Annotated in this window: 53 protein-coding genes, 6 tRNA genes and 1 pseudogene (1 of these 60 running past the window's edge); 33 read left to right on the top strand and 27 right to left on the bottom strand. The window is 58.1% G+C overall.

Annotated features, from left to right (window positions below; genetic code table 11):
• Positions 1-285, bottom strand: the beginning of a protein-coding gene (locus F4Y00_03650; protein ID MYE04049.1) for an MFS transporter. The gene continues 966 nt to the left of window position 1, outside the view; the window shows 285 of its 1,251 coding nt (coding positions 1-285); its start codon is at positions 283-285; its stop codon lies beyond the left edge, outside the window.
• Between the two features lie 452 nt (positions 286-737).
• On the opposite strand from F4Y00_03650, the gene recJ reads away from it, so the two are divergent.
• Entirely contained in the window at positions 738-2,486 is a 1,749-nt protein-coding gene (gene recJ / locus F4Y00_03645; protein ID MYE04048.1) for a single-stranded-DNA-specific exonuclease RecJ, read from the top strand.
• A gap of 76 nt (positions 2,487-2,562) precedes the next feature.
• On the opposite strand, the gene F4Y00_03640 is transcribed toward recJ, so the two are convergent.
• Positions 2,563-3,249 (bottom strand): NUDIX domain-containing protein, encoded by a 687-nt coding sequence (locus F4Y00_03640; protein ID MYE04047.1) that lies wholly within the window; start codon positions 3,247-3,249, stop codon positions 2,563-2,565.
• 29 nt (positions 3,250-3,278) lie between these two features.
• On the opposite strand from F4Y00_03640, the gene F4Y00_03635 reads away from it, so the two are divergent.
• The 15 genes from F4Y00_03635 (at position 3,279) to F4Y00_03565 (ending at position 16,156) form a co-directional block, all read left to right on the top strand.
• Positions 3,279-4,565 carry a glucose-6-phosphate isomerase gene (locus tag F4Y00_03635; GenBank protein ID MYE04046.1) on the top strand — a complete coding sequence of 429 codons (1,287 nt, stop codon included), beginning with the start codon at positions 3,279-3,281 and terminating at the stop codon, positions 4,563-4,565.
• Positions 4,566-4,917: 352 nt separating this feature from the next.
• Positions 4,918-7,530: a DNA internalization-related competence protein ComEC/Rec2 gene (locus F4Y00_03630; protein MYE04045.1), complete on the top strand. Its 2,613-nt coding sequence runs from the start codon at positions 4,918-4,920 to the stop codon at positions 7,528-7,530.
• Positions 7,531-7,951: 421 nt separating this feature from the next.
• Complete coding sequence (gene nusB / locus F4Y00_03625) at positions 7,952-8,467, top strand: transcription antitermination factor NusB (protein ID MYE04044.1); 516 nt, start codon at positions 7,952-7,954, stop codon at positions 8,465-8,467.
• Positions 8,468-8,480: 13 nt separating this feature from the next.
• Positions 8,481-9,137 carry a serine/threonine protein phosphatase gene (locus F4Y00_03620; GenBank protein MYE04043.1) on the top strand — a complete coding sequence of 219 codons (657 nt, stop codon included), beginning with the start codon at positions 8,481-8,483 and terminating at the stop codon, positions 9,135-9,137.
• 12 nt (positions 9,138-9,149) lie between these two features.
• On the top strand, positions 9,150-10,244 hold the full coding sequence (ychF, locus tag F4Y00_03615; protein ID MYE04042.1) for a redox-regulated ATPase YchF: 1,095 nt from the start codon (positions 9,150-9,152) through the stop codon (positions 10,242-10,244).
• A 124-nt stretch (positions 10,245-10,368) separates the two neighbouring features.
• On the top strand, positions 10,369-11,238 hold the full coding sequence (locus F4Y00_03610; GenBank protein MYE04041.1) for a hypothetical protein: 870 nt from the start codon (positions 10,369-10,371) through the stop codon (positions 11,236-11,238).
• 12 nt (positions 11,239-11,250) lie between these two features.
• Positions 11,251-12,516 carry an ABC transporter permease gene (locus F4Y00_03605; GenBank protein ID MYE04040.1) on the top strand — a complete coding sequence of 422 codons (1,266 nt, stop codon included), beginning with the start codon at positions 11,251-11,253 and terminating at the stop codon, positions 12,514-12,516.
• A 166-nt stretch (positions 12,517-12,682) separates the two neighbouring features.
• Positions 12,683-13,468: a phosphosulfolactate synthase gene (locus F4Y00_03600; protein ID MYE04039.1), complete on the top strand. Its 786-nt coding sequence runs from the start codon at positions 12,683-12,685 to the stop codon at positions 13,466-13,468.
• Between the two features lie 446 nt (positions 13,469-13,914).
• Complete coding sequence (rpmB, locus tag F4Y00_03595; protein MYE04038.1) at positions 13,915-14,151, top strand: 50S ribosomal protein L28; 237 nt, start codon at positions 13,915-13,917, stop codon at positions 14,149-14,151.
• Between the two features lie 55 nt (positions 14,152-14,206).
• Complete coding sequence (gene rpmG / locus F4Y00_03590) at positions 14,207-14,377, top strand: 50S ribosomal protein L33 (protein MYE04037.1); 171 nt, start codon at positions 14,207-14,209, stop codon at positions 14,375-14,377.
• A gap of 49 nt (positions 14,378-14,426) precedes the next feature.
• Positions 14,427-14,603 (top strand): DUF4295 domain-containing protein, encoded by a 177-nt coding sequence (locus tag F4Y00_03585; GenBank protein MYE04036.1) that lies wholly within the window; start codon positions 14,427-14,429, stop codon positions 14,601-14,603.
• 94 nt (positions 14,604-14,697) lie between these two features.
• A tRNA-Pro gene (locus F4Y00_03580) sits at positions 14,698-14,771 on the top strand.
• Between the two features lie 69 nt (positions 14,772-14,840).
• Positions 14,841-14,914, top strand: a tRNA-Arg gene (locus tag F4Y00_03575).
• An 89-nt stretch (positions 14,915-15,003) separates the two neighbouring features.
• Positions 15,004-15,074, top strand: a tRNA-Cys gene (locus F4Y00_03570).
• An 83-nt stretch (positions 15,075-15,157) separates the two neighbouring features.
• Positions 15,158-16,156, top strand: coding sequence for an SMP-30/gluconolactonase/LRE family protein (locus F4Y00_03565; protein ID MYE04035.1), 999 nt, complete (start codon positions 15,158-15,160; stop codon positions 16,154-16,156).
• 50 nt (positions 16,157-16,206) lie between these two features.
• Here F4Y00_03565 and dnaB read toward each other — a convergent pair whose 3' ends face one another.
• From dnaB to rplM, 13 genes are all read right to left on the bottom strand, one after another.
• A complete protein-coding gene (dnaB, locus tag F4Y00_03560; GenBank protein ID MYE04034.1) occupies positions 16,207-17,688 on the bottom strand; it encodes a replicative DNA helicase in 1,482 nt (493 codons plus the stop codon).
• Between the two features lie 16 nt (positions 17,689-17,704).
• A complete protein-coding gene (locus F4Y00_03555) occupies positions 17,705-18,568 on the bottom strand; it encodes a uracil-DNA glycosylase (GenBank protein ID MYE04033.1) in 864 nt (287 codons plus the stop codon).
• A 79-nt stretch (positions 18,569-18,647) separates the two neighbouring features.
• Positions 18,648-19,901, bottom strand: coding sequence for a bifunctional phosphopantothenoylcysteine decarboxylase/phosphopantothenate--cysteine ligase CoaBC (gene coaBC / locus F4Y00_03550; GenBank protein MYE04032.1), 1,254 nt, complete (start codon positions 19,899-19,901; stop codon positions 18,648-18,650).
• 50 nt (positions 19,902-19,951) lie between these two features.
• Positions 19,952-20,269: a DNA-directed RNA polymerase subunit omega gene (locus F4Y00_03545; GenBank protein MYE04031.1), complete on the bottom strand. Its 318-nt coding sequence runs from the start codon at positions 20,267-20,269 to the stop codon at positions 19,952-19,954.
• Between the two features lie 38 nt (positions 20,270-20,307).
• A complete protein-coding gene (locus F4Y00_03540; protein ID MYE04030.1) occupies positions 20,308-20,886 on the bottom strand; it encodes a guanylate kinase in 579 nt (192 codons plus the stop codon).
• Positions 20,883-21,764, bottom strand: coding sequence for a YicC family protein (locus tag F4Y00_03535; GenBank protein ID MYE04029.1), 882 nt, complete (start codon positions 21,762-21,764; stop codon positions 20,883-20,885). Before F4Y00_03535 ends, F4Y00_03540 begins: the two co-directional genes overlap by 4 nt.
• An 82-nt stretch (positions 21,765-21,846) precedes the next feature.
• Positions 21,847-21,935: transfer RNA gene (locus tag F4Y00_03530), tRNA-Ser, on the bottom strand.
• 353 nt (positions 21,936-22,288) lie between these two features.
• Entirely contained in the window at positions 22,289-22,858 is a 570-nt protein-coding gene (locus tag F4Y00_03525) for a ribosome recycling factor (GenBank protein ID MYE04028.1), read from the bottom strand.
• Positions 22,859-22,910: 52 nt separating this feature from the next.
• Positions 22,911-23,663 (bottom strand): UMP kinase, encoded by a 753-nt coding sequence (locus F4Y00_03520; GenBank protein MYE04027.1) that lies wholly within the window; start codon positions 23,661-23,663, stop codon positions 22,911-22,913.
• A gap of 20 nt (positions 23,664-23,683) precedes the next feature.
• On the bottom strand, positions 23,684-24,514 hold the full coding sequence (locus F4Y00_03515) for an elongation factor Ts (protein ID MYE04026.1): 831 nt from the start codon (positions 24,512-24,514) through the stop codon (positions 23,684-23,686).
• A 71-nt stretch (positions 24,515-24,585) separates the two neighbouring features.
• Positions 24,586-25,392 (bottom strand): 30S ribosomal protein S2, encoded by an 807-nt coding sequence (gene rpsB / locus F4Y00_03510; GenBank protein MYE04025.1) that lies wholly within the window; start codon positions 25,390-25,392, stop codon positions 24,586-24,588.
• 127 nt (positions 25,393-25,519) lie between these two features.
• On the bottom strand, positions 25,520-25,915 hold the full coding sequence (gene rpsI, locus F4Y00_03505; protein MYE04024.1) for a 30S ribosomal protein S9: 396 nt from the start codon (positions 25,913-25,915) through the stop codon (positions 25,520-25,522).
• Positions 25,916-25,942: 27 nt separating this feature from the next.
• On the bottom strand, positions 25,943-26,386 hold the full coding sequence (rplM, locus tag F4Y00_03500; GenBank protein ID MYE04023.1) for a 50S ribosomal protein L13: 444 nt from the start codon (positions 26,384-26,386) through the stop codon (positions 25,943-25,945).
• Positions 26,387-26,600: 214 nt separating this feature from the next.
• Here rplM and F4Y00_03495 point away from each other — a divergent pair, with 214 nt between their 5' ends.
• A complete protein-coding gene (locus F4Y00_03495) occupies positions 26,601-27,338 on the top strand; it encodes a sigma-70 family RNA polymerase sigma factor (GenBank protein ID MYE04022.1) in 738 nt (245 codons plus the stop codon).
• A 24-nt stretch (positions 27,339-27,362) separates the two neighbouring features.
• Here the strand turns inward: F4Y00_03495 and dnaN are convergent, their stop codons facing one another.
• Both dnaN and dnaA read right to left on the bottom strand, forming a co-directional pair.
• Positions 27,363-28,481 (bottom strand): DNA polymerase III subunit beta, encoded by a 1,119-nt coding sequence (gene dnaN, locus F4Y00_03490; protein MYE04021.1) that lies wholly within the window; start codon positions 28,479-28,481, stop codon positions 27,363-27,365.
• 118 nt (positions 28,482-28,599) lie between these two features.
• Positions 28,600-29,862, bottom strand: a complete 1,263-nt coding sequence (gene dnaA / locus F4Y00_03485; GenBank protein ID MYE04020.1) for a chromosomal replication initiator protein DnaA — start codon at positions 29,860-29,862, stop codon at positions 28,600-28,602.
• Positions 29,863-30,353: 491 nt separating this feature from the next.
• Here dnaA and F4Y00_03480 point away from each other — a divergent pair, with 491 nt between their 5' ends.
• The 7 genes and pseudogenes from F4Y00_03480 (at position 30,354) to F4Y00_03450 (ending at position 36,591) form a co-directional block, all read left to right on the top strand.
• Complete coding sequence (locus F4Y00_03480; GenBank protein MYE04019.1) at positions 30,354-30,857, top strand: DUF177 domain-containing protein; 504 nt, start codon at positions 30,354-30,356, stop codon at positions 30,855-30,857.
• A 45-nt stretch (positions 30,858-30,902) separates the two neighbouring features.
• On the top strand, positions 30,903-31,094 hold the full coding sequence (locus F4Y00_03475) for a 50S ribosomal protein L32 (GenBank protein ID MYE04018.1): 192 nt from the start codon (positions 30,903-30,905) through the stop codon (positions 31,092-31,094).
• A gap of 48 nt (positions 31,095-31,142) precedes the next feature.
• Positions 31,143-32,150, top strand: coding sequence for a phosphate acyltransferase PlsX (gene plsX, locus F4Y00_03470; GenBank protein MYE04017.1), 1,008 nt, complete (start codon positions 31,143-31,145; stop codon positions 32,148-32,150).
• 76 nt (positions 32,151-32,226) lie between these two features.
• A complete protein-coding gene (locus F4Y00_03465) occupies positions 32,227-33,264 on the top strand; it encodes a ketoacyl-ACP synthase III (GenBank protein MYE04016.1) in 1,038 nt (345 codons plus the stop codon).
• 89 nt (positions 33,265-33,353) lie between these two features.
• Positions 33,354-34,301 (top strand): ACP S-malonyltransferase, encoded by a 948-nt coding sequence (gene fabD / locus F4Y00_03460; GenBank protein MYE04015.1) that lies wholly within the window; start codon positions 33,354-33,356, stop codon positions 34,299-34,301.
• A gap of 61 nt (positions 34,302-34,362) precedes the next feature.
• Entirely contained in the window at positions 34,363-35,112 is a 750-nt protein-coding gene (gene fabG, locus F4Y00_03455) for a 3-oxoacyl-[acyl-carrier-protein] reductase (protein MYE04014.1), read from the top strand.
• Between the two features lie 51 nt (positions 35,113-35,163).
• Positions 35,164-36,591: pseudogene (locus F4Y00_03450) on the top strand (DEAD/DEAH box helicase).
• A 150-nt stretch (positions 36,592-36,741) separates the two neighbouring features.
• Here the strand turns inward: F4Y00_03450 and F4Y00_03445 are convergent.
• The 7 genes from F4Y00_03445 to F4Y00_03415 all read right to left on the bottom strand — a co-directional run bounded on the left by F4Y00_03445 (position 36,742) and on the right by F4Y00_03415 (position 42,944).
• Entirely contained in the window at positions 36,742-38,907 is a 2,166-nt protein-coding gene (locus tag F4Y00_03445) for a HAMP domain-containing protein (protein ID MYE04013.1), read from the bottom strand.
• A 32-nt stretch (positions 38,908-38,939) separates the two neighbouring features.
• Positions 38,940-40,274 carry an ABC transporter substrate-binding protein gene (locus F4Y00_03440; protein ID MYE04012.1) on the bottom strand — a complete coding sequence of 445 codons (1,335 nt, stop codon included), beginning with the start codon at positions 40,272-40,274 and terminating at the stop codon, positions 38,940-38,942.
• A gap of 35 nt (positions 40,275-40,309) precedes the next feature.
• Entirely contained in the window at positions 40,310-40,720 is a 411-nt protein-coding gene (locus F4Y00_03435; protein MYE04011.1) for an ATP-binding protein, read from the bottom strand.
• A gap of 14 nt (positions 40,721-40,734) precedes the next feature.
• Positions 40,735-41,898, bottom strand: coding sequence for a SpoIIE family protein phosphatase (locus F4Y00_03430; GenBank protein ID MYE04010.1), 1,164 nt, complete (start codon positions 41,896-41,898; stop codon positions 40,735-40,737).
• 69 nt (positions 41,899-41,967) lie between these two features.
• Complete coding sequence (locus tag F4Y00_03425) at positions 41,968-42,303, bottom strand: STAS domain-containing protein (GenBank protein MYE04009.1); 336 nt, start codon at positions 42,301-42,303, stop codon at positions 41,968-41,970.
• 434 nt (positions 42,304-42,737) lie between these two features.
• Positions 42,738-42,812, bottom strand: a tRNA-Val gene (locus tag F4Y00_03420).
• Between the two features lie 60 nt (positions 42,813-42,872).
• Positions 42,873-42,944 (bottom strand) — tRNA-Gly (locus F4Y00_03415).
• Positions 42,945-43,092: 148 nt separating this feature from the next.
• Between F4Y00_03415 and F4Y00_03410 the strand changes: the two genes are divergently transcribed.
• From F4Y00_03410 to F4Y00_03385, 6 genes are all read left to right on the top strand, one after another.
• Positions 43,093-43,248, top strand: a complete 156-nt coding sequence (locus F4Y00_03410; GenBank protein ID MYE04008.1) for a 50S ribosomal protein L34 — start codon at positions 43,093-43,095, stop codon at positions 43,246-43,248.
• A gap of 9 nt (positions 43,249-43,257) precedes the next feature.
• The gene (locus F4Y00_03405; protein MYE04007.1) at positions 43,258-43,722 is read left to right on the top strand and encodes a ribonuclease P; all 465 of its coding nucleotides are present in this window, start codon (positions 43,258-43,260) and stop codon (positions 43,720-43,722) included.
• Between the two features lie 99 nt (positions 43,723-43,821).
• A complete protein-coding gene (gene yidC, locus F4Y00_03400) occupies positions 43,822-45,720 on the top strand; it encodes a membrane protein insertase YidC (protein MYE04006.1) in 1,899 nt (632 codons plus the stop codon).
• A gap of 50 nt (positions 45,721-45,770) precedes the next feature.
• Complete coding sequence (mnmE, locus tag F4Y00_03395; protein ID MYE04005.1) at positions 45,771-47,162, top strand: tRNA uridine-5-carboxymethylaminomethyl(34) synthesis GTPase MnmE; 1,392 nt, start codon at positions 45,771-45,773, stop codon at positions 47,160-47,162.
• Between the two features lie 98 nt (positions 47,163-47,260).
• A complete protein-coding gene (gene mnmG / locus F4Y00_03390; protein ID MYE04004.1) occupies positions 47,261-49,171 on the top strand; it encodes a tRNA uridine-5-carboxymethylaminomethyl(34) synthesis enzyme MnmG in 1,911 nt (636 codons plus the stop codon).
• A gap of 10 nt (positions 49,172-49,181) precedes the next feature.
• Complete coding sequence (locus F4Y00_03385) at positions 49,182-49,829, top strand: 16S rRNA (guanine(527)-N(7))-methyltransferase RsmG (protein MYE04003.1); 648 nt, start codon at positions 49,182-49,184, stop codon at positions 49,827-49,829.
• 17 nt (positions 49,830-49,846) lie between these two features.
• Here the strand turns inward: F4Y00_03385 and mfd are convergent, their stop codons facing one another.
• Together mfd and F4Y00_03375 are read right to left on the bottom strand one after the other, a co-directional pair.
• Positions 49,847-53,143: a transcription-repair coupling factor gene (gene mfd / locus F4Y00_03380; GenBank protein ID MYE04002.1), complete on the bottom strand. Its 3,297-nt coding sequence runs from the start codon at positions 53,141-53,143 to the stop codon at positions 49,847-49,849.
• A gap of 448 nt (positions 53,144-53,591) precedes the next feature.
• Complete coding sequence (locus tag F4Y00_03375) at positions 53,592-55,211, bottom strand: hypothetical protein (protein ID MYE04001.1); 1,620 nt, start codon at positions 55,209-55,211, stop codon at positions 53,592-53,594.
• A gap of 198 nt (positions 55,212-55,409) precedes the next feature.
• Between F4Y00_03375 and F4Y00_03370 the strand changes: the two genes are divergently transcribed.
• Both F4Y00_03370 and F4Y00_03365 read left to right on the top strand, forming a co-directional pair.
• On the top strand, positions 55,410-55,961 hold the full coding sequence (locus F4Y00_03370) for a hypothetical protein (protein MYE04000.1): 552 nt from the start codon (positions 55,410-55,412) through the stop codon (positions 55,959-55,961).
• 123 nt (positions 55,962-56,084) lie between these two features.
• Positions 56,085-56,870 (top strand): TIGR00730 family Rossman fold protein, encoded by a 786-nt coding sequence (locus F4Y00_03365; protein MYE03999.1) that lies wholly within the window; start codon positions 56,085-56,087, stop codon positions 56,868-56,870.
• Here the strand turns inward: F4Y00_03365 and F4Y00_03360 are convergent.
• Positions 56,803-56,970 (bottom strand): hypothetical protein, encoded by a 168-nt coding sequence (locus F4Y00_03360; protein ID MYE03998.1) that lies wholly within the window; start codon positions 56,968-56,970, stop codon positions 56,803-56,805. The genes F4Y00_03365 and F4Y00_03360 overlap by 68 nt on opposite strands.
• Before the next feature lie 130 nt (positions 56,971-57,100).
• Here F4Y00_03360 and F4Y00_03355 point away from each other — a divergent pair.
• Positions 57,101-57,671: efflux RND transporter permease subunit (locus F4Y00_03355; GenBank protein MYE03997.1), on the top strand; the 571-nt coding region annotated here is incomplete at its 3' end.

Below are 57,671 nucleotides of genomic sequence, written 5' to 3'. Positions count from 1 at the left end.
CAGCAAAATCCGGCGGCGCCCGATTTTGTCGGAGATCGGCCCGGTCACCAGCGCAAAAATGGCAAGCATCACCGCGTAGGAGGTGACCAGCGTACCAAGCAGCGAGTCCTGCACGGCCAGCGCCTCGGCAATGCGAGGCAGAATGGGCGAAATGATGATCACCTGACTGCTGGCAGAGAACACCATCAGCCACAGGGCGAACAGGATCAGGGAATCCCGGGGAGAACGGTCGGACAATGGCTTGTTGCGGGGATTCCTGAGCGGATCGCGGATTTTCCGGCGCATAAACAAATGGCAAAACCATCTTAACATTCCGGTAATGCCAAGCGGGTATGTTCACCGTGCGGATAAGCGCGCCGGACACAAGATACGGCATGCCGCACTTCGCACAAGAGTCACTTACCGATCGGCCCGGTTCTTGTGTTTGGGGGATCATCCGATTGCGGGGTGTTCGGAAATCGAGAGAACAGCGCGATCTCATTTCTTTTTTCGTTCAGGCAGAATGATGCACCCATAATCTATGGTTTTCAGCCTTTGTCGTTTTTGGCCATTTTTGATGATTTTTGGCGTGTTTTTGCCAATTTTCAGGCGTTTTTGGGCATTTTCTGACTCTTTTAGGCCAAAACGTAACAATGTTGCAACGGCCCGGATCGGGGCTTGCGGGGGGATAAGCGGATGTATACCTTGTACGGATGGCCCGTTCCTTTCGCCGGGCGCATTTTGTAAACCATCCCCCTATGACCTGTCGCTGGATTCTCCGCCCTGTCCCTTCCGAAGACGCTGTCAAGGACATCGGGCAGCAACTGAACAACCTCCCTGAAGCGCTTTCGCGCGCGCTCATCCTCCGGGGGGTCGACACCTTCGACAGTGCACGCGCTTTCTTTCGCCCCGGAATCAGCGGTCTGCATGACCCGTTCCTCATGGCGGATATGCATGCCGCTTCGGATCGCGTAGCGCAGGCGATTCGGGATAAGGAACGCATTGTGGTGTACGGGGACTATGATGTGGACGGCACGACCGCCTCGGCACTGCTTGTTTCCTCGCTTCGCTCGCTGGGGGGAGATGTCGGTTTCTTTGTTCCGAACCGGTTCGAGCACGGGTACGGACTGAGCCGCTCGGGCCTTGATGAGGCGGCCCGGCTCGGCGCACGGCTCATTGTCGCGGTGGACTGCGGCGTCACTGCCTCGGAAGAAGCCAGATATGCGCGCGAAAAAGGGATGGACCTCGTTGTTTGCGATCACCACACGCCGAAGGGCGAGCTTCCCGACGCCGAGGCCGTGGTGGACCCGAAGAGGACGGATTGCCCGTATCCCTTCAAGGAGCTCGCCGGGTGCGGCATAGCCTTCAAACTGCTGCAGGGCGTGCTGGTGAAACTGGAGCGCGACCCGGAAGCCGCCACGGAGTTTCTGGACCTTGTCGCCGTCGCAACAGCCAGCGATATGGTCCCGGTGGAAGACGAAAACCGGATACTTCTGGCCCTCGGCCTGGAGCGGCTCCGCCAAAAACCCTCTTCCGGACTGCGCGCGCTGGCCGCGGTGGCGAACATATCTCTCCCTTCCTGTACGGCTTCCGAGGTCGTGTTCAGGATGGCCCCGCGCATCAACGCTGCCGGGCGTATGAGCACCGCTGAAAAAGCCATTGATCTCCTCCTGGCAGAGGATCCGGCAACGGCGGAACACTGCGCGAAAGAACTGGACACGCTCAATACCTACCGCCGGGAGATCGATCAGAAAACCCTCGAGGCCGCGACGAAACTCGCGGAACGCCAGATCACGAGCAAGATGCGCCACACTCTGGTCCTGCATCACAACGACTGGTTCCCCGGCGTCATCGGCATCGTGGCTTCCCGGCTGGTGGAACGCTTTCATCGCCCCACGATTCTTCTCGGGACCATAGACGGTGTCGCCACGGGTTCCGCCCGGTCGATCGGCGGCATCAATATCTTTGAGGCCCTCCGAGAATGCGAAGACCTGCTGGTGAAATTCGGGGGACACGCCTTCGCCGCCGGATTATCGCTGGAAATTTCCAATCTGCCCGCGTTGCAGGAGCGGTTCGACGAAGCGGTAGGAAAGGTGGTTACCCCGGAAGTGCTTCAGCCCTCCATACAGGTGGATGCGCTTCTCCCCCTGCACGAAATAGATCGCCGGTTCCTGGCCGTGCTCAAACAGTTCGAACCCTTCGGGCCCGGAAACGACCGCCCGGTGTTTCAGGCCAACCGGCTGCTTCCGGTCCGGCCGCCGCGCAAGGTCGGCAAGGATAATCAGCATCTCAAGTTCGTGGTGCGGCCACAGGAACAGAGCGAAAAGGGCTCTCCTCTGGAGGTCATCGGCTTCGGGATGGGGGGGCGATTCGATATACTGGAGCAATGCCTGCAAGAACAACAACCCTTCGACATGCTCTTTTCCGTGAAAGAAAATTTCTGGAACGGGCACACACAAACCCAGCTCCAGGCAAAGGATATCCGGCGCAGCGCCCCGCCGGCGTGACGGTCTCTCTGTAACGAGGCAAAGAGTGCGATTGAACGGCTATCCGCGCTGGTTGCCCCGGACTTCCGAGGATGTATCATGCCACGAGATGCCTGATGCGGGCCATGTGCCGCCGAAACACCTCGAATCCTGTTAGCCGGAGCGCCTTCTCCCATGCGAACCATGCTACGTCCGTGATACCCTCTTCGAGTTGCGGACGAAATTCCTCTTCGGAGGTTGTCATTTGAAACCAATGCGTGGTTTTAATCACATGCGTGAGTTGCCCCCGGCGGTTATACAGGTCATAGCTATACACCGTGGCGCCCAAAGGCTGACCGAGATGTATCGCGTCAATGCCAAGCTCCTCCTGTACTTCGCGGAGCGCACATTGGCGCACCGACTCCTTTTTCTTCGCCTTCCCCTTGGGCACGTCCCACATACCCCGGCGAAAAATGAGAAGTACTTCTGTGCCCGCCCCGCCGCGGCGGGTAACGAAGCCCCCCGCAGCAACCATCAGCACGGGGGGACGGTACGGCGCGACATTGCAAAGCGACGCAGGCGGCGCATACTCACGCCAGTCATAGCCTGCGGCCTCGTTCACATAGGTGTCGATAACGATAAGGCGATCCGGGCAAGCCGCTTCCGCTTCCTCGAAACGCTCGAACGCCGGGAGAGTATGTTCCCGCGGACGAAGCCCTTCGCGGGCCGCCTTCGCCACGGTGAGCGCATCGGCGCAGCAAAAAGCCAAGCGGCTTGTGACATCCCCTTGGGCAAATTCTTTCATTTTTTCTCCACCTTTGTACGGACGGCTTCATGCTTCGCTTGGACTACGAACACATTTTACCCTTTGTCGATCCCGCCGACCTTGATCGGCAGCTTGGCGCCGCCCGCGATGCGCATCGCCTGCTGATCGAAAAATCGGGGCCCGGAGGAGATGCCACCGGCTGGCGGGACATCCTGATCCGGCCCGACGAAGCCTTGCTGCAAGATATTGCAGAAACCGCCCGGTGCATCCGGGAAGAAGCCGATATCCTGGTCTGCATAGGCATTGGGGGATCGTATCTTGGCGCCGAGGCTGTCATCCAGGCCCTTTCTCCTTCCTTCGGACGGAATGAGGGATCCCCGGAAATCCTTTTTGCAGGGCATCACATGAGCGGCGCATACCTGCAGGAACTCCTCGAATACCTGCACGGCAAATCTGTTTTCGTAAATGTCATTTCAAAAAGCGGGCGCACGCTGGAGCCTGCCATCGCGTTTCGATGCATCCGGCAACATCTTGAAAAACATTTTGACGATGCAGACCGGCGCATTATCATCACGACCGATCCGGAAAAAGGAGCGCTGAACACGTTACGCACCACGCACGGGTATAAAAAATATGTCATTCCGGGCGATGTCGGCGGGCGTTTTTCCGTGCTGACACCGGTGGGGTTGCTGCCTATCTCTGTAGCCGGAATTGACATTCGTGCACTTTTCGAGGGTGCTGCCGCAGCGCTTGCCCGGCTGGATTCTCCAAAAAATAATCCGGCCGTGTTGTATGCAGCCATTCGATCCGTACTGTTGCAACAAGGATTGTGTATCGACCTGCTTTCCGTGTTCGAACCTGCGCTATACGGCTTTGGAAGATGGTGGCAACAACTTTTTGGAGAAAGTGAAGGGAAAAACGGCACAGGTCTGTTCCCGTTCGTTGCGCAGTACTCAACGGATCTGCATTCTATCGGACAATATGTCCAGGAAGGGCAACGATCGCTGATGGAAACATTCCTGATGGTTGAAAGAACAGGTAGCGTTCTTTCGGTGCCTGAAGAACCCGGAGCAGATTCAAAAGACCTTGACGGCCTTGATTATCTTACCGGGCAATCTATGGCAACCATCAACCGGGCAGCCTGGGAAGGCACTGCGCAGGCCCACACCGATGGCGGTGTTCCAAATATGACTCTTTGGATACCGGAGATATCCCCAACCTGTCTCGGTGAAGCGATCTACTTCTTCGAACATGCCGTTTCTGTCTCCGGATACCTTGTAGGCGTTAACCCTTTCGACCAGCCCGGAGTTGAAGCATACAAGAAGGAAATGTTTTCAAGGCTCGGGAAACCGTAAATCGGAAACAGGCATGTGGGAAAATCAGGATTTTGACCCTGTATTACTACCGTCTGATGTGGAAAGGGTACGCGAAGTGAAAAAGCCCTCCCGTTTCCACGGGTTATTCCGGAGATACTAACGTACTTTGGCCTGTGAAGAACAGAAAAATTAATGTGGATAACTTATCCATACGCAGAGACTTTCCCGCATTGATGCTGGAAAGAAGACAGCCGGATATTTTGAAGATAAAGTTTTTCACAATATGAAGATAACTTGTGCATAACCTCTCTATTCACATATCCACAGCCCCTACTACTACAACATATTTATATTAATTATACAAGTTATAGTAGAGCTTGTGAGTGTGTGAATAACCCCCCTTAGACGTTATGTTTCGAAGGGTGCAGTGTCTCTGGGAGATAATACCTGTCCTGACCCTGACCCTCATGCGCTTGTGCCGGCTCCTGAAGAAACCTCTCGGAACAGGTATCCGGCTTGTTGGGTGGCGGGAGCCTTATCGGCCGGTATTTTGCTTGCGCACAGTGGGGAACCCGGTGCAGCAGTGCGGGGGAGTGTACTGGCAGGCCTCGTCGCGGGTGTGTTGATTTTCTGTACAGGGTCTGTGCTGCCGAGGGTTTCCAGGGAACTGCGTACGCTTTTCGTTGCCTTTGCGGGTTTTTTCCTGACGGTGTGCTTCGGGGGGTTGCACTATGCCACGTTTTATGCCTTGCCGCAGGGACATCCGTTACCCGGGAAGCTTGCTTCCGGGGAAGAGGCGGTGTGGTCAGGTCGCATTCTGGATGATCCGGTGGAGCACTCAGGATCGATCCGGTTTACGCTCCGACTGGACCGGAAGAACAATGGGGATCCTCCTGCAGGTTTGCTAGTGTCCGGCCGGTTCACTTCCGGAGGTGACCGGCAAAGCAATTGGTTGCCGGCAAGGTGTGATCAGGTAATACTGCAGGGGCGTCTTGCTCCATTGCCTCGTGCCAGAAATCCTGGTGAGTTCGACTACGGGAGCTATCTGTTCCGCGAGCGCATCTATGCTCGTCTCTATCTCGTGGAGGGGAGTATGGAACGGACAGGACGTGACAGGCGGAGTACAGGGTGTTTGCTTGAACCGGCCCGAGCCTTCGTTCAGTCCAGCCTGGATCGGTTTTTGCCCGATCCTGAGTCGCGAGCGATCCTCCATGCGCTCCTTCTTGGAGACCGGCGGCAACTGGACAGCGATACCCGGGACCGCTTTGCCCGTATGGGTCTTCTGCATCTCCTTGCAGTATCCGGTCTGCATGTCATGGTTGTCGGAATGATTTTGTACCACTTGCTCGGGCCTCTCCTGTATCGCCTTCGTTTGAATTGGCGTACTGTGGATATACTTCGGGTGAGTTGCACCGTGTTTCTGCTCGTGGGATATATGCTTCTTACCGGGTGTTCCGCATCGGTGGTGCGCGCTGTGGTGATGGCGTCGCTGATGCTTTCGGCTACATCGTTCCAGCGACCTGCCCGGTCCCTGAACAGTCTGGGCGCCGCCGTGTGCGTGTTGTTGGCCGTTGCCCCCACCCATCTTTTCGCGGCCGGGTTTCAACTTTCCGTGTCTGCGGTGGCTGGTATTCTGTTGCTGGCGCCTCTACTGGCGGCATGGGTTCCGGCCCCCTCATTTCGCCTGGGGGAATACATTCACTCCGGGACCGCCGTCACGGTGGCGGCAACCATCGGTACGCTGCCTGTAGCGCTTTATCACTTTGGGCAGGTCGGGCTGGGGGGACTCCTGCTGAATCTGCCGGGTATTCCACTCACTACAGGGGCGCTGGTCGCCGGTTCAGCAGCAGTGGCGTTCGGCGGCGTATTTCCGGCGCTGGGAGAGATTCTCGGGGCTGCGTCCGGCGCACTGGCGTCTTCCCTGCTTCATGTCTCCATGTTTGGTGATCGATTTATGGGATGGAGCGTAGTTCAGTGGAGTCTTGAACGGCCGCTTCCTCTTATAATACTAACCCTTATCGGGGTGTGCCTTGCCGTGTGGCGCCGCCCCAGGCTCCGGTGGCGTTTCGCTGCGCTGGCGCTGCTTCTTCTGATCGGGGATGTGATTCAGGGAGTAGCCAGCGGACGGTATCGCCCGCACATGGACGTGATTTATATGGATGTCGGCCAGGGAGATGCGGCCCTGTTGCGCCTCCCCGACGGGGACGGCGTGCTGATCGATGCGGGGCCCCGGTCGGCTTTCACGGGCAGCGATGCAGGAAGCCGCTTCGTGCTGCCCCAGTTGGCGTACCGCGGCATGGACAAACTGGGAACCGTGATTATCACCCATCCTGACAGTGATCATATCGGGGGCATTCCTTCCGTACTGCGTTCCGTGCCCGTGGGCCGTGTGCTGCGGTCGGGGTACCGGCACTCATCGTCGCTCTTTACAGAAACCGACGCCCTGCTGGATAGCCTGAATATTCCGCATCGCGCGGTGCGGATAGGCGATACCCTCATGTTGTCGCCCCAGGTGCGCGCCTACGTATTGTACCCGCCCGAAGAGGTCCCGGAAGATGGCCCGAATGCACACTCCGTGATGCTGCTCGTGTGCTACGGCGAGGCTTCGTTTCTCTTTACAGGGGATGCCCCTCTTGAGGCCGAACTCCGGCTTGCACGGCGGTACAAGGACCTGCTTCAAAGCGATGTCCTGAAAGTCGGGCACCACGGATCCAGGACCAGCTCCGCACCGGCGTTTCTTAACGGCGTGCTGGGCGCACGAAGCCGGGATTCGAATCCCGCGGGCGCCGTAAAAACAGGTGTCTCCATGAACGAACCGACGCAGAATCCCCGCAAACCGTATGCGGTGGTCAGCGTCGCGGAGCGCAATCGTTACGGACTCCCGAACCAGGAAGTACTGGACCGCCTGACTGCTGCGGGTTTCGAGGTGGTGCTGACCTCCAGGGCCGGCGGGGTATGGTTTCGAACAGACGGCAAAACGATCCGGCGCGTGAACTGGCGGTGAAGAGGAGAAACAGGAACCGTTCTGCCCGAAAAATCTCGTTTGGAACAAGAACCTCAAGCATCTTTACGAATATGCATACGCTTTCCGGCAGCGCCCGTGCCCTCCACGCACGAAGTGCTCCGTCGCCATCCCGTGAACCGGCAGCGCCCGATCCTCTTTGACATATGGATACTCTGATCAAAACCGCTTCGATCAGCGCTCCGCGTTCGTGCATAAAAGATATTATAATTGCATTATTGAAATTACGCGAAACGCCGCGGATTCGGGGCGGTGTGAGCGCGGAGCGCCCTTCGGGAGGCTGCGAGAAGCACGCTGGCCGCGTCATTCCTCATTATGTGGGGCCTGCCACATTGCTTCGTCATTTCTTGCCAGCGTGCTTCTCGCAGCCTCTGAACTTCGCGGACTTGATCAGAGTATCCATATGAGCAATCGCAGAGAAGCAAGAGCGCGCGTTATGCAGGCGCTCTACGCGAGTGAGATGGCAGACGGTGAAGAGGCTGCCCACTTCGTCGAAACGATCATTGCGCCGAAACTCCGCGACGATACTGAGGTCCTTGCCTTCGCCAAGGACCTTTTCGGATGGGTCCGGAGCCATATCGCCCGCCTCGACGAAATCATCGGAGCGCATTCGGAAAACTGGGAACTGTCACGCATCGCACTGATTGATCACATTGCTCTCCGGATAGCTATCGCCGAGATGCTGGCGTTCGAGGATATTCCTCCGAAGGTGTCGATCAACGAGGCGATAGAAATCGTCAAGAGATACAGTACGGCGGAAAGCGGGCGATTTATCAATGGGATTCTCGATGCGGTGTTGCTCGACCTGCACAAGCAGCGCCTGCTGAAAAAGTCGGGGCGAGGCCTGATCGGAATGACTTCTATTCTGAAGCGCGCCGGCGCAGATCCGCCCGCGCCCGATGCGAAGTCCGACGAGTGAACGGCGGGAAACCATGGGTTTTATAGCCATAGGAGATATACACGGGTGCGCCCGCACCCTGAAGGCGCTGATCGGGAAATTGGCCCCGACTCCGGAGGATCATCTTGTTTTCGTGGGGGATTACGTGGACCGCGGACCGGATGTCCGGAGCGTCATCGACTTTCTTCTGGCGCTTGCCGAACAGGTTCCATGCACCTTCCTCAGGGGAAACCACGAGGCGATGATGCTGGATGCTCTTGCAGGAAAGGATCAGTACTTCTGGATTATGAATGGCGGCACGCAAACGCAGGACAGCTACCGGGTTGCCGGCGGCGCCGTCGAAATCCCTCGCGAGCATATAGATTTTTTGCGCGCCACGAAACGCTGGTTCGACACACCGGACTTCTTTTTTGTGCATGCGGGCTTGCTGTCGAACTGGACCGTGGCCCGGAGCATGGAGCAGGGCGACGAACACATTTTTCTTTGGGAGCGAGGATTCCTGCATGCGGAAACCCTGGCCTGGGAAAAAACGGTCGTATGCGGGCACACGCCCCATCGTATTCCCCGTAATGAGAAGCAACTTGTGCTTATCGATACAGGATGCGCCTTCCATGAGCATCCCGGTCTGGGCCGCCTGACCGCGGTCCGATTGCCGGAGCGCACCTTCGTGAGCGTACCGTACCAGGGCTGAACCGAAAAACGCATGGCTTTACGCTGCGGCATAACAGGATTGCCCAACGTCGGCAAGTCGTCGCTATTCAATGTGCTCAGCGGCGCAGGAGCGCGCTCGGAAAACTATCCCTTCTGCACCATCGAGCCGAATGTCGGCATCGCCCCCGTACCTGATGAACGGCTTTATCGTTTGGCCGAGCTCTCCGGCTCCGACAAGGCGACGCCCGCCACGGTCGAATACGTGGACATCGCAGGGCTTGTCGCGGGCGCTTCGAAAGGAGAGGGTCTCGGAAACCGGTTTCTGGCGCATATCCGGGAAGTGGATGCGATTGTGCATGTGGCGCGTTGCTTCGAGGATCCCGACGTTACGCATGTCACCGGCACGGTGGACCCGGCCCGCGACATCGGAATCATAGAAACGGAATTGTTGCTGAAGGACCTTGAGTCCCTTGAGCGGCGCATCGAAAAAGTCGCCAAGCAGGCCAAGGGCGGGGACCGGACGCTGCGAGACGAACTGGCTTTTGTCGAGAAGGTGCATGCCTATGTAGGGGACGGCAAGGCGGCGCGTACATTTCCTGTGCAACCCGGGGACGAAGACCGCCTTGATGCGCTTTTCCTTTTGTCTGCGAAACCGGTGCTTTATGTAGCCAACGTGGCCGAGGACGACCTGCCCGATGGGGGCCCCCACGCGGAGGCCGTACGGGAAATCGCCTCCGCGGAAGGATTTTCGTGCGTAGTCGTTTGCGCTGAACTGGAGGCGCAGCTTGCGTCGCTGGGTGATCAAGAGAGAGCGGCCTGGCTGGAGGAACTGGGGCTTGAGGCGCCCGGCATGGACCGGTTCGTAGCGGCAGGCTACGAATTACTGAACCTCATTACGTTTTTTACGACCGGGCCGAAGGAAACGCGGGCCTGTACCGTGGTGCGGGGCGCCCGTGCGCCGGCCGCAGGCGGTGTCGTACATTCGGATTTCGAAAAGGGATTCATTCGCGCGGAAACGATCCGCTACGAGGACTTGATGCGGTACGGCTCGGAAACGGCGGCCCGGGAAGCCGGCGCCATGCGCGCCGAAGGAAGAGAATATGTGGTGGCGGACGGCGACGTGATACTGTTCCGGTTCAATGTGTAGCAAGGAATACTCTGAACTTCGCGGACTTGATCAGAGTATCCCTTGTTTGAAGGGCTTTTTGCCTTGCAGACAGGCGCACGGCGCCTTGCCGCCGGCCCGTTTCTATCATGAACGCGATTCGACCATGACACAGCGCAACGCTTGCTCCATTTTCCGCTTCCCCACATGTTTTTTGACGGGGCTCCTTCTTTTTGTCGCCGCGCTGACCGGCTGCGGCGGCCTATCCATGGAGGGCCCGGACACTGCCATGCCCGCAATGGAAACGAAAGCCGACACCGTGGCCATGAAGGTTTTCGAAGCGTACGGCGGGCCCGGCGCATGGGCGGACCTGCGCTATCTGCGATTCGATTTCGCCACCGGGTCGAACGCGCCCGCGGAGGCCGACTCCACGGTCGAACAGCCGACCCGGAGCGTGCACGGCCGGCACTTGTGGGATCGTATGACGGGAGATTACCGGGTGGAAATGCCGGGCGGCGGGGATACGGTATATGTGGCGCTTTTCAACACACATGCTCCTGAAGAGGGGAGCGTCTGGCTTTTCGGAGAGCGGGTGGGCGATGAAGAGGAATCGGGTATGCTCGAAAGCGCCTACCGCCGGTTCATCAATGACACGTACTGGTTGCTTATGCCCGTCAAGCTGTTCGACGAAGGTGTACACCGAAGCTATCTGCCCGACTCTTCCACGGGCGACCTGGATGTACTGCACCTTTCGTTCGGGGAGGTGGGCCTGACACCGGGTGACCAGTACTGGGTGTACACAGACAAGGAGACGGGCAGGGTCCGGCACTGGGCTTACCACTTGCAGCATCATCCGCCGGACCATGTGCCTCAGCCGATTTCCTGGTCCGACCACAAGGCCTTCGATACGCCTTCCGGCGCCCTGGTCGTTTCGGAGCGAAAGCCCAGCGACGGCTTTGTGTTGTATACGGACCGGGTGGACATGCCCATGGAAGCTCCCGAGGGCGCTTTCACCGATCCGCAGCCCATGTTGTAACCTTCTGACCGGGTGGACTTTCGCTTTCTGATCGCCCGGCGCTACCTTGCAGGCCGCCGGCAGGTCACCCTCATTTCGTTCATCACCGGCATCTCCGTGGCAGGCGTCGCTCTCGGAGTGGCTGCGCTTGTCGTCGTGCTTTCCGTGATGAACGGATTCTACTATTTCGTGCGCGACATGCTGGTTTCGATTGATCCGCATGTGCGGATCGTCGGGGTCGGGAAGGCCGGTGTAGCCAACCCGGACTCGCTGGCTGCGGTGGCGCTTGAACTGCCGGGCGTCGAGTCCGCCTCTGCCTATGTCGAGGGGAAAGCGCTCCTGGCGCCGGAGGAAGGCGCCGAAGTGAACAAGGTGGTTATTGTGCGCGGCGTGGATCCGCAGGCCTATGCCGGCGTGAGCGACGTAGTGGATCGCACAGGTTTCGGCGCGTTCGATCTGGAGCGGCGCAACGGACGTCCCGGACTGGTCGCAGGCATGTCGCTGGCCTACCGGCTCGCCCTCCTGCCCTCCACGGACTCCTCGGCCGGTCGGGTGGCCCTGCTTTCTGCGCCCGATATCGAGGATATGGCGACAAACTTCCTGGGGATCATGGCTTCTCCCCCGGCCCTGTTCGATGTGCGCGGGCTCTTCGAGATGGAGGACATTTATGACGAAAGCCATGTGTTCATCGAAACGAAGGAAGCCCAGCGCCTTTTTCGCACGGGTGATTTCGTAAGCGGGGTCGAACTCCGCCTTGCCGATCTCGAACAAGCCGATGCGGTCAAGCAAATGCTGGCAGCACGCCTGCCCGCGCCCTTCGAGGTCGTCACATGGTACGACCTGCGCAAGTCGCTATACGATGTCATGCGCCTCGAAAAGTGGGCCGCCACCTTTGTACTGGGGCTGATTATCGTGGTGGCTTCGTGCAATATCGTGGGGTCTTTGACCATGATCGTCATCGAAAAGCGCCGCGACGTGGGGGTGTTGCGGGCCATGGGCGTTTCTCGCCGGGATATCCGCCGCATTTTTTTGCTGGAGGGCGTCATGGTGGGGGTAACCGGCACCGTTTCCGGACTGGTTATCGGGCTTGGGCTCGCCTTGCTGCAGCAACATTTCGGACTGGTGCCGCTTGCCGGCGCGGAATCCTTCCTGATCGATGCCTATCCGGTGTTCATAGAGGGCGGGGACCTGCTGACGGTAAGCGTTGCGGCGATCGGGCTTTGTGCGGCGGCGGGCTTGTATCCTGCAGTGCGGGCCGCGGCGATCGAACCGGCGAAAGCCGTGAATATAGAGGCATAGAAACCGGGCAATGCGCGTTCCTCCGGGCTCCTCGCCTGGCCCGCGCCGTATTTTGCGATAATCCGCCTCCCCGCCGTAGTTTTGGCAGATGTTGGCCATTTTCCGGGAAGAGCTGTCGCATAGTTCGCCCTTTCCCATTTCCCGCACGCACAAAATTCCCCTCGCCATGCCGCACGACCGATTCGGCCTTGACGATTTGCCCAACCGCCCCACCAGACCGCGAACGTCGGGCCTGACCCTCGTACTGGACAAAGGCCTCTCTGTACGGCAGGTGGAAGACACGCTGCAAATGAGCGCCGACTATGTGGATGCCGTAAAACTGGGATGGGGAACGGCTGTGGTCACGCCTTGTCTTGAGGAGAAGTTGCGCGCGTACCGGTCTGCGCAGGTGCCGGTCTGCTTTGGCGGCACGCTGTTTGAGGCGTTTTGCATGCGCGGCCTGCTCAACGAGTACCGCGCCCTGCTCCATGCTTTTCAGATCGAATACGTCGAGATTTCCGATGGGACGATTACACTCCCGCACGAAGAAAAACTCGGCTACATTCGCTCCTTCTCGGAAGACTTCAGGGTGTTGAGCGAAGTCGGTTCGAAGGATCAGGCAATTACCCTGTCCCCCGACACATGGGTTCGGATGATCCGTGACGAACTGGAAGCCGGTAGTTGGAAAGTTATTTGCGAAGCGCGCGAGAGCGGGACCGCCGGCGTTTTTGATGCTTCCGGCCAGATCCGGTCGGATATCATGGACGAGATCGTGGAGCATATCGACCCCGGGGAATTGGTTTTCGAGGCTCCCCGGAAGTCCCAGCAGGTATGGTTCATTCGGAAATTCGGTCCTAACGTGAACCTTGGAAATATTCCCCCGGATGAAGTGATTCCTCTCGAAACGCTTCGTACGGGTCTTCGGGGAGACACGTTGCTTTCATTTTTCGAGGCGCCTGGCCAGGGGGCCTGAAGGGAAACAATTCTATAGGGCCTGCTAACTCTATGCAGCGGCGCTCTGCGGGGCCTATTTTTCTGTCAGGCCAGGCGCCGCGAGCGCAGTGTGGCCCAGCCACATAAGCGAGCGGCAACGCCGCATGGCGGGAAAACAGGCCCCGCCCTTCGGGTTCCGCCGGTCACGGCGTCACTCTTCGTTGCTCGTCGCTCATTTGGAACCACCAAACTTCACTCCTCGCGCCTTGATTGACGCCGTGCCTGACGGAACAGAGCATTGCTGCATAGAGTTAGCAGGCCCTAACAGGCTACGTACCTGCCCGGCTAAGCAGGAGACCTTGCTTGTTTCTTCAAGGCAAACCGCTTGCGAAGCCGTCCCGCGTGGCGTATTTTACAAGGCTTCGCTGCAAATATCCTGCAGATAATATCTACAGGCCCGGCACAGTATCATTTGGCATTCGAGACATGTCGCGTAAAGATGACATAACAGGGCGCGGACCCAGGACGGGCAACCACGTTTCCCACGCCCACAACAAGGTGAGGCGTCGCTTCCTCCTTAACCTTCAGAAAAGGAGATTCTACATTCCGGAGGAGGATCGATACATTACCCTGAAAGTGTCGGCGAAGACGCTGAAAACGATCAACAAGAAGGGTATTCAGGCTGTTCTCAGAGAGGCGCGGCGGCAGGGCGTGCGCGTCTGACGCGCGTATGACCCGGCAACGTATGCGCCGGAACCCGTGAACCCGGAGAAAGACCATGGCCAAAGCGAAAGGAGTTCGGATTCAGGTGACGCTCCAGTGTACGGAAGCGCCGGGCACGTCGCGATATTCCACGACGAAGAATCGTCGTAATACGGATCAGCGGCTGGAACTCAAGAAGTATAACCCGAAGCTGCGCAAGCACACGCTGCATCGGGAAATCAAATAGGAGGATGCGGGCACTCTCCCGCAGCCTCAGAAATTTTCGGTAAATCGCCATGGCGAAAGCACAGACATTCGGCGACAAGGTGCGCAAGAAGCGCGGATCCGCCAAGCAGATGGCCAAGATCGTAGCTGCTGAAAAGAAAGCGAACGGCCAGTACAGCTTCCGGGTGCGGATGGTGCCCACAGATGCGGTCCAGGAGGCCCTGAAGGCGGCCAAACAGGCGCGCTGACGGCTGCTTCGTTGTTTTTGATGGCGCGGCCCCGGCAGTGAGTCCGCCGCATTTTGAAGAGAGATATTGCAGGATGCGCCCTTGTCCACAAAATCGAGGCGTGGCGCAGTCCGGTAGCGCATCTGCTTTGGGAGCAGAGGGTCGTCGGTTCAAATCCGGCCGCCTCGACACATACCGGTTCCGGTCGTTGTGCCCATGCGGCTGCGTATCATCCGCGCAAACCCGGGCACATCCCCTGCGCCCGTAGCTCAACCGGACAGAGCGGCGGACTTCTAATCCGCAGGTTGCAGGTTCGAGTCCTGCCGGGCGTGCTTCGGCGCGACAGGAAAAAACACCGGGGATACCTGTCCGGCCCGATGGGATCAAGGAGCCCATCGGGATCGTACGGTACGGCAAATCGGGTGACGTGGCCGAGTGGTTAGGCAAAGGTCTGCAAAACCTTGTACGGCGGTTCGAGTCCGCCCGTCACCTCACAGTGTACAAGCAAAGTCTCTCTCTCTCTCGCCATGTATGCATCGCTTCGCATCCCTGTCCTCTTTTTTGCGCTCGTCGCTATGGCGGGCTGTGTTTCCTATGAAGAAGAGGAGGAAGTGTATACCAGCTCCGTTGCCGATACCATAGGGACGGTGATCCGGCTGGACGACCGGATAGACACGCTCGTTCCCGCGGATGCCGTCATTGAAAAACTGGCAGAGGGGTTCGAGTGGTCGGAAGGCCCTGTCTGGGTGCCCGACGAGGGGGGATACCTTCTTTTTTCCGACATTCCGGTGAACACGATCTACCGGTGGGATGAGAAGGGCGGTCTGTCGCCCTATCTCCGGCCGGCGGGCTACGCGGGGAGCGATCCTTCCGGGGCCGAACTGGGCACGAACGGTCTTATGCTGGATGCGGAAGGCCGGCTTGTGATGTGCGATCACGGCAACCGGCAGGTTGCCCGCCTCAACACCACGAATTTCACGCGCGAGACGATCGCCTCGGCCTATGAAGGCAAGCGCCTCAACAGCCCCAACGATCTGGCTTTTCATTCCAGTGGAGATTTGTACTTCACGGATCCGCCCTATGGACTTTCCGGCCTGAACGACAGTCCTGACAAGGAGCTTCCTTTCAATGGGGTATACCGCGTTGATACGAGCGGCGAGGTATCCTTGCTTACGGAGGAGTTGGGTTTCCCGAACGGGATCGCGTTTTCGCCGGATGAAAAGACCCTGTATGTCGCAAATTCAGGGGGAGCCAATCCCGTTATTCGCGCCTACGATGTGCAGGACGACGGAACGCTGGCGAACAGCCGGGTCTTTTTCGACGGCAGTGCGCTGATCGCCGACGGGGCGGTGGGGGCGTTCGACGGCATGGCGCTCGATACGGAAGGCAACTTGTTCGCAACAGGGCCCGGCGGCGTGCTGGTGCTGACGCCCGAAGGAGAGCATCTCGGCACCATTTCCACAGGAGAACGGATAGCCAACTGCACTTTCGGGGACGACGGCTCGACGCTGTATCTCACGTCGGACATGCTGCTTGCCCGCATTCGCCTCGATGCGCGCGGACTCGGGTTCTGAGATTTCCCGCAGCGCGGATTCTTGCCGCTGCACACGGCGGGCCTTTTGTATCAGAAGGGGGCTTCCTCTCCCCCTACCCCGTTTCCTTCCGCAGGGTTCTGATAGTAGGTCGCCAGGTTTTCGAACCGGGCATATTGGTTGACGAAAGACAGTTCCACCGTGCCGACCGGGCCGTTGCGCTGTTTGCCGATAATGATCTCGGCGATCCCTTCGAGGGAGTTCTCCTGTTCGTCCACGCGGATTTCGTACCGCTCGGGGCGGTAGATGAAGCATACAACATCCGCATCCTGCTCGATGGCTCCGCTTTCACGCAGATCCGAAAGCTGGGGTCTCGGCGGTTTTCGAGCCTCAACAGCGCGGCTGAGTTGCGAGAGGGCGACAACGGGAACGTCCAGTTCCTTGGCCAGCGCCTTCATGGATCGGCTGATGTGAGAAATTTCCTGTTCCCGGTTGGAATAGCGCAGGGTCGTAGCCACATGCATGAGTTGCAGGTAGTCCACGATCACCAGGCCGATGTCATGTTCGGCTTTGAGCCGTCGGCACTTGGCCCGGAGCTCCAGCACGGATAACCCCGGTGTGTCGTCAATGAAAATGGGCGCCTCGGCCAGCCGCCCGGCCGCCTGGGCAAGTTTCTGCCAGTCTTTCTCCTTCAAGCGTCCTGTGCGGGCGTCCTGGGAATCCACACGTGCTTCCGAGGTCAACATGCGCAAGGCAAGCTGCTCTGCGCCCATTTCGAGGGAGAAAATCGCCACGCCCGCCGGGTATTTTTTGTGCAGGGCGGCGTTTCGCGCGCAGTTCAGGGCGAACGCGGTTTTACCCATCGACGGCCGCGCAGCCACAATGATCAGATCGGACCGTTGCCAGCCGCTCGTAAAATTGTCGAGGCGGGAAAACCCGCTTGGAACGCCGGTTATGCCTCCCTCCCGCCCATCAATGGCTTCAAGCCGCTCCAGGGTGCTTTTGATCACTTCCGACACCTTCGCTGCCGGCCGCCGTACTCCCGAGTTCGAGATTTGAAAAATGTCTGTTTCGGCTTTGTCGAGCAATTCGAAGGTGTCCGTACCGGGGTCGTAGGCGTCCCGGACCAGCAGCGTCATCTTTTCGATCATTTGCCGAAGCAGGTGCTTCTGGGCAATGATGCGGGCATGGTATTCGACGTTCGCAGCGGCGCTCATGTGAGCTGTGAGCTCATTCAGATAATCCGCCCCGCCTACCTTGTCGAGTTCCTTGCGCCGCCGGAGCTCCTCCGTCAAGGTGATTAAATCGATGGGTACGCCCTTCCTGAAAAGTTCTGTGAAGGCTGCAAATATTTTCCGGTGTCTGCCGTCGTAAAAACTGTCTTCAGAGAGAATTTCAATCGTTTGCGGCAGTGCGTCGCGCTCCAGAAGAACTGCCCCGAGAATAGCTTGCTCGATGTCCACGGCCTGCGGCGGCACACGCCCGCCGGGCTGCGGGCCCGACATTTCCCTCGGCGGGGCGTCCGGCATGGGTGGAGAATACTGTTCCTGATCAGGCATAAGAGGCGTATACATGATACGGGATCGACGGTCAGGCCGCGTTTCCCGTCAACTGGTCGTAGCGTTCGCGAAGCATCTGTACATCCTCCCAGGCGGGTCGTTTCCATCCGGGATTACGCAGCAGCGCCGCCGGGTGATAGGTAACAAGCAGCGGAAGGCCATGAAAGTCGTGAAATTTTTGCCTCATGGCTTTCAGGGAATCCTGCCGATCGAGCAACGTGGTTGCCGACGTTTTGCCGACGCAGAGGAGGATTTTGGGTTGAATCAGAGCGATCTGCTTGTAGAGAATCGGGGCGTGCGCTTTCACTTCACCCGCAAGCGGGTCCCGATTGTTCGGCGGGCGGCTTTTTAGAATGTTGGCTATGTAGACTTCTTCGCGTGCGAAGCGGATGGCCTCCAGTATCTTGTTCAGCAACATGCCGGCCCGCCCCACGAAAGGTTCTCCCTGGGCATCTTCGTCCGCTCCCGGCGCTTCCCCGATGACCATGAGGTCCGCATCCGGGTTTCCGGTGCCGAACACCGGGTTTTTGCGGGTTTTATCCAGTGGAATGAGCACATTGTCCCGTACGAATGCTTCCACTTCCTCCAGCGTATTCATCTCGTGCAGCGGGGATTCCGCCGGGATGAGCGCATGAATGCGCGCATAGGCTGATCGGCTGTTACCGGTCCCCGGTCCCGAAACGGCCCCATGGCCGAACAGATCGCCACCGGCGTTTTCGGAAGGCGCCATCCTGCTCGTCGGGGAAGAAGGAGTACGGGTCATTTCGGAGGGGGTGCTATCGGATGCCGGTGCGCGCCCGCCGTTTTCCTTGCCGGGATGCGGAAGCGGGACCAAAGGACCGGCGAGGCATTGTTCGTGTTCGATGATGGTTTTCAGTTCTTCAAGAAGGGGCATTGCTGGCATGAAGTCATGAGCCTTCGTCGAATCGGGACCGGTGCGCCGGGATCGATACCGGGTTTTGCCCGCCGGATCGTTACGCTGCAGGCCGATCCGATGTTAAAGTAATGCGATCCAGAATGATTTCCGCGGCCTCCCGTTTGCTCATCATGGGAAGCGCCTCCTCGTGCCCATTACGATTCAGCAATGTGATCCGATTGGTTTCCGTTTCGAATCCTGATCCGGCAGTAAGCATGTTGAGCACAATCCAGTCCATGTTTTTTTCCTGGAGCTTTTTGCGCGCGTTTTCCAGTCCCTCACTGGTTTCCATGGCGAAACCCACAAGGAGCTGTCCCTCGGCCCGGCGTTGTTGCAATGCATAAAGAATATCCGGTGTGCGTCGCAAGTGCAACACCATATTTCCGCTTCCCTTTTTGATTTTTTTCGTGGCGCGTTCCATGGGGGCGTAATCCGCGACGGCGGCGGCCATGATCACAATATCCGCTTCGCGATGCGCCATGACGGCGTCGTGCATTTCCTCGGCGCTTTCCACATTGATTCGCTCCACATGCAGGGGGGTTTCGAGATGTGCCGGGCCGCAAATGAGCGTTACCGCCGCACCGCGCCGGGCGGCCGCTTCCGCGAGAGCAAAACCCATCTTGCCGGAGGAGGGATTGCTGAGAAAGCGTACCGGGTCTACATGCTCCCGGGTAGGCCCCGCCGTTACGAGCACCCGTATGTTTTCGAGATCACGAGAGGCAGCATCGCCGCCTTCCTTGTCTGCAGCGATCATTTTGAGGATGCGCTGCATAATCTCTTCCGGCTCCGGCAAGCGGCCCTGACCTACCAGCCCGCTTGCAAGAGGGCCGTAGGTTGGGGGCATCAGGACATGTCCGCAGGCACGGAGAGTCTCCATGTTACGCTGCGTGGCCGGATGGACCAGCATGTCCTCGTCCATGGCAGGGCAGACGAGAAGCGGACACCGAGCGGCAAGCGCTGTGGCCGTAAGAATATTGTCGCAGAACCCCCCCGCCATTTTGGCCAGCGTCTGCGCGGTCGCCGGGGCAATGACAAAGACATCCGCCCAGTGGCTGAGGGAAATGTGCCGGGTCCATGATCCATCTTCCGCCTCCGGGAAGATGTCCGTAAGAACGGGGTGTCCCGATACCGTGCCCAGGGTCAACGGGGTAATGAAACGGGACGCGTCCGGCGTCATCAGGACCTGAACATCTGCACCCGCCTTCTTCAACAGGCGCACGAGTTCGACGGACTTATATGCAGCAATGCCACCTGTAACGCCGAGCAGGATATGCCGCCCGTGCAATTCGGCATATGGCTTGCTGGCCGTCATGTTCTCACCGAAAGGCCCGGAATGTATTTGAGTGCCTGAGGGAAAGGCGCTCAGCCGGGAAGTGCTCCGGACAAGTCTTCTTTGTCGGGATTCCGGAAGTAAATTTCGTTTTCCTCAAGCTCGCCGATAGCGATCTCGGAGGGCTTGGGACGTTTCTCGTATTCCAGCGATACACGAGCCTGTTCCTCCTGCATCCGGAGATTGTCCATCTCGGATGTAAAACCCTCGTAATACGCCAGTTTTTCGTCAAGTTCAGCCTTCTGTCGCGCGGCTATTTGACGTGCACGTTTCGAAAGCACCACGACGGTTTCGTACACATTGCTGTTCTGTGCCGTGAGGTTTTCGATGTCTATAGTCTTCATTCCCATGGAAGGGCCCCTGTATGCATTTTCGGGAATTCTGTAATTCAACCTCTGATAAACCGGCGGACCACACGCAAGGTTTCCTTGACAGCCCGCTCGACATCGTCGTTTTCGATAACCTTGTCCGCTTTTCTGGCCGCATCGAGTTCCCGGCGCGCCCGGTCAAGCCGGACTCGAATGGTTTCCTCGTTTTCCGTGGCGCGTTCCCGGAGGCGCCGCCCGAGCTCCCTCAAGGATGGGGGCCGAATAAAAACGATAAGTGCATCGTTGCCGAAAATGTTCTTTATTTTGAAGGCGCCGTCAATGTCGATATCGAGCAGGACCGGGTTTTCAGTGCTGGCGCCTTCCAGTTCGGACCGCAGCGTACCGTACAAACGTCCCGGATACACTTCTTCATGTTCGAGCATCTCGCCGGAGTGGATACGCGCCTGGAATTCCTGGTGTGAAAGGAAGTGATAGTCTTTACCATCCTTTTCGTCAGGACGCCGGGGTCGCGTGGTGGCCGATACCGAAAAGCGAAAAGCCGGTATGGCGGCCATGATCCGGTTGGCTATGGTCGTTTTGCCGGAACCGCTGGGGGCCGTGAGCACCACAATGCGCGGGTTGTGGTCGGGGGGTTTCATTCCACGTTCTGTGCTTGCTCGCGAATTTTTTCCAGTTCGTCTTTCATGGCTACTGCAAGGTAGGAAATCTCCGTGTCTCCGGATTTGGACCCGAGCGTATTCACTTCACGATGTATTTCCTGTGCAATGAAATTAAGCTTCCGGCCTTCCGCATGCTCACTTGCGAGGCACTTGCGGAAAAGATTCAAGTGAGATTTCAGGCGTACGCACTCCTCGGTGACGTCCAGACGATCGGCCAGGATCGCAATCTCCAGTTCCAGACGGTGAGGGTCGATACGGTTGTCTTCGAGTACATCAGCCACCCGCTGGCGCAGCCGCTCCCGTGCACCCTCGACCCGCTTCGGCGCGAGGGTTTCAGCCTGCTCCAGCAGCAGGTCGATAGCTTGTAGCCGTTGTTCCATGTCTTTCAGGAGGGCGTCTCCTTCGAGGCGCCGCATGGCTTGCAGGTTGGCTATAGCCTTGTCGAGCGCTTGTTCCGAGGCGTTCCAACCTTGGAGCGTTTCTTCGGGAGAAACCTCCGTCGTCTGAAAAATATCGGAATATCTCAAAAGATGCTTGAGCCGCACCGGTTCGGTGAGCCCGGCCGTTTCACGCAGTTCATTCAGCAGTTCCATGCAATGCCTTACCCCCTCGGGGTTTATCCTGAGGGAAGCAAGCTGGTCTTGTCCCGTCTCCACCTGAATTCGGGCGGTGATCCGACCCCGCGCAAAGTTCTTTTTTATGCGGGCCTGGACCTCCGATTCGTATTCGTTCAGGCTGCGCGGCAGGCGCACGGATACTTCACAGAAGCGATTGTTGACCGAGCGAAGTTCGACGGTCGACGACGTGCCGTTTACCTCCGCTTCCCCAAGACCAAAACCGGTCATGCTGTGTATCATGGAAGCGGGTATTCAGATGAGCAATGGGCGCGGTCCGTAATTTTCCGGTTCGGTTTCATCCGGTCCGGCCGCGAAAACAGAGCGGAGAGGGTGGGATTCGAACCCACGGTACCGCGTGAACGGTACACTCGCTTTCCAGGCGAGCCCCTTCGGCCGCTCGGGCACCTCTCCGGGACATAGTAAACGGTCGCTTATAGGATACTCTGATTAAGTCCGCGAAGCTCAGAGGCTGCGAGGGGTGCGCTGGCAAGGAATGACGAAGCAATGTGGCAGGCCCCACATAATGAGGAATGACGCAGCCAGCGCACCCCTCGCAGCCTCCCGCAGGGCGCTTCACGTCCGCGATGCCCCGAATCCGCAATGTTTTCTGCTGATTTCAACGATGGAATCATGACGTCCTGTGCTTACGAACGTGAAGCGCTGAGCGAAGTGGTTTTGATCAGGGTATCCTATACTTGAAGAGCCACGGGGTTCGTTCCGGGATATTGCCGTACGGGGGCTGTACCGCCCGATGCAGGGCCGGATTATACCTCCATGATTTCCTCCTCCTTGCGGGCGGTAAGCGAGTCGACAAGGCCTGTCAAACGGTCCGTGACTTCCTGCAGTTGGTCGCCTCCTTCAAACAGCATGTCTTCCGGAATATGCTCTGCCTCGCCCATCTTGCGCATTTTGTCCTTGATGTCACGGCGAATGTTGCGAATGCCGATTTTTGCGTCTTCTCCCCGGCTTTTTGCCGTTTTGACAAGGTCCCGCCGCCGCTCCTCCGAAAGCGGGGGTACCGGGATGCGAATCATGGTCCCATCGTTCGACGGATTGAGACCCGTGTTCGATGCTATAATGCTTTTTTCGATTGCTTCGAGCGCGCCCCGATCCCATGGTTGTACGGTGAGCAAGTCGGGCTGCGGGGCGCCGATGCTCGCAATCTGGTTGAGCGGAGTCTGGGCGCCATAGTAATCCACCCGCAGGTTGTCGATCATGGCCGGTGTGGCCCGCCCCGCCCGGATGACATGTAGTTCGCCCCGCAACCATTCGAGGCTTTTCTCCATGTGTTCTTCGGCCTCCTGGAGGAGCGCTTTGAGATGCTCATTGATCATGGCTGGACTCGTGTGAAGGAGAATATTTCCGTGCTGGATACCCCTCGATTTTTCAGGGCGCCACCGGCGGGTTTTCGTTCCAGTGGACAACAGTGCCGATGCGTTTGCCGGAGACGATACTCTGCAGATTGCCCGGCTCATTCACATTGAACACGAGGATCGGCAGTTTCGATTCGCGGCAGAGGGTAAAGGCCGTAATATCCATAACGCGGAGATTTCTGCGAATGACCTCGTCCCCGGAAATTTCATCGTACATTTTCGCATCCGGTTCGGCTTCGGGATCCGCCGAAAAAATGCCGGCGACCCGCGTACCTTTCAAGAGAGCATCGGCTTCGATTTCGAGAGCCCGAAGTGCAGCAGCCGTGTCGGTCGTGAAGTATGGATTCCCGGTGCCGGCGCCGAAGATGACCACCCGTCCTTTTTCCAGATGGCGGATAGCCCGCCGGCGGATGAACGGCTCGGCGATTTCCTCCATCTTTATACTGGATTGCAACCGTGTCTGCAGACCCGCCTGCTCCAGCGCGTCTTGCAGGGCCATGGCATTAATCATTGTGGCGAGCATGCCCATGTAATCCGCATGTGCACGGGTCATCCCGGCATGGGTCGTTCGAACGCCGCGAAAAATGTTGCCGCCGCCGATTACGACGGCCACCTCCATTCCGCGCTCCACAATGGTTTCGATTTCCCGGGCGTATCCGGCAAGCACATCGGGATCAATGCCGTACGACCGGGCGCCCAGCAACGCTTCCCCGCTCAGTTTGAGCAGGATACGCTTGTATGCGCTCCGATGCGTATCGCTTGCCATGATTTCAGGGGGTCAGGAGATTATTCTCCCAGTGCGAAACGAACGAACCGGTGTACGCCAGCCTCCGCCGTTTTCAGCATAGCCTTTACACTCATTGAGGAATCCTTGACGAAAGGTTGTTCGACCAGCACGTGATCCTTGTAGTACCGTTCCAGCTTACCGTTGGCGATTCGGTCAATAATGTGCTCCGGTTTGCCTTCGTTCCGGGCGGATTCCCGCGCAATCTCAAGTTCTTTCTCCTTGATGCTCTCGGGGACATCTTCCTTGGTAGCGGCAACGGGGTTCATGGCGGCCACCTGCATGGCCACATCGGTTCCGGCATCTTCCACTTGACCGTTGCCGTACATGTCCACAAGGACCCCGAGACGGGAGCCCGGATGAATATAGGCGACGATTTGCCCATCCTCGCTTTCAAGCAGGGCGAACCGGCGCGCGACAATCTTTTCGCCGATTTTTCCCGTGGCTTCCACCAGGGTCTGTTCCACAGATCGGCCCTCCGCGAACTCGACGCCCTGCAATGCATCGGTGTTTTGCGGTGCTTTTTCCAGTACGATCCGGGCAATGGCTTCGGCCAGCTGTCTGAACTCCTCGTTCCTTGCTACGAAGTCGGTTTCACAATTGAGTTCGAGGAGCGCCCCTTTTTTTCCGTTGTCGGAAATTGCAGCCACCACGAGCCCCTCATTGGCTTCTCGAGCGGCTCGTTTCTCTGCCACCTTCTGCCCTTTTTTGCGCAGAATATCCACGGCGGCTTCCAGATTGCCGTTCGCTTCCTGGAGTGCTTTTTTGCAGTCCATCATGCCGACTCCCGTGAGTTCACGGAGTTTTTTGACGTCGGCTGCCGTTATAGTCATGGTCGTTTCCTGTCTTCAAAGAGGAATTTGCAAGAGGAGCGATCCGTGCGGCTGCGAGGATCGCCGGTTCGTCAGGATTTCCGCTTGTTGCCTTCCTGGGTTTCCCTGGTTTCTTTCGCCCGCTTGCCTTCGTTCACCGCACCGGCAATGACGGAGGTAACGAGCTGGATCGACTTGAGTGCGTCGTCATTGGCCGGGATCGGGTAATCCACCAGGTCCGGATCGCAGTTCGTATCGATCATTGCAATGATCGGTATGCCGAGTTTGCGCGCCTCCTTTACGGCAATGTGTTCCCGATTGATGTCCACCACGAAAACCGCTCCCGGAAGACGCGGCATAGTGGCTATGCCGCTGAGCACCTTCACGAGTTTTTCGTGTTCGCGGGTATGCATCAGCCGCTCCTTTTTCTTGAGCGTCTGGAAAGATTCGCCTTCCTCGAATCGGGCCAGTTCGTCCATTCGCCGGATGCTCCCGCGAATAGTCTGAAAATTCGTCAGTGTGCCGCCAAGCCAGCGTTCAACCACATACGGAGAATCGCACGATACCGCATAGTTACGGACCGTTTCCCTGGCCTGTTTTTTCGTGCCTACGAAGAGGAGCGGCCTGCCCATGCGCGCAAAACGGGACGCCGCCTCTGCCGCGTTGTTCAGCATCGCCTGCGTTTGCATCAGGTCGATGATATGGATGTTGTTCCGCTGCATGAAGATGTATTTCTTCATCTTCGGATTCCAGCGGGACGTGAGGTGCCCGAAATGCGTACCCGCTTTAAGGAGTTGCTCAATGCTGACCTGATGTCCGGATTTCTGTCCGGTTTCAGGGGCTTCCTTCGGGGTTGCTCCGGGCTCGGAGACGGTCGTTGCGGGTGTCGTTTCGCTCATGAATAGGGCGGAATCCGCCGGGTTTGTTCCTCTACCGCCATCCCTCATGAAACATGACCGGCGCCCCGGCCACCCTGTTGCATGTCAGGCGGTATGTGTGATTAAAAACGGTTGTCCGGTGCATGCGTTACCGCTTGCTGAACTGGAACCGTTTGCGGGCCTTCGGACGACCGTACTTCTTGCGTTCGACCATGCGGTCATCCCGGGTAAGGAGTCCGGCGTCGCGAAGAGGTTTTTTAAAATCTTCGTTAAAATCAATCAGCGCACGAGCAATGCCGAGTCGGATGGCTTCAACCTGTCCCGTCAATCCCCCGCCTTTTGCATTGACCAGCACATCGAATTGCCCGGTCGTTCCGGTCACCTCAAAGGGCTGAAAGATGATCTTACGCCGCCAGTCGAGCGGAAAATATTCTTCATAGGGACGGCGGTTAACCGTTACCTGACCGTTGCCGGCGCGCAGATAAACGCGTGCGGTGGATGTTTTTCGACGGCCTATGCCGATGTGCTGAGCAAGTGCTGCCATGAATGAGGGAGTCGTCGCTTCGCTTGGTTATAAGGTGAGTTCCTTTGGTTTCTGTGCTCCGTGCGGATGGTCCGGGCCGGCGTACACCTTCAGCTTTTTGAGCATCTGACGGCCAAGGGGGCCTTTCGGCATCATTCCCCGGACGGCGTTCCGCACGATAAAATCCGGTTTGGAGGTGCGCATTTCCTCGGGTGTCGTAAACCGTTCGCCACCTGGGTATCCGCTGTAACGAAAGTATTCTTTTGCCGTTTCCTTGTTGCCGGTGAGGCGGACCTTGTCCGCATTCACGACAATCACAAAATCGCCGGTATCCACATGGGGCGTGAACCGAGGCTTGTGTTTTCCGCGTAGAATCGAGGCGATGCGCGATGCAAGGCGTCCGACCACCTGATGCGTGGCATCGACGACGTACCACGTGCGCTCCACGTCGCCGGGTTTGGCGGAATAAGTTTTGAAGCTATTCGCATTCATGGCTGAAATCATTTATCTTGAGCCGCTACGCAGCACATCTTTGCCTGAATTCCCGCACAGGCACCGATCAAGGCGTTTCCGTGGCGTCGGATCATTCCAGTGGAGTACCCGGACGACTCTGACAAACACCTGTTACGAATCAACGTAGCCAAGGAAAATACGGCCTTTGGAGTATTACGTCAAGTTTTTCCACACAGATGCCGACCGTGATTTTATGCAGCGGTCTTGCGACGTCTTTGATCCGCCAGAACCTTCCTCGAAACCGTTACTTGTGCGGTTTTTTCCGCAGTCTGCTTTATTTCCTCGCCTGCCTCCGGGCTATCCAATGCTGTACTCATCCTTTGAATCGCTGGACGAATTGGTGGCTGCCCTGCCTTTTCATCTCGACGACATTTCCGCCATAAACGCAACCTATTTACGCTGGTACGCCTCACGGGACGCCCATGAGCGCGAAGTGATTCAGCTATGGACGTACTGTTTTATCCGAAGATATTTTCTCGTGAAATTCGTTCAGGAAGCATCCTGGAGCGCAGTGGATCTGGATATGATCGTCGAGACCGCGTTTCGCAAAACGGAAGAACGAGAAGGCCAGATCAGGGAGCCGTCGCGTTATGCGAATTGGGTCAGCGTGGTGTGCAAGAATACGTTCCGCAACTACCTTCGCTCGAAACGCCACCAGATACCGATCGGACACGTCCCGTTGCCTTCTCTCGTGGCGGAAACGCCGGTTGCTTACAATGAATCCGGAAAAAGACAAGAGGCCCTGGCCCGCGCCATCGATAGGCTTCCGCCTCATCTGCATGCTTGCGTGCAGCTTCGCTTTCTTACCGGGTTATCGTATACAGAGATCGCGCAGCGGACAGGTCGACCGCTTCCGACCATTCGCGCATACATCTACAAAGCAATCAAACGTTTGCGGGAAGATGCGGAATTTCTAAAAAATTTCGAATAATGGCGCGCGGCGCCGCTTGATCTGTCAGTTGTTCAGCATCACCGGCATGATGAGCATCAGGACATGTTCGCCTTCGCGCTGGGTTTGCGGCGTAACGACGCCGGCGCGGTTCGGAGAACTGAACTCGATAACGACTTCATCGTCGTCGATGTGCCCCAGGACCTCGTTCAGATAGGTTGCATTGAATCCGATAGCCATCTGCTCGCTGTTGTATTCGCATGGTACGGTTTCATGCGCTTCGCTCGCCCGCTCAATATCCTGTGCATGAATTTCGATGTGGTCTGCATTGAGCTTCAACCGTATCTGAGGCGTCAGGCTGGACGAATACAGGCTGACGCGTTTCACTGCGGCGAGTAGCGCATTCCGCTCCACAACAATCCGCTTGTCGTTGTCTTTCGGAATAACGGCTTCGTAGTTGGGGTATGCTTCGGCAATAAGCCGCACCAGAATGCGAGTATTGCCGGCGACGAAGCCCGCATACCCTGCGTCCACGAGAATCGTACATGTTTCTCCGGAGAGGACCTTGCTGGCCAGTGAGATGGCTTTTTCCGGAATGATGAAATTGACATCTTCCTGCGCCGTCATGGAGTCGATTTGCATACGGACAAGGCGGTGTCCGTCGGTCGCGACCGCACGCCCCGGATCCGGACCGATCTGAAAGTACACCCCCATCATGGCCGGGCGCAGTGCGTCCCTGCTGACGGCAAAACTCGTCTTGTCGATCGCGCGTCGGATCAGATCGCCGGTGGTTTCTATACTGTGTTCCGGGTCGAGTTCGGGCAGGGATGGATAGTCGCTCCCATCATGTCCGGACATTTTGTATTCGCCCACATCGGTTTTGAGCACGATCCGGAATTCCTCATCCGCCTGGAAGGAGATCGGTACTTCGGGCAGAGCGCGCAGCGTGTCCAGCAGGCGCCGGGCCGGCACGGCAATGCGTGGGGTGTGGTTTTCTTCAAATTGCACTTCTACCTGTTGTACAATAGTGACCTCCAGATCCGTTGCACTCAGGCTAAGGCGCGTTTCGTCAACCTGTTCGAAAAGAATGCACTCCAGAATAGGCAGGGTGCTTTTTGTGGGGACGGCTCCCCCGGCGGTAGTCAGCGCCTTGAGGAGATCGGCGCTGGAGGCGGTAAATTTCATAGTGTTAATGTTTAATGTATCGCTCCCTCGGGTGGCAGGTATGCGATGGTTTGCAGCACTACGGTTAGCAAAATAGCCATGTCCGGGTTACTAAGATAGCAATGCGCGGGCGAAAGAATCACCGATGACGTATCTCAATTTCCCGACGGATTCGTTTGAGGGTTTCCCGGAAATTCGGGTCTGTCTCCATGTGATTCTCGACCCCCCGGCAGGCATGAATCACGGTAGAATGATCCTTGCCGCCGAAATACCTGCCTATCGTTGCGAGAGAATGCCCCGTCAATTGTTTGCTGAAGTACATACCTACATGACGTGCCTGCACAATCTCGCGTTTTCGCCCCCGGCCAAGCACCAGGTCCTCAGAGACTCCAAGGTATTCGCAGGTGATGCGGCGGATTTCTTCCACCGCCGGTTTTGCATGCGTGTCGATGAGCAGTTCGCCCAGCACTTCCCGAATGAGCGGGATATCTATTTCACGCCGGTGCAACGTGGCGTGCGCCAATAGCCGTATCAGAGCGCTCTCCAACTCGCGGACATTGTTCTTGACATGGTGTGCAATGAATTCGATGAATGCGTAAGGGATGGAGATACCCTGGTCATTGGCTTTGCGATTCAGAATGGCGATGCGTGTTTCCAGCTCGGGTTGCTGGAGATCGGCGACCAGTCCTCCCTGAAACCGCGAGAGCAGCCGGTCGGCCATGCCGGCCATTTCCTGCGGAGCCCGGTCCGTCGAAAAGACGATCTGTTTGCCGGCCTGGTACAGGATATTGAAGATGTGGAAGAGGCCTTCCTGCGTTTTTTCCTGATCGCTGAAGAACTGGATGTCGTCGATGATTAACAGGTCTATTTCACTGTAGAACGCGACAAATTCGTTGCTCCGGTTTGTCCGGAGCGATTGCATATAGTCCGAGGTGAAATAATCACTCGACGTATAGAGGACCTTGTAGTTGCTGTGCTTACGGACATGATTGCCGATGGCCTGAACCAGGTGTGTTTTTCCTAACCCGACGCCCCCGTAAATCAGTAACGGGTTAAAGGTCGTATGACGGGGCTGCTGTGCGATGGCCAGGGCCACGCTACGGGCGAACTGGTTACAATCGCCTTCTATGAATCGGTCAAAGGTGTACGAACCGTTGAGCGGAAGTCCCGAGGCGACGAAGAACGGGTCTGAGGATTCGGAAGCGCCCGGCGCAGCGTGGAGCAGATAGTCCGGGGCAGCCGGTTCGGAAAAGGGCTCTGCCTCGGGAACAGACGCCGGTTGTTTCTTTGCACTGCCCGGCGGATATGCGGATGCTTTTTGATCGTCCTGTTTCACGCTGTCGCTCACGATGGCCATGTCGTCGAAAAACCCGCCGGATGGCGTAGTTCGTCCGATATGCACCTATTATTCACAATCGGGAGTTATTCCCTCGAGGATTCGCATGTTTCATGTTCGGTTTCCGATGGATACGCTCACAGGTTATGCACATCATCTGTTTTTGTACAGGTCCCAATGAATAAAAGACTTAAGTCAAAAATTCGGCCACTTTTCCACATTTCCCGCTTCATTTTATCGTCGCTGGTTACGTATCTCCAGTGGATGAGGCAAACTTGCCAACAACTTACTCACAAACATACCATTTTTTTGCGTTATCCGGAGGAATCCTTCTCCTGACACTCGACAGCGCCTTCTTTTCCTGCGGAACACATGGCAGGATGGTAACTATTTCGGGATCAAAAGACAAGCCGGCATGCCCTGGATTTCGCATGTGCGGGGCGGTACGGAATCTCTGTTTACACCACATGGCATTTCGGGCGAATCCGTGGCGCGTTTTTGTCTTGGAACGCTGGCGTGCATATCTTCGTTTGATGGAACAGATTTGACATGCTGTCATGTTTGCGATAGGTATCGAAGCGCTGGCGTCCGGAGTGCATGAACGAACGTTCAAGCCGGAGGTCGAGGCGCTGGAACTGGACCCTTCGGTGTTTCGGGATGTGGAAGTCACGGCACGCCTTGACGTGGCCGAGGGGCGCATTTTCGTTTCGCTGACGATTCGAGCGCGGGCTACGCTGGAATGCGACCGTACGTTGCGTTCTTTCGATCGACTGATCGAAGGTACGTACCGCATCCTGTTTTCCTGCGCGGAGTTCGCAGGCGGCAGGGAAGGCAGCTGTAATGAGGTCAGGATAATGGACCCGAGCGATCGGGTTCTGGACCTTACCGATGTTACGCGAGACACGATTTTGCTTGCGGTCCCGGCGCGTCGCGTCGCTCCCGGGGCAGAGGACATAGACATCCCGATGAGGTTCGGCGCCCCGCAAGGAACGCAGGACAGCAGCATAGACCCACGCTGGGAAGCACTCATTGCATTGAAGTCAGAGGAGGACCGGGATTAAGGTCGGCGTTCACGCCGATACGTTTGCCGGTGAACACAGAAAATCATGGCGAATCCAAAAAGAAAACACTCCAAGGCTCGAACACGGCAACGCCGTGCCCGGTACTACGGTAGCTTGAAGCAACCCCAAATAGCGGAGTGCCCCAACTGCGGCACGTCGATGCTCTTGCATCACGCTTGTCCCGGTTGCGGTTATTACCGGGGCCGTCAGGTGATCGAGCCGAAGGAAGCCGTTTAGGCCATACATTGCGTCCGGTCCGCCGGCCGTTTCTCCATATCTTCCAACATGGCCATTCGGGTAGCGGTTGATGCCATGGGGGGCGACAAGGCCCCCTCCGTTGTCGTAGAGGGCGCTATACATGCGCTGGAGGCTTCGGGCGATGATCTTGAGGTGCTTCTTGTGGGGCAGGAAGATGCCTTGCAAGCGGAGATAGCGCAAAGGAAGGAGGTTACCGACCTGTTGCCATTGCACATCATTCATGCACCTGATGTGATCGCTATGGACGAAGCCCCGGCCGCCGCCGTAAAATCGAAGTGGGGTTCTTCCATTCATGTCGGGCTTGGCGCGGTGCAGGAAGGCAGGGCCCACGGATTTGTCAGCGCTGGAAATACAGGCGCCATCATGGCGGCTTCGCTTTTCATACTGGGTAGTTTACAGGGCGTTGTCCGTCCCTCGGTCGTTGCCTTTTTCCCGACGACCAGGGGCCATTGCATCATCCTCGATGTGGGCACCAATGTGGATTGCCGCCCGGAGCACCTGCTTCAGTTTGCGAAGATGGGCTCGATCTATGCGTCCACTGTGATGCAGCTTGAGAATCCGAGGGTGGCCCTGGTGAACCTGGGCGAGGAAGCCCGGAAGGGAAACGAGCAGGTCAAGGCCGCCTACAAACTCCTCCAGGCGTCTCCGGACATTCATTTCTGCGGGAATATCGAGGGGCGTGACATCCTGCACCACATGGCTGACGTGGTGGTCTGCGACGGATTCGTCGGCAACATCCTTCTCAAGTTCGGGGAGAGCGTTGCGTCCGCATTCCCCCAGATGATTGCGGAAGAAATGGAGCGCCAGGCGTTTTCCGACCCGAACAAGAAGATGGTGCATGATGTGCTTTCTGCCGTGCGGCTTCGTTTCAGTTACGAAGAATATGGCGGAGCGCCACTGCTTGGAGTAAACGGCAATGTGATGATTGGACATGGCGGGTCGACGCCCCGGGCAATCGAGCGCATTATTCTTATGGCCGCCGATGTGGCGCGGCATGGGGCACTGGAGGCGATGAACAAGGCCTTCGGCAAATGATGCCCCGAACCATCATCTGTGCAGGGGGTTTGCAGAAGGGGCATTCCCAATCATGCAACCAGCGATCAACAGCGCTATGAGATATGCGGCCATTACAGCGGTTGGGCGCTTTCTGCCCGGCGAGCGGCTTACGAACGCGGATCTTGAGCGAATCGTAGATACCGATGACGAATGGATCCGGACGCGTACCGGCATTCGGGAACGCCGCATTCTCCGCGATCCCGATAAGGCGTCCGCCTACATGGCATCGAAAGCAGCGCAGGATTTGCTGGAGAAGCGGGCGCTGGATCCGGAGGAAATCGATGTGATCATCGTTGCCACCATCACGCCGGACATGTTTTTCCCTGCGACAGCCTGCCTTGTGCAGGATAGCATCGGCGCGTCGAATGCCTGGGGTTTTGATCTTTCCGCGGCGTGCAGCGGGTTTCTTTTCGCTCTTGCGACAGGTGCGCAGATGATCGAAAGCGGTCGCCATGAGAAAGTGCTTGTCATTGGCTCAGACAAGATGACCGGTATTACGAATTTCGAGGATCGGGCAACGTGTGTTCTTTTCGGAGACGCCGCTGCTGCCGTACTTCTGGAGCCTGATCCCGGGGAATGCGGAATCATCGATTTTTACCAGCGCATTGACGGGAAACATGCCGATCTGCTCTCTATGCCGGGAGGTGGGAGTCTGAATCCTCCCACCTACGAAACGGTTGCGAAGGGTATGCATTTTTTGCAGCAGCAAGGACGTGCGGTGTTCAAATATGCCGTGGACGGCATGGCCCGATCCGCCGAAGAGATCATGAAACGCCACAACCTGGGGGTGGACGATATTCGCTATCTCGTTCCGCATCAGGCCAACCAGCGGATCATCGATACTACCGCACGGCAAATGGGTCTCGATAGCGACAAGGTCATACTCAATATCGACCGCTACGGTAACACGACGGCGGCCACAATCCCCTTGTGTTTTGCAGATCGGGAAAGTGACCTGCGCCGGGGAGATGTGCTTATTCTCGTGGCGTTCGGTGGCGGATTTACCTGGGGGTCCTGTTATCTCCGCTGGGCCTACGACGGCAGCAAGGTGGTGAGCAAAGAGGCGGAAGTGCACGTAGCCGCGGAGTTGTAACCGGTCTGCGCAGGTTGTATGCCGCCACCAGCGCGCGCCTCTCAGCCTCCGAACTTCGCGGACTTGATCAGAGTATCCCATAGCGAATGATGAATAAGGCCGTCTTTCTTTTTCCGGGGCAGGGGAGCCAGTACGAAGGTATGGCGGAGGACCTGTACGAGCGCTTCGCCGAAGCCCGCGAGATCATTGATCAGGCGGATCGGCTGTTGGGCTTTCCGCTTTCGGAACTCATGTTCGGCAAATCGGCGGAAGGCGATGCTGCGCTGAAGCGCACCGACCGGACCCAACCTGCGCTGTACGTACACAGCATGGCGGTCATGGCGATACTGCGCCGCACGGATTTGCGGGCGGCGATGGCGGCCGGTCACAGTCTCGGCGAATACAGTGCCCTGGTTGCGGCGGGCGCCCTTTCCTTTGAAGACGGGCTGCGGCTTGTGCGGTGCCGCGGCGAACTCATGGCGAACGCGGACGACGAGCGCCCTGGTGCGATGGCCGCCGTGCTGGGCATGGAGGATGACCAGGTGATTCGCGCGTGCGAGGAGGTCTCGGGGGCTTCGGATTCCGTGGTGGCGGCAAATTTCAATGCCCCCGGACAGGTGGTTATATCCGGAGATGCATCGGCGGTTGAGCGGGCCATGCAGGAGGTGCGCGCCCGGGGCGCTCGGCGCGTGGTGCAGTTGCCCGTGAACGGCGCTTTTCACTCGCCGCTCATGGAGCAGGCCCGTGGAGGGCTCGAACGCGCGCTCTCCGGATGTACTATCCGATCTCCCCTCTTTCCTGTATACCTCAATGTGACCGCCTTAGCCACTTGCGATCCCGAGGAGATACGTCAGGCGTTGGTGGCACAGCTTACGTCGCCTGTGTACTGGTCCAGGTCACTCCGGAACATGCACGAGGACGGCGCCGACGGTTATATTGAGATCGGCGCGGGTAATGTGTTGTGCGGGCTGGCGCGTCGTACGCTTGGGCGGGACATCAAGACAGTTTTTGCGGGGAAAGCCGAGGAACTGGCGTTGATTCTTGCCAGGGCCTGTTAATACTATGCAGCGGCGCAACTTTTGTGTTCGCTTCTTCTGATTCACTGATTTCTTTGGGATAATGGCTTTCGATCTGGACGGAAAAACGGCGCTCGTTACGGGTGCTTCTCGAGGCATTGGCCGGGCTGTCGTCGAAACGCTGGCCGCGGCCGGCGCACGCGTGGCCTTTACATACCGGTCTTCTACGGACGAGGCGCATGCACTTTGCCGAAAATTGCAGGAATCCGGTTCGGAGTGCCTCGTTTTTCAGGGAGACGCCGCGGAGATTTCTTCTGCCGAGGAAGCGGTCGGCGGTGTACTTGAAGCATGGGGATCCATAGATATGCTGGTCAATAACGCCGGAATTACACGTGATGGACTGATGCTTCGGATGAGCGAGCATGACTGGGACGCGGTCGTGGGCACCAATCTGAAAAGCGTGTTCAATTTTTGCAAAATGGCGTATCGGCCCATGATGAAGCAGCGGGCCGGGAAGATCGTGAATATGTCTTCCATCATAGGCATTGTCGGAAACCCGGGGCAGACAAACTATGCAGCCTCCAAGGCCGGCATCATAGGTTTTTCGAAGAGTCTGGCCCGAGAACTCGGTGGCCGCGGGGTAACCGTAAATGTGGTGGCCCCGGGCTATGTAGAAACGGATATGACCGCTGCCTTGAGTGACGCCGCACGCAGCGCGCTCCTTGATACGGTTGCGCTGAAACGCACCGCAACGCCGCAGGACGTGGCGAACGCCGTACACTTCCTGGCCTCCCCCGCGGCGGATTACATTACGGGGCATGTACTTCATGTAGATGGGGGCCTTGCCATGTGACGCCAGCCGGGAGCATATCGCTACCGGCCCGCACGCCAGATACCAGACGTTATGAGCGAGAACGACGAAACCCTGTCATCTTCCTACACCAAGGTCATTGACTTGACCCGTCGCGCACAGCGCGAGGAGCATAACGAACGACAGATCCAGGAAATCCGAGAGGGTGTTGCAGAGCGCCTTCCCGACGCCTCCCTTGACAACTTGCCCGTGAAGGTGCGTGCGGCCCTTGGTGCTGCCGGATGGGATACCCTCATGCCCGTCCAGGAGCAGGTCATTCCCTACATTCTCGAAGGCGCCGACCTGATTGTACAGTCCCGCACCGGATCCGGCAAGACGGGCGCTTTTTTGTTGCCGCTTTTCGAGCTTCTGGATCCATCGCGCCGTGTCGCGCAGGCACTTGTCATGACGCCCACCCGCGAACTGGCGAAGCAGATCAACGAGGTGTTCGAACACATGAAGCAGGCCAATCCCGAAACCGGCGCTCTGGAATCTGTTCTTGTGTACGGGGGGGTCGAGTACGGTTCACAAATCAGGGGTTTGCAGGCGGGCGCCCAGGTAGTAATCGGTACGCCCGGCCGCATTCTCGATCATCTCAGCCGGGGCAACGCCGATCTGCGGCAACTCGACTATGTTATTTTCGATGAGGCCGATGAGATGCTTTCAATGGGCTTCTACCCGGATATGCAGGCGTTGCGACGGTATCTTCCCGCCGAACGGTGCACCCTGATGTTCAGCGCCACAATTCCTCCAAGAGTGCGGTCGCTCAGCCGCGATTTTCTGACGGAACCCCGGTTCATTTCGTTGAGTGCGGGCAAGGAGAGTATCGAGACGATGGAATACCGGTATTATGTAACCGATCCGATGGAGAAGGATCGCGTGCTGGTGCGCCTGTTCGAGATTGAAAATCCCGAATCAGCGATCATATTTGTCAACAGAAAAAGAGATGTCGAGTATTTGACGACGTTTCTGCGGAATTATGGCTATAGCGCCGATGCCATTTCCGGAGATTTATCACAGCAGGCCCGGGAGGCAGCTCTTGCCCGAACCCATGCAGGAGAAACGCGCTTTCTGGTCGCCACGGATGTCGCTGCCCGGGGGATTGACATATCGGACCTCAGCCATGTATTCATGTATGACGTGCCGCAAGATCCGGAATACCTGATTCACCGGTCGGGTCGTACCGCCCGCGCCGGGAAAATAGGCGTCGCTGTCGTACTTGCCACCGTGGAGGATGAGACGGACCTCATCCGTTCCGCAATGCGCTATGGGGTACCGGTGGAGAAACGCCCCCTCCCGACGCCGGAGGAGGTGAATGCGCGCGTTGCGGAGCGTCTTACGGTCGCGTTGGAGAATCGCCTTCGCGAACGAACGAATATGGATCGGGAGCGCGACCGGCAGTTTGTGCCGCTTGTCCGGGAACTGGCCCGGGAAGAACCGGAACTACTTGCCATGCTCGTGAGCGACATCCATATGAACAAGGCGCAGACGGTGCAGACGGTGCAGACGGCGCAGACGGCGCAGACGGCGCAGGAGGAAGTGAAGGAGCCCAAAAGTACTGGCAAAAAGCCGCGGAATCGGGCGCGTTCCCGCGGTAAGAAAAGGTAAGAGGAGTACGCTTTTTCCGTTGTGCTATCCCGCTGCTTCAGCCGTTTCTTCCGCCGGCGTCAGGGGTAGTTCAATGATCATCTCGGTGAACTCTCCCACTTCGGTATCTACACGGATGGCGCCCCCGTGCTCGCGGATAATGTCGCTGGACATAGCGAGGCCGAGCCCGGTGCCCTTGTCGGTGGGCTTCGTAGTGAAGAACGGATCGAATATCTTTTTCATCACATCGGGGGGAATCCCGGGGCCGTTGTCCTTGATGCGTATCTCGACAGAGTCTTCCTTGCGCCTGGTGGTGAGCCACAGCGTCGGCATGTAGTCCTTGATCCCCACTCCGGCTGCTGCCTTTTCACGTCGCTTTTCGTCGATGGCATAGCAACTGTTGTTCACCATATTCAGGAAAACGCGGCCCAGATCCTGGGATATGACCTTGAGAACGCCTGCATCCGGGTCGAAGTCCTCTTTTATGTCGAGTTGAAAGTCAGAATCGCTTGCCCGTACGCTGTGGTAGGCAAGACGGGCATGTTCATCGAGCAGGTTGTTGATGTCGGTGTCCTGGTGTTTTGCTTCGCCCCGCCCCAGCATCAGCATGTCGTGAACGATGCGGTCGGCGCGCTCGCCGTGATGTTTGATACGCTCGAAATTGCTGTTCAGGTCGTCCGTGATTTCCTGGATCAGGTCCTGCTGATCCTCGCTTAGCTGTTCGTCATTTTCATTCAGCACTTCGTGCAGTTCCTCAAGAAGTTCTTCCGACGCCTCGGAGAAATTCTTTACGAAGTTCAGCGGATTTCTGATTTCATGGGCGACACCCGCGGTCAATTCGCCAAGGGCCGCCAGTTTTTCCTGCATGACAATCTGATCCTGGGCCTTGCGCAGTTTGTCCAGCACGCTTTCCAGTTCATCGTTTTTCGTCTTCAGATCTTCCGCCAGTTTTTCCACGAGGTTGAGTCGCTGCACTTCCAGAGCATGGCGCCGGAATACCTCGAGGGCTCCGGCCATGTCGGTAACCTCGTCGTTTCCGCCGATCTCGACCTCAAGTTCCAGCTCTCCCTCGGCCATGCGATGCATCCAGTCCGACAAGCGTTGAATGCGGGAAAGCAATATGCGGCCGACGAATAACCAGGCAATAAGAATGGCTCCGACGATACTGACAATACTGATCGAAAGGAGCAGGGTGCGGCCCGTAAAGATGGCATTCGCAGAAGCGTCGGTGGCTTCCTGCGCACTGTTGCTCGCCGCAATCACCAGACTGTCCACTTCAGCGATAAGGCTGGCCGCCTCGTTGCTGTTGTATGCAAGCAAGTCCCGTTGATTCTCGGCGAGCCGTAGTTCCTCCTGCAGTAAAACAAAGCCGCTTTCCTCTCCCGTCCCCAAGGTGTACAGTTCGTCGAAAGCCGGAATAAGTTCGGCATGAAAAGGGGAATCCTGAAGCACCGCCATATTACGTTCAATGCGGCTGGCGGCGGCCTCGAAACGTTCCCGTAGCGGCTCGATCGTCGCAGCGGAGGAGTGAGTAAATGCGTTCACCAGCAACTCCGTGGCGATGTTGGCGTCCGCTTGCAATTCGGACAAGTGGCGGTACCGCTCCAATTCCTCTTCCGAGAGATGCTCCGAGCGCTCCGCCGGGGGAGTGCCGAGGTCCCGGTATCCGGTGGCCGTGTAGAAATACTGGTCATCGATGGCCGAGACCACTAAACGTTCAAGGTGGTTACGCAGGTCTATGATTTGTTCTCGTAAATTTTCCCGCGCCACAGCCAGTTCGAACATCCTTTCTCCCTGGTCTTTGATGGCTTCGATGTTGGCGGTCAGCGTGTCGGAATGGGCGCGAATGCGCTGAGAACGCTCATCGGTCCCCTCGCTGCTTTCCAGAACCGCCAGTTGCTGATCAAAGGATTCACGGGCTTCGATAATGCTTACATAGATTTCTTCGAATATCTCAGGGGTTTCAGCGGCCGTCAGGCGTGGAGCGGCAACCACCAGGGTCCCGCTGTATTGGGCAATCTCAAAGGCCGCCGCCATCTCGGGAATGGCGCCTTCGTTTACATCGCTCTGGGCTTCGCCGACCTGGTTGAAGGAAAACCACCCGACCAGACTTGCGGCCACGGTCAGGGCCACAGCGCCTCCAATACCGGAATAAAGTTGGGTGGAAATCCGGAAGCGACGGTTCTTCAGGCTTTGCAGTGAGTTAGCCACAGATTTCGTCTATGAACGAGTTGACGAGGTAACTAATTCATTGGCCACAGAACGGGCAGTTGTTTCCACAGACGATCTGTGTCCATGAGCGAGTTGACGGGATAATAGCGACCATCTTCCCCTATCATGGTCAGGAATACGGTGTCTGATCCCTGATTGTCGTGTTTCCCGTAGCGGAGTTTGAAGCCGTTGATGTCGATGTCGGCGCTGCCTGTCTGTTGCAGGCTATCGATGAAACAGTTTCTTGTCACATCCCGGGCACACCTTTCCAGTCCGGCGGCGGCCAGGCGTCCGGCCAGATAGCCTTCAAAGGAGACAAATCCGGGAACTTCTTCGGGGGCATAGGCCGACAGGGCGCGCTGGTAGGCGGCAACCACCGGGAGGGTCTGGTCCATCGGGAAAGGCACCACCTGGGTTACAAAGACTCCGTCGCCTTCCTCCCCGAGTTCTCTGGCCAACGCGTTACTGCCCACAAAGGAAATGGTTATGAAAACGGGATTCAATCCCGTATGCCTTGCCCATGAGATCAGCGCGGCAACCGGCTGGTACGCCCCCACGAGAATCACTGCTTCGGGATCGCCCTGACGCAGATCGAGGAGGGCTGTCTTGACAGCCAATGTATTCCGCGTATACAATCCGATGGAGGCTGGCTCCATCCCGCGTTTTTCGAGCGCCTGTCTTGCTCCCAGATAGCCCGCACGACCGAAGGAATCGTCCTGATAGAGTATCGAGATGCGCTCGATATCCAGATCTTCTGTAAGCCGGGCAACCATTTCCTCGGTTTCCTGGTCGTACGAGGCCCGCAGGTTGATAATGTTATGCCATGTGGTGTCGCGCAGGAAGGCGGCGCCAGTGAACGGAGCGATGTAAGGTATATTTGCATCTGCGGCAACCGGAACGGCGGAACGGGAAGTGGGCGTGCCGACTGCGCCAATCAGCGCAAACACTTTTTCCTCCTCGATCAATCGAACGGTATTCTCGATCGCTGCTTCGGGTTCATAGGCGTCGTCAAGGGATATCAGTTTCAATTGCCGTCCATGAACCCCGCCGCGCCGATTGACTTCATGAAAAGCGGCCTGGATACCCCGTTGCATCCCTTGACCAAGTTCCTGAGCTGGTCCACTGAAGGCCGCGGATTGGCCAAACACGACCTGTTCGTCGGAAACGCCGATTCCCTGAATTGCTACCGAAGCGGTATCCGGCAACGGAGCATCTTGCGGAGTACTTTCAGAGAAGGAGGTTGTCTCTACGTTTCCTTCCGGAACCACCTCGCCTTCACTTTTTTCGATCCCACTGCCCAACCAGGTCCATCCCTCCGGAATAGTGATGGAAACAATGAAAGGGCCAGTTCCCGCCAGAACCAGCATCAGAAGCACAGCTGCCAGTAGGCCGGATAGTTGCTTCATGAAGGTTTGTGCATGATCAGCGTCAAATGATTCTGGTCTGCTTCCCGCCGGTAGCGCATATCATCCGTCATGGTGCGCACCAGATGTATACCCAGACCGCCTATGGCGCGGTCGTCGATATCCGAATCCGTATCCGCCTCAGGGGCATCCGTTAGCGGATCGAAGGGTCGTCCGGCATCGATAATCTCAACGGTAAGGACATCGTCTTGAGGGTCCATCGTTATCTCGAAATCGGACACTCCCTCCATATGACAGTATTTTATACAATTCATTGCTACTTCTTCAATTACCAGATTGATTCGAAAGATGAAATCGTCCGGCCAATTATTCTGAACTGCAAGCTCGTCCACGGCCGCGAAGATACGCTCCAGTTCTGCGACTTCCGTTTTGATTTTAAGAGAGAGCATGAAGATGTCGGATGTCAGTTTTCGGGCCGGTGGATTGCCAGGCAGGTAATGTCATCCGATTGCGGCGCGTCGCCGACAAAAGCCTTTATTCCGTCAAAGATCGCCCGTGTAATTGCCTCAGGTTCTCCTGAGGAAGCCCCCTTGAGCATATCGAACAAGCGCTCTTCGCCCAACTCTTCCTTGTCCTCGTTCATGGCTTCCGTGACGCCGTCCGTATATAAAGTGAGCGTTTCGCCGGGCGCGAGCGTGATCGTGTTCTGCTCGTATTCCAGCTCCGGCATGACCCCGATAGCCACTCCGCCGGTCAGCGGGAGCATGGAGCAGCTTTTATCGGAATGAAGAACGACCGGGCTGTTATGCCCCGCGTTCGCATACGTAAATTCTCCGCTTTCGGGGTCATATATCCCGTACAGCAGGGTCACAAACATCATGGAATCGTTTTTCTCGCACAGCATATTATTTACTTCCCGCAGGGCATCGGAGGGCGCTGTGCTTCCAATAGCTGCACCTTTTAACAAGGTGCGGCTGGACATCATGAACAGGGCGGCCGGCACCCCTTTGTCCGACACATCGGCTATGGCGAGGCCGACCCGACCCCGTCCCAAAGGAATCACATCGAAAAAATCTCCACCGACATTGCGGGCGGGCTCCATGTCGCCGAAAATGCGGTAGTCGGGCTTGTTGGGGAATTCAGTAGGCAGAATTGCCCGCTGCATCTTTCTGGCGATATCGAGTTCGTTCTGCAGCGAAACCAGTTTATCACGCGAAGCGAGCGCTTCGCGCCAACGCGCCATGTGTTCCAGGGTCCGGTCAATGGTAATTCTGAGATCGTCGAAATCGACCGGTTTGGTGATGAAGTCGAAGGCGCCGCGGTTCATTGCCGTGCGAATGTTCTTCATGTCACCGTAGGCGGAAATAATCACGGAGCGAATATTCGGATCCAATTGCGCAATCTGGTCAAGCAGGGTCAGCCCATCCATTTGCGGCATATTGATGTCCGAGACCACCATATCAATATCTTCCTGCTCACGAAGCCGCTCCAATGCCTCTATACCATTGCCCGCAAAGACGAAAGTATACTTACCAGACCGGATGCTTCGCCGCATGCGTTGTAACATGAGCGGCTGCAAGTCCGGTTCGTCGTCCACGACGAGGATCTTGTACGGATTTTTGCTCATCCCCGGATATTTTTGTCATTCCCCGGCTTGGCCGGCACCATAAAAACCTTGCTCAATCAATGATCCCGATTATCCAAGTGCAGCCATCGCTTCATTTTGCGATTCGTGAATCGGGATGATTTTGTCGAAGCCGCTAATTGCAAAAATATCCTTGACCGAAGCGATGAGTGAACATGCCGCAAATGATATGTTTTCTCTCCGGAGCTGCTTGGCGAACATCAGAATTACACGGAGGCCGGCACTACTGATATACGAAAGGTGTTCGAAATCGAGGATCACCTTTTGCCCGCCCTCCTTGATCGCTTCTTTCAAGGCTTCCTGGAATTCGGGGGCGTTACTGCCATCGACACGCCCTTCGGTCACTATGACAAGGCTCCCGTTTTTGTTTTCGGTAGTTACTTGCATTGACTCTACCTCCGTGAGAGTAGTTGTTTCGCAGTTTGTTTTCTTGTTTCGCTACAAGTCGCGGCCATGTTTTTGGGCGCCAAACAGGAGCTTCCTTCGTTCATGCTCTTTCTTTTCAACCCGTAGTCCGTAGACATGGTTATACTCCTGTCAAGGCTGTACGGATCTGTCCGGATTATAATAGGTGCAATAAAGTAGTCCAAGGTCCTGTATCTCCAGTTGAGCAGCCGGGGAGGGGGTTCTTTCGCCAGAAATGCGTTGCCCCCTGTAGCATCCATTACCGAATATGAATCGTTCTGCGTCATTGTGATACAGACCCTGCCTGGACCCGAAAATCGGGGATTCACAGGACAGAATCCGGTGCAGTCTAATGTTTTTGATAGAGGAAGTCAAGGGGGAACGACAAGGATAAAAAGACGTAATTCCTCTTTTTGTGGGCGGTACCGGATTCGAACCAGTGACCTCCTGCTTGTAAGGCAGGCGCTCTAAACCAGCTGAGCTAACCGCCCGGTTCGCACCGGTACGACGCATGGTGACGCTGTCGCCACGCATGCCGAACCATCTGACCGAGCGGGAAACGGGATTCGAACCCGCGACCCTCAGCTTGGGAAGCTGATGCTCTACCCCTGAGCTACTCCCGCTGTACTCTTCCCCGGTACTCCGTCAGGAAAAAGGGGTTCCGAAGACGTTGCTTCACGAGATGCGAAAACATACCCGCAGGTATGTGCGTATAACTATGTTCTGTACCTGCGATAAAATAGTCGAGATGCGTTTTCGGATCACCGTATTATGAAACGTACTTATCAGCCAAGTAGACGCAAGCGCGCGAACAAGCACGGTTTCCGTGCCCGTATGAGCTCAAAAAACGGGCGCAGGGTGCTCAAGCGCCGGCGCGAGAAAGGCCGTAGCGTCCTTACCGTAAGCGACACGCGGTCCGGCAAATAGTCTGAGGTCGTGGTCGTGCCAGAGGATGGGAGCCTGCGCCCGTTTCAAAAATTGCCGCGCTCATTCCGCCTTAAGCGGAAGCGTCTGATTCGCCCCTTGTTTGACCGTAACCGGGAGGATGTCGGTACGGTGAGCAAAGGATGTATTCGGCTTGTGTACCGGATCGTGTCTCGTGCGCAACTCGAGGCAGATGCACCTGTCCAGATCGGATTTGCGCCCAGCCGCCATGCAAAAGCTGCAAGTCGCAACCGTATCAAGCGGTTGCTGCGCGAAACCTACCGGCTGCATCAGCAGGGAATACTGGATCGTTTTTCCGGTGCGGAACGTGCGTTGACGATGATGATCATTCATCGCGCCGGTCGACAGGACGATGCCCGGCCGGGCTTCCGGGTGCATGCCGATCTGCCGGAAGCGTTGCAAGAACTCTGCCGCCGTCTCGACGAATCTTCCATGCGTTCGGAACGTCACACCTGACTTCCCGTTTAGCGCGACGGCGTTTCGGCACGTTTGTGGATACGTTGCAAGCGCAAGCAATACCCGTCCATCCTGTAATACGAGCAAGGGGAACCTGATTTGGACCGCAATGTCGTCATCGCAACCGTACTGGTGGCGATTATCATGTTCGTCTGGCTCTGGGTGTTCGCCCCTCCCCAGCCGACTGTGCCTGCCGGCGATCCGGCAGTGCAGGAGGAGCTCGCCGAAGATTCGCAGGCCACGGAACGAACCACTACAGGGGGCGCCCCGCTTGCGCCCGGGTCCGGCGACGTACTGTCAGGCGAGGAGTTGTTAGCTACAGAGGCAGTTACCCGGGATACGTCGCTTGTCGCGGCGTTAGCGGGCGAAGCCCGTTTCATCACGGTCGATACCGATCTTTATAGAGCGGTTTTCTCGACGAAAGGCGCCACGTTGATCTCTTTTTCCCTGAAAGAATACAGGAAATTCGATCAGGAAACGCCCGTACAGATGGTGGACACCACCGGATCGGGGGCGCTGGGGATCGCCTTTACGACACCCCGTTCCCATCTTGTCGATACGCGCGCGCTGTATTTCGATACGTCCTACGAGGGCGATACCCTGCACGTGGGCGCCGAGCCGGCCATGTTACACTTCGAAACGGGTATTCAGGGCGGCGTATTGCGGCAGACCTACACATTTCATCCGGGCGAATACGAAATCGGCCTGCGTGTGGACCAGGAAAATGCGGCGGCCTTTTCTACAAGGGAGGGATACGAGTTGATATGGACAGGAGCTATTCCCTTCACGGAAAACGATACGAACGAGGAAGCCAAGGCGGCCGGGGCCTATGCGCGTAGCGGGGGCGAGGTCGAGAACGTATTGCTCAGGAAAGAGGACTTCGGAGAGCAACGCCTTTCCGGAAACGTGACATGGACCGCTATCAAGACCCGGTATTTCACTTCTGTCATGATTCCCTCTTCCGGCACCCGTGGCGCCGAACTCATCGGAGAGCAGACGGGGGAGCCGGGCAGCGAAGGCTTTCGACAGGACTACGACATGCGCCTGCTTATGGCGCAACCGGAGGATGGGCCGGACGAGTTCCGGCTGTACATCGGGCCGATGGAGTTTTACCGGATCAACGACTACGATCTCGGCCTTTACGACATGGTGGATTACGGCTGGGATTTTTTCGAGTGGATTACCCGGCCCCTGGCCCGGCTGGTTTTTATTCCTGCGTTCACGTTTCTGGCGAAGTTCATTCCCGGATACGGCTATGTCATCATTGTCTTCGCCATTCTGATCAAACTGGCCCTGTACCCGCTGACGAAGAGCTCCTACAAGAGCATGGCCCGGATGCGCGAGTTGCAACCGAAGATGGAGGTCATAAAGGAGAAGTACGGGGACAATCCCCGGAAGCAGCAGGAGGAAATGATGAAGATGTACAAGGAAACCGGCGTCAATCCGGTGGGCGGTTGTCTCCCTATGCTGTTGCAGTATCCCATCATTATCGCGCTGTGGCTTTTTCTTCCGCAGTCCATCCAGATCCGGCAGCAGGGATTTCTGTGGGCCAATGACCTGTCAGCTCCGGACGTTATTCTAAATCTCCCGTTCACCATTCCGTTTTACGGCGACTTCGTAGCCGGCTTCACGCTGCTCATGGGCATCTCGATGATCGTTCAGATGCGCATCCAGATGACCCCTTCCTCGAACCCCCAGATGAAGATCATCACCTATGTAATGCCGGTGATGATCTTCGCCATTTTCAATCGCTTTGCGTCCGGCCTGAGCCTGTACTACCTCGTGTATAATGTGGTGACTGCCGTGCAGCAAAAGGTTATCAACCGGCATATTGCCGATGCCAAGGAGGAAGAAAACGGCGAGCCTGCGCCGAAAGGCCGGGGTAAAAAGCAAGTGGACGGAAGAAAGAGAAGCCGTCAGGCTCTTGCCCGGACAGGGAAGGCAAAGGCAGGCAGGCGGAGACCCGGCGGCCCCCGTACGACCGGGAGGCGCAAGTAGTCGCCGAACGCGCCGCAAGCGATTTTTTCAACCGTATCGCTTCATGCGCCATGCAAGCTTCCAGCGATACCATTGCCGCCATCGCAACGGCCAGGGGGCGCGCTGCGCTGGGTATCGTGCGCATTTCCGGCCCGGAAGCCGTAGTGATCGCCGCGGCCTGCTTTGAGGGGGCGGATCTTCGGGGAGCCGCCTCGCATACGGCGCATGTGGGCTATGTGGCAAGCCGCGACGGGATACGCATCGATCAGGTAGTCGCTACGCTTTTTCGGGCCCCCCGTTCGGCGACCGGCGAAGATGTCGTGGAGTGCTCGTGCCATGGAGGCGATTTTGCGAGCCGGCTCGTTCTGAATCGGATGCTGGAAGAGGGCGCGCGCCTGGCCGCCCCCGGCGAATTTACCCAGCGGGCTTTTCTGAACGGGAAGATGGATCTGGCGCAGGCCGAGGCCGTGGCCGATCTGATCCACGCTTCGTCCTCTCTGGCGCACCGCGTGTCCGTTTCCCATCTTCAGGGCCGCTATTCCGAGGTGCTGGCGGATGTGCGGGCGGACCTGCTCGAACTCTGTGCGTTCCTCGAACTCGAACTGGATTTTTCCGAAGAGGATGTGGCGTTCGCCGATAGGGAACGCCTTGAAGCGCTTCTGGATGGGAGCGAAAAACTGCTGGACGAATTGCTCCGGTCCTGGCGGCTCGGGCGCCGGGTGCGCGATGGGGTGCGTGTCGTGATTGGCGGGCGGCCCAATGCAGGGAAATCCACCTTGTTGAATGCCTTGCTGGGAAACGACCGCGCTATAGTAAGCCCTGTCCCCGGCACCACGCGCGACGAAGTGGAAGGCGAGGCGGAAATCGACGGCTTGCTGTTCCGGTTCACGGATACGGCGGGTCTCCGGGACGCAGCCGACGCCATCGAGGCGGAAGGGGTGCTGCGCGCCGAGCGAGCCATAGAGCGGAGCGACGTGCTCGTGTATGTGTATGACGTCGCAGTGGGTATGGATGCAGGCGAGCGGGCTTTTATCGAGGCGATAGCGGAGCGGGGTGCTCCCCCGGTGCTTCTGGTGGCGAACAAGACGGATCTCCTGAGACAGGATAATGGGCCGATCAATGATGAGGGACAACCCGATGTCTTTGCCTTATCGGCAAAACGGGCATTTCGGGACGAAAAGGAGTTACAACCTCTGATAGCCTGCCTGCTCAAAACGGCGGGCGGTGATCTGAGCCTCTCCGAGGGCTCGCTCGTCGTGACGAACGAGCGGCATCGCAATCACCTGCGCAAGGCGCTCGATGCGGTGCGGGCGGCTCGCCGGAGCCTCGGCGCCGGAAGCACCGGCGAACTCCTGGCTTTGGATCTGCGGGTTGCCTTGCATGAGATCGGCGCCATCACCGGAGAGATCACGAACGAAGATGTGCTGGATCAGATTTTCTCCCGATTCTGCATAGGAAAGTAGGCGGCGGGAGCCATTGCCTGCCTCGTGTCGTTTCCATCCATGCACGAACCGGCGTTTCCGCGGGTACACAGGACGGGATATTATCGAAGACCGGAAGCATGCATCCTTTTGCGTACGATGTCATTGTGGTTGGCGGCGGGCACGCCGGGACCGAGGCGGCTGCGGCGGCCGCGCGTATGGGCGCTCGCACGTTGCTGGTTACTATGAACCTGCAAACCATCGGGCAGATGTCGTGCAATCCGGCCATCGGCGGCATCGGCAAAGGGCATATTGTCCGTGAAATCGATGCCCTTGGCGGCATTATGGGCAAGGTGACCGATCGCGCCGGCATACAGTTTCGGATGCTGAACCAGCGCAGAGGCCCCGCTGTGCAGGGGCCGCGCGCGCAGTGCGACCGGGTAGCTTATGCGGCGGCGGTTCGGGAGGAGCTGGAGGACATTCCCGGTCTGTTCATGCGGTCCGATATGGCTGTCGAGGTGTGTACGGAGCAGGGTCGGGTGACGGGCATACGTACGCAAATCGGGCAGGCGTTTCATGCTCCGACGGTCATTTTGACCAGCGGCACCTTCATGAACGGGATCATTCATATCGGGGAACGCCAATACGGGGGCGGACGCATGGGCGAGCGCGCTTCGACCGGATTGACCGCGTGCCTCGAAAAGCTCGGCTTCGAGAGCGGACGGTTGAAGACGGGTACCCCGCCGCGCATTGACGGGCGCACGATCGACTATGACCGGTTGGAGGAACAGCCGGGAGATCCGTCGGCTACCCCGTTTTCCTTTCTTACCGACCGGCTTCCGGAAGATCAGATAAGTTGCTGGATTGCCTATACGTCTCCCGAGGTGCATGACGCGCTGCGGGAAGGATTCGACCGGAGTCCCATGTTCGCCGGACGGATCGAGGGCGCCGGTCCCCGGTATTGCCCGTCGATCGAGGACAAGATCGACCGGTTTGCCGGAAAGGACCGCCACCAGCTGTTTCTGGAGCCGGAAGGCCGCAACACCTATGAGGTGTATGTGAACGGCTTCTCGACCAGCCTTCCGGAAGAGGTGCAGTTCGCGGCGCTGCGCAACGTGGTCGGTCTCGAACAGGTGCACATGCTGCGTCCCGGCTACGCGATCGAATACGATTATTTTCCTCCGTATCAGATACGGTACAGCCTGGAGACGAAGCGGGTCCGTGGACTGTTTTTCGCCGGGCAGATCAATGGCACGACGGGCTACGAGGAGGCTGGCGCACAGGGGCTCATGGCCGGGATCAATGCGGTGCGGTACTTGCAGCGCGAAGACCCGGTCGTCCTGAAACGGTCGGAGGCCTACATTGGCGTGCTCATCGATGATCTGGTGGCCAAGGGCACGGACGAACCCTACCGCATGTTCACTTCGCGGGCCGAACACCGGTTGCTGCTCAGGCAGGACAATGCCGATCAACGCCTGACGGCGCTGGGTCATACGCTGGGTCTCGCGACGGATGCCCGCTACGAACGGATGCGGGCCCGACAGCATGCCATCGAGGCCACACGGGCGGCTGTCGAGGCGGTAACCGTATCACCTGACGCAGTGAATGCCTACCTGGAGCAGGTGGGCACGGACCCTCTCCGGCGGCCCGAACGCCTTGTGCAACTGGCGAAGCGTCCCCAGGTCTCGCTCGACGACCTGCTGGATCATATAGGCCGCAAGGAGGAACTGGTCACGCCGGCGCCGGGACCGGAATCTGCAGCACGACAGATCGAGATAGATCTGCGGTATGAGGGATACCTCGATCGCGAACGTGACCTGGTGCGGAAGATGGAAGAAATGGAATCGCTTCGCCTGCCGGAGAATTTCGATTACGAGGCTATCGAGCATATCACGCTGGAAGCGCGGGAAAAATTGTCGAAAATCCGCCCGGACAATCTGGGGCAGGCGTCGCGCATCAGCGGGGTCAGCCCGGCGGATGTGTCGGTGCTCCTGGTGATGCTGCGGAAGCGCCCGGTAAGGAAGCCGTCTCCTTCGCCCGTGGCTACCTGAGGGTCCTGGCATGCCTTGGGATCCTTTTCGGGCACTGAGCGACGAGCAGCGGCGTCTCCTGAACGCTTACCAGGCGATGCTCCTCGATTTCAACCGGCGCATCAATCTTGTTTCGCGCGACGCGGATGCGGAAGCGGTCCGGATGCATTGTCTGCACTGCCTGTTTCTGACGCACCGGCGCTTTCTTCCGGGGGCGGTGGTGGTCGATTGGGGTACCGGAGGAGGACTTCCCGCTGTTCCTCTTGCGATCGCGTGCCCGGATATTCAGGTCGTTGCCGTGGACAAGGTCGGGAAGAAGGTACAGACCCTGCGCGCTATGATCCGGCGGCTCGGGCTCGCGAACATCAGGGTCTGGCACGGCCCCGCAGAAGCGCTCGCCGAAGACACGCATGCCGAATGCACCTATTCGGTGTCGCGCGCTACGGCGCCGCTCAGGGATTTATGGGGATGGCATGACCGGATTGCGCGGCCTTTCGCCGACCCCATGGCTGCGGACACATGGCGGCCCGGCGTAATTTGCCTCAAGGGGGGCGATCTCACGGATGAAATAGCGTCCATCGCCGGCGAGGCGGATATCGAGCGGATCGAGCTTGCGGATATGGACCCGCGCCCCTGGTTCCGTGACAAGGCGATGCTGGCCTGCACGGCCCGCACCTGAACCGGTTTGCCAAGCGCTTATGCCGCTGTTTTCGCCGGTTCGGGCTGCAGGCGGTGCAGAATATTTTGGGCGTCGGAAAGCCTCGGGACCTCCTGTACAATCGCCCGCAGCGTCCGGCTTTTCGTTTCCTTCAATACATACCTCCGGTCCAATCCGCTCAGCCGCTCGAGAAAACCGTAGAACAGTTGCTCATGGAAATACGGATCGCCTTCCGGGGACGGCATGTATAGAAAAAGCCGCTTGTTCTTGAAAAGCACTCTGGGCAGGCGCAGCGTCTGGCCAAGGAATTTCATTTCGGCCGCAGCAAACAGGTGATTCACCTCGGCGGGGAGGGCGCCGAAACGATCCTGCATCTCGTCGCGGATGGTTGCCAGCGCCCGGGCGTCCACGGCTTCACTGATGCGGCGGTAGATGTTCAGGCGTTCTACGTTGTTCGAGATGTAGCGCTCCGGGATGAAGGCGTCTTCTTCGATATCCACCGTGGTTTCGGGGACGCCCGGCGCCGTTTCCTCGTCCAGTACGTCCGGGAATTCTTCTTCCCGGAGTTCCAGCACGGCCTCCTCGAGAATCTTGTGGTAGGTTTCGAAGCCTACCTCCTCGATAAAACCGCTTTGCTCGCCCCCAAGGAGATTTCCGGCTCCCCGGATGTCCAGGTCGCGCATGGCCAGATGGAAGCCGCTTCCCAGATCGGAAAACTCTTCGACGGCTTGCAGTCTGCGCCGCGCCTCGCGCGTAAGCCCGTGGATGGACGAAACGAGCAGGTAGCAGAAAGCCTTCCGGTCCGACCGCCCGACCCGTCCCCGTAGCTGATGCAATTCGGCGAGTCCGAACCGATCGGCCCGGTTGACGATGATGGTATTGGCATTAGGTATATCGAGGCCGTTCTCGATGATACTGGTGCTCACGAGTACGTCGAAACGCCCTGCGATAAAGTCTGTCATGACCCGTTCCAGTTCGCTCGATTTCATCTGCCCGTGGGCTGTCCGCATGCGTACATCGGGTACGATGAGGCGCAGGCTGTCGGCCATTTCGTCCATATTGCAGATGTTGTTGTGCAGGAAGAATACCTGCCCGCCCCGGCTGATTTCATACAGGATTGCATCCCGGATGAGATTCTTGTCGAAGGTGTGAATCTCGGTGTTGACAGGGCGCCGGTTCGGCGGCGGCGTGGTGACGAGCGACAAGTCGCGGGCGCCCAGCAGCGAGAACTGGAGGGTTCGGGGGATCGGGGTGGCCGTAAGGGTAAGCGTGTCCACTTCGGCGCGCAACTTCCGCAGGCGCTCCTTGACGGCTACCCCGAAGCGCTGTTCCTCGTCGATAATGAGCAGCCCCAGGTCCTTGAACCGGATATCCTGCGATGTCAGGCGATGGGTGCCCACCACGATGTCGACGGCTCCTTCCTCGATCTTCTTGGCGATCTGCTTTTGCACGGCGCCGGAACGGAAACGCGACATCATTTCCACTTTAACCGGGTACTTGTTCAGCCTTTTCGAGAAGGTTTCGAAATGTTGTGCGGCAAGGATCGTCGTGGGCACAAGCACGGCCACCTGCTTGCCGTCCTGCGCTGCCTTGAAAGCTGCCCGGACAGCGACTTCCGTTTTGCCGAACCCGACATCTCCGCAGATGAGCCGGTCCATAGGCACCGGAGCTTCCATATCGCCTTTGACGGAATTCGTTGCGGTGGTCTGATCGGGCGTGTCTTCGTACCGGAATGAGGCTTCCATTTCCCGTTGCCAGACCGTATCCGGGGAAAAAGCGACCCCGGCGGATTGCTTCCGCTTTGCGTAGAGCGCGATCAGGTCGCGCGCCATGTCCTTGACCTTGCACTTGGTGCGGGATTTCGTGCGTTCCCACTGCCCGGAACCGAGTTTGGTGAGCGCAGGCGGACGGCCGTCCTTGCCCGAGTATTTATGGAGTTTGTGCAGTGCGTTGACATTGACATACAGGACATCTTCGTCCCGGAAAAGCACTTTCACGGATTCCTGCTGTTTCTCGCGTACGGTAATGCGGTGGAGCCCGGCGAACCGACCGATGCCGTAATCCACATGCACCACGAAATCGCCGGGCGAGAGATTCTTGAGCGCTTGCAGACTAAGGCCGCCGTAGCGTTTTTTCTGGCCGCGCACGGAGGGGCGGTGATACCGGTTGAATATCTGGTGATCCGTGTAGACGGCGAGGCCGAGCGAAGGGATTTCGAATCCTTCGTGCAGCGATTCGATGGAGATGCGGACGCTTTGCTGCGCGGTCTCGTCGTCGAGCAATTCGGACAGGCGGACCTCCTGTCCCCGGCTGTCGCAAAGGATGAATGTGCGGGCGCCCTGTTCGGCATTGGCCAGAATACGGCTGCGCAGAAGGCCGATGTTTCCATTGAAATCCGGTTGCGGCGATGCCTCGAATTGGAGCGTTTCTTCCCCGGCGCCGGAGAACGAACCGAGCAGCACCCGATTGTACCGGAGCAGGGATTTCTCGAAGAGTTCAGCGGAGAGATACCGCGTGGCGGGGGCGGGCGCCTCGTTGTCTTCGTCCAGTGTATGATGCCAGGCTTTTGCAGCGGCATCGAACTGTTCGGCGGCCTTCTCTACAAGTCCTTCTTCGTCCGTTGTGATGAGGAGGGTTCGTTCGGGGAATTGTTCGAAGATAGGGGCGTGCGCGCTGTTGCCGGAAAGGTCGTTTCCCATATTCGGGACGAGGCGGGCCACGGTCAGGCGGCTGACGGATCGTTGCGACCGGGGATCGAATTCCCGCAGGGATTCTATCTCGTCGCCGAAGAATTCAGCCCGCACGGGCCAAGAGCCGGTAAATGGATAGATGTCGAGGATGCCGCCCCGCAGCGCCATTTCTCCGGGCCGTTCCACGAACTCGACATGTTCGAAACCCAGCTCCACAAGGCGGTTTGCAAGGTCTTCGGGGGGAAATACGGCCCCCGAGGCGATGGAAATCGTCCGGTTTCGGACCGTTTCCGTCGCCGGGGCCATTTCCACGAGCGCCTCGACGCTGGTTACCACGAGGCCGCGGAATCCTTCGGCTATCTGCTGGAGCACATCGCCCCGGGCAATGAGCGGGGCCGGATCGTCCAGTTGTTCGGTGTCGTAGGGTTTGTGTCCGGTGGCCGGCAGCCGCACGACGCCCTGGTCTTCCTCGACGAGCTGGGCGATGTCTCCGAAGGCCCAGGCCGCTATTTCTTCGTCCGGCGCCACATAGACGCAGAGGCTTTGCGACGCCTTGGCGGTTTCGTGGAGTTGTCCGAGCAGGAAAGACGAGACGGATCCTGCCAGTCCTTTCACCTGGAGGGTGGACGGCGCTTGGGGATCCATCCGCTTGCACCATGCGCACACCTTGCGGAAGGTGTCCGTGGAGGCCAGTTGCCTGCGGATCGAAGCAAGAGCCACGGGTCGAACGGATTTTGTGGAGAAAAGACGCAGAGCCGCTGCCGCATGGGAGCGCTTGCGCACCCGGCGCGACGGAAAACGACGAAACGGGCCGGGAGGTTCACAAGGGCGGAAAAATCCATGCAGCCATCCGTATCCATAAATACCTGCAGTGTGTAAAAAAGTATTAGAAATGGAGTAGAAAAGTATTAGAAATGGAGTAGAAATTACTCAAAACGACGATTTCGGGGGTTTAAGGGGCGCCGTATTGGCGGCGGTTGAGACGGGGAAGCACGGAATTGGGGAAGCCCCACACGGATTTAGTCATTGGGCTTGATGAGACTAAAAGTTGCAGCGTGGTGCCTCACCGCTCTCGGTGCTCGGGCGGTTTTACTCACGGACTGCCAAGGCTCCTGGACCTGCCGGAACCCGTCGGGACTGAAACACCCCTGTCCGCCCTTGCCCACACTTCTGCGAGCACGGCGTAGGTCTCACGCGCCGCGACCTCGTCGCCCAGAGCCATGGCGGCGCCGGCCAGGCCCAGCAGCGATTGGGTGCGTTTCGGAGTACGGGCGAGCTGCTCCTCCCAGGCGGCCCGCGCTTCGGAGTGGCGGCCAAGCGCGGCCAGCTCGGTCGCGAGGAGTTCGTGGGGCGGCATGAGTGTCGCCGGGGGGCCGAACTCGTACGGCAGAGATTCTTCGAGCCGGGCTGCCTCTTCCAGCACCGCGATCCCGGCGTCCGCGTCGCCCGTGGCTAAAGCGATCAACCCGTCCAGCTCGTGGAGAAGGATGCCCCGTCGCGGGTCGCGCTCGTCGTTGGGCGTACCGTAGCGGGACCGGAGCTGCACGGCGCCGTCCAGGTCGCCGGTCCGGAGCGCGGCAAGCGCGTCGACGAAGTCGTACGGCAGCGCCAGATTCGGGAACGCCTCCAGGTCGGCGGTCAACTCTCCCGCCCCCGCCCAGTCCCCCGCGTCGATCACCGCGCGGGCCCGCATGTTCACGAAGTGGTCCGCCTCTCCCCGGCTCGGGTCGTCGGCCATGCGTTCCCGGCACGCCTCCATCACGGCGGCCGCGTCCTTCAACCGTCCCAGCTGCAGGTGACCGTAGTGCAGCCACGACGTATAATGCCCGCACACGTTCGTCCGCCGCCCCTTCCGCTCCAGCCCCGCGTTCTGTACGTCCCGGGCGCGCACGTTCGCGATCACCACATCGTCCCAGAGCCCCATGGCCACGAAGATGTGCGAGGTCATGTGCTGCGCGTGGGAGGCGTCCGGCGCGATCTCCGAGTAGGCGCGCGCCGCGGGGAGTCCGAGCGGCGCGTGGATGGGATCGTCGAAGGCGTGGATGATGTAGTGGGCGGCGCCGGGGTGCATCGGGTTGGCCTCGAAGACGGGTTGCGCGACGGCGGCGGCCTTCATGTAGATCGCGAAATCGCGGCCGTCGTGCGCGGTGCCGAGGAGCGAGAGGGCGTAGAGGGCCGCGGCGTCGTGGTCGTCGGGGTACTTCTCGGAGAGGCGGCGCATGGCGTCCCGGTAGAGGAAGTCGCGCTTCTGCTTGGGGCCGTCTCCGTAGAGGACCTCGACGGTCTCGAACCAGTCCCGTTCGCGCTCGGTCGGAACCCGTGCGAGGCGCTCGGCGGTGGTGGGAGCGTACTTCGCCAGGATGGCCAGCGCCGCGTCGCGGTCCTGCTGCATCCAGATCGGGTGATTGTGGGTCTGGGCCTCGCCCCAATACGCCATTGCGAAGCCCGGATCGATCTCGCGGGCTCTCCGGAATTGGGTTGCGGCGTCCTCGTACTCGAAGTTGTGGAGCAACAGGAGACCAGCCTCGAAGTACGGCTGCGCTTCGGCGGCTCCCGAGGTCGGGAAGGTGACCGATCCGAAGTTCTGGGCGGCGCTCCTCACGGGGTTGAGCATGAGAAGCGCTACCACCGTGATGAGCGCCGGGATCGTGGCCGCCGGGAACCGCCTTTGTTTTTTCATCTTCAGCTTTCCTTGCTGTTCGTTTGAGGCCAACTTAAGGCATATCCCAATGTTCCCCCAGTCACATCCCGCCGCCAGTCGAGACCGCCCCATCCCGATGCGCTTTTTCGATACCGCTTTTGGCGGACTATATCCGGTGCCGGATGAATGGCACGGGGACATGGAACGCTTGAGGATATCCGGCGGTACCCCTGTTTCACGAAATCTTTTCCTCGTAAAACACACCAACCCATGAAGCGATCGGCTGTACGCATTGCCATCCTGACGATTATGCTCGCTATGTTGCCCTCCGTGGCGCAAGGGCAAATATGGGAAGGGACGACAGGCGGTTCAATAAACGATCATGATCAACGGGAAGAAGCCCAGAGGAAAAAGCTAAGAGCGACCCGTCCGGGGACATTCGCTGCCCTGGCGCGGGCGGCCCGTAACGATTCCCGGAATGCAGCGGAATATGACGCATTGGCGGTGCAGGCGCGGGCGTTGGCGTCGGAGGCGTTACAACGCGCGGAAAAAGCGCGAAGATTGGCGGTGGAGGCATTCTATATGGCACGGATTGAAACCCCGGACAAGTGGTGGGAGATTGTGGAGGCACAAGAACGCACAGCGGAAAAATGGGAGCAGGAAGCAGCGCTATGGAAACAGGAGGCGAAGGTATGGGGTCAGGCTGCAGAGGGCGGCGCCATGATTCATGGCGTGTTGCGCCTCTGTCCGCTTGCGAGTCCGCCTGGATTTGACCGGAATCCAAACTGGTCGGAGTCATGCAGGGAGGTGGCGATACGGTAGAATCGGAAGGCGTGTATAGCAGCGCCAGGGGGATTATACAGGACAAGCTCCTGATTAAATCATAATTTCCTGAAAAATAACGACTTATTGAAAAATATCGGAGCATAACATCCACCCCGGCAAGTGAAGACATCGAAGAATGTAAATCCAGGATCGCCGCGTTCCGGAAAAAGCACGCTGGAGGAGCGCTTTTTCCTGAGCGGACCGGGCAGGCGGCTGGCCGAACTGATCCGGGCCGTGCGCATCTTCTTCGAATTCCTCCGGGGCTTTCGCAAGCTGCATTTTGTCGGGCCTTGCGTGACGGTTTTCGGTTCGGCCCGCTTCCCCGAAGATCACGTCTACTACCAGTTGGCCCGACAGGTAGGTGGCGAACTGGCCGCCGCAGGGTTCACCGTGATGACCGGAGGAGGCCCCGGTATTATGGAGGCCGCCAACCGCGGAGCCCAGGAGGCAGGCGGACGCAGTATCGGCTGCAATATCGAGCTTCCCGAAGAGCAGGACCCCAACCCGTATCTGGACCAGTGGGTGGAGTTCAACCACTTCTTTGTCCGCAAGGTGATGCTGGTCAAATACTCCTATGCATTCGTGGTGCTGCCGGGTGGTTTCGGCACCCTGGATGAGATATTTGAAACGCTTACCCTGGTGCAGACGGGGAAGATACTGGATTTGCCGGTCGTTGTGATGGGTGCCGAGTACTGGTCGGAAATGATCGACTTCGTTTCCCATACCATGGTTCGCGAGGGGACAATCAGTCCGGAGGACGCTGATCGGTGGGTGATTACCGATTCCCCTGAGGAAGCCGTCTCCAGCATCGTCAAAGCGGCCAACGCGCGATTCCACCTCAATCTGAAACCCCAGTGGATTCTGGGCGAATCCGGGCGGCTTCCTCGACGCGAAGCCCCTCGTTAACGATGCGGCAAACCAGAATCTCTCGACCCTTCGGCGTCAATCGGGCATTTTTGTGTATCTTCATTTGGATCTCTCCCTGGTTTTCGGTGCGGCTGTCCATGATAAATTCGGACGTCAGGATCTAATGAACAACCTGTTGAGAGATCACAGCTGGTAGGCATCGGACTCAAACTCTTGCTGCAGCCCACCGACACGCAGGTGCTTCTCCAGACCCGCTCCGACCCGCACCAATGAATTCCAACCGAAGCAACCACGCCGAACCCCGTGGACCGATCGCCTACATGGCGGGCAACGGCGTCGCGGCCAACCTGCTGATGTTCGGCATCCTCGCGGTGGGTCTCGTGTCGCTGACCGGTCTCGAGCAGGAAGCGTGGCCCACGGTGCCCTTCAACCAGTTCGAGATCTCGGTGCCGTTCCCCGGCGCAACGCCCGAGGAGGTGGAAGAGGCCATCGTCGTCAAGATCGAGGATGAGGTCCGGGGACTGGCGGACGTGAAGACGGTCAGGTCCGTAGCGGCCCCGGGGATGGCGTCCGTCAGGGTTGAAGTCAACTCGGGTACGGAGATGGGCGCCAAGAAGGACGAAATCGAGTCGGCGGTGGGGCGGATTCAGACGTTCCCGGGCGGCGCCGAGCGGCCCCAGATCCGGGAGATGACGAACGCGCAAAGCATGATGCGTCTCGTCCTCTACGGCGACGTTCCCGAGCGTTCGCTGAAGGAGCTCGCCTACCGGATCGAGGACGATCTTGCAGCGCTCCCGAACGTGTCCCTGGTCGAGACCAGCGGGGTGCGCAACTACGAGA

Source organism: Bacteroidetes bacterium SB0662_bin_6 (genome assembly GCA_009839485.1).
Classification (GTDB): domain Bacteria; phylum Bacteroidota; class Rhodothermia; order Rhodothermales; family VXPQ01; genus VXPQ01.
The sequence above is the reverse complement of the archived record's forward strand: the minus strand, read 5'-3'. Positions and strand labels throughout refer to the sequence as shown.

Excerpts from the sequence above, each read along its gene's own strand:
- recJ (MYE04048.1), top strand. The coding sequence starts at position 738 with ATGACCTGTCGCTGGATTCTCCGCCCTGTCCCTTCCGAAGACGCTGTC.
- F4Y00_03640 (MYE04047.1), bottom strand. The coding sequence starts at position 3,249 with ATGAAAGAATTTGCCCAAGGGGATGTCACAAGCCGCTTGGCTTTTTGC.
- F4Y00_03635 (MYE04046.1), top strand. The coding sequence starts at position 3,279 with ATGCTTCGCTTGGACTACGAACACATTTTACCCTTTGTCGATCCCGCC.
- nusB (MYE04044.1), top strand. The coding sequence starts at position 7,952 with ATGAGCAATCGCAGAGAAGCAAGAGCGCGCGTTATGCAGGCGCTCTAC.
- F4Y00_03620 (MYE04043.1), top strand. The coding sequence starts at position 8,481 with ATGGGTTTTATAGCCATAGGAGATATACACGGGTGCGCCCGCACCCTG.
- ychF (MYE04042.1), top strand. The coding sequence starts at position 9,150 with ATGGCTTTACGCTGCGGCATAACAGGATTGCCCAACGTCGGCAAGTCG.
- F4Y00_03610 (MYE04041.1), top strand. The coding sequence starts at position 10,369 with ATGACACAGCGCAACGCTTGCTCCATTTTCCGCTTCCCCACATGTTTT.
- F4Y00_03600 (MYE04039.1), top strand. The coding sequence starts at position 12,683 with ATGCCGCACGACCGATTCGGCCTTGACGATTTGCCCAACCGCCCCACC.
- rpmB (MYE04038.1), top strand. The coding sequence starts at position 13,915 with ATGTCGCGTAAAGATGACATAACAGGGCGCGGACCCAGGACGGGCAAC.
- rpmG (MYE04037.1), top strand. The coding sequence starts at position 14,207 with ATGGCCAAAGCGAAAGGAGTTCGGATTCAGGTGACGCTCCAGTGTACG.
- F4Y00_03585 (MYE04036.1), top strand. The coding sequence starts at position 14,427 with ATGGCGAAAGCACAGACATTCGGCGACAAGGTGCGCAAGAAGCGCGGA.
- F4Y00_03565 (MYE04035.1), top strand. The coding sequence starts at position 15,158 with ATGGCGGGCTGTGTTTCCTATGAAGAAGAGGAGGAAGTGTATACCAGC.
- dnaB (MYE04034.1), bottom strand. The coding sequence starts at position 17,688 with ATGTATACGCCTCTTATGCCTGATCAGGAACAGTATTCTCCACCCATG.
- F4Y00_03555 (MYE04033.1), bottom strand. The coding sequence starts at position 18,568 with ATGCCCCTTCTTGAAGAACTGAAAACCATCATCGAACACGAACAATGC.
- coaBC (MYE04032.1), bottom strand. The coding sequence starts at position 19,901 with ATGACGGCCAGCAAGCCATATGCCGAATTGCACGGGCGGCATATCCTG.
- F4Y00_03545 (MYE04031.1), bottom strand. The coding sequence starts at position 20,269 with ATGGGAATGAAGACTATAGACATCGAAAACCTCACGGCACAGAACAGC.
- F4Y00_03540 (MYE04030.1), bottom strand. The coding sequence starts at position 20,886 with ATGAAACCCCCCGACCACAACCCGCGCATTGTGGTGCTCACGGCCCCC.
- F4Y00_03535 (MYE04029.1), bottom strand. The coding sequence starts at position 21,764 with ATGATACACAGCATGACCGGTTTTGGTCTTGGGGAAGCGGAGGTAAAC.
- F4Y00_03525 (MYE04028.1), bottom strand. The coding sequence starts at position 22,858 with ATGATCAATGAGCATCTCAAAGCGCTCCTCCAGGAGGCCGAAGAACAC.
- F4Y00_03520 (MYE04027.1), bottom strand. The coding sequence starts at position 23,663 with ATGGCAAGCGATACGCATCGGAGCGCATACAAGCGTATCCTGCTCAAA.
- F4Y00_03515 (MYE04026.1), bottom strand. The coding sequence starts at position 24,514 with ATGACTATAACGGCAGCCGACGTCAAAAAACTCCGTGAACTCACGGGA.
- rpsB (MYE04025.1), bottom strand. The coding sequence starts at position 25,392 with ATGAGCGAAACGACACCCGCAACGACCGTCTCCGAGCCCGGAGCAACC.
- rpsI (MYE04024.1), bottom strand. The coding sequence starts at position 25,915 with ATGGCAGCACTTGCTCAGCACATCGGCATAGGCCGTCGAAAAACATCC.
- rplM (MYE04023.1), bottom strand. The coding sequence starts at position 26,386 with ATGAATGCGAATAGCTTCAAAACTTATTCCGCCAAACCCGGCGACGTG.
- F4Y00_03495 (MYE04022.1), top strand. The coding sequence starts at position 26,601 with ATGCAGCGGTCTTGCGACGTCTTTGATCCGCCAGAACCTTCCTCGAAA.
- dnaN (MYE04021.1), bottom strand. The coding sequence starts at position 28,481 with ATGAAATTTACCGCCTCCAGCGCCGATCTCCTCAAGGCGCTGACTACC.
- F4Y00_03480 (MYE04019.1), top strand. The coding sequence starts at position 30,354 with ATGTTTGCGATAGGTATCGAAGCGCTGGCGTCCGGAGTGCATGAACGA.
- F4Y00_03475 (MYE04018.1), top strand. The coding sequence starts at position 30,903 with ATGGCGAATCCAAAAAGAAAACACTCCAAGGCTCGAACACGGCAACGC.
- plsX (MYE04017.1), top strand. The coding sequence starts at position 31,143 with ATGGCCATTCGGGTAGCGGTTGATGCCATGGGGGGCGACAAGGCCCCC.
- F4Y00_03465 (MYE04016.1), top strand. The coding sequence starts at position 32,227 with ATGAGATATGCGGCCATTACAGCGGTTGGGCGCTTTCTGCCCGGCGAG.
- fabD (MYE04015.1), top strand. The coding sequence starts at position 33,354 with ATGAATAAGGCCGTCTTTCTTTTTCCGGGGCAGGGGAGCCAGTACGAA.
- fabG (MYE04014.1), top strand. The coding sequence starts at position 34,363 with ATGGCTTTCGATCTGGACGGAAAAACGGCGCTCGTTACGGGTGCTTCT.
- F4Y00_03440 (MYE04012.1), bottom strand. The coding sequence starts at position 40,274 with ATGCTGGTTCTGGCGGGAACTGGCCCTTTCATTGTTTCCATCACTATT.
- F4Y00_03435 (MYE04011.1), bottom strand. The coding sequence starts at position 40,720 with ATGCTCTCTCTTAAAATCAAAACGGAAGTCGCAGAACTGGAGCGTATC.
- F4Y00_03430 (MYE04010.1), bottom strand. The coding sequence starts at position 41,898 with ATGAGCAAAAATCCGTACAAGATCCTCGTCGTGGACGACGAACCGGAC.
- F4Y00_03425 (MYE04009.1), bottom strand. The coding sequence starts at position 42,303 with ATGCAAGTAACTACCGAAAACAAAAACGGGAGCCTTGTCATAGTGACC.
- F4Y00_03410 (MYE04008.1), top strand. The coding sequence starts at position 43,093 with ATGAAACGTACTTATCAGCCAAGTAGACGCAAGCGCGCGAACAAGCAC.
- mnmE (MYE04005.1), top strand. The coding sequence starts at position 45,771 with ATGCAAGCTTCCAGCGATACCATTGCCGCCATCGCAACGGCCAGGGGG.
- mnmG (MYE04004.1), top strand. The coding sequence starts at position 47,261 with ATGCATCCTTTTGCGTACGATGTCATTGTGGTTGGCGGCGGGCACGCC.
- F4Y00_03385 (MYE04003.1), top strand. The coding sequence starts at position 49,182 with ATGCCTTGGGATCCTTTTCGGGCACTGAGCGACGAGCAGCGGCGTCTC.
- mfd (MYE04002.1), bottom strand. The coding sequence starts at position 53,143 with ATGGATCCCCAAGCGCCGTCCACCCTCCAGGTGAAAGGACTGGCAGGA.
- F4Y00_03370 (MYE04000.1), top strand. The coding sequence starts at position 55,410 with ATGAAGCGATCGGCTGTACGCATTGCCATCCTGACGATTATGCTCGCT.
- F4Y00_03360 (MYE03998.1), bottom strand. The coding sequence starts at position 56,970 with ATGGACAGCCGCACCGAAAACCAGGGAGAGATCCAAATGAAGATACAC.